This window comes from Paraburkholderia dipogonis (assembly GCF_046027395.1).
GTDB lineage: Bacteria > Pseudomonadota > Gammaproteobacteria > Burkholderiales > Burkholderiaceae > Paraburkholderia > Paraburkholderia dipogonis_A.
In genome coordinates, this window is the sequence record NZ_JAQQEG010000030.1 from 57,672 (window position 1) to 112,634 (window position 54,963).

General features: G+C 63.6%; 49 protein-coding genes (1 of these 49 cut by a window edge). 27 read left to right on the forward strand and 22 right to left on the reverse strand.

The window, feature by feature from the left end:
- The 3 genes in view from tssM to PQR32_RS27900 are tightly spaced (at most 4 nt apart) and all read left to right on the forward strand, a layout consistent with a single transcriptional unit that may run on beyond the window.
- Positions 1 to 1,039, forward strand: the end of a protein-coding gene (gene tssM / locus PQR32_RS27890; protein ID WP_408234507.1) for a type VI secretion system membrane subunit TssM. Its footprint begins 2,843 nt before the window's first position; 1,039 of the gene's 3,882 nt are visible here — the last part of the coding sequence; the start codon falls outside the window, past its left edge; its stop codon occupies positions 1,037 to 1,039.
- A complete protein-coding gene (gene tagF / locus PQR32_RS27895; RefSeq protein WP_408234510.1) occupies positions 1,036 to 2,028 on the forward strand; it encodes a type VI secretion system-associated protein TagF in 993 nt (330 codons plus the stop codon). The genes tssM and tagF overlap by 4 nt, the downstream gene beginning before the upstream one ends.
- 4 nt (positions 2,029 to 2,032) lie before the next feature.
- Positions 2,033 to 2,995 (forward strand): OmpA family protein, encoded by a 963-nt coding sequence (locus PQR32_RS27900; RefSeq protein WP_408234513.1) that lies wholly within the window; start codon positions 2,033 to 2,035, stop codon positions 2,993 to 2,995.
- 99 nt (positions 2,996 to 3,094) lie between these two features.
- Here PQR32_RS27900 and tssA read toward each other — a convergent pair whose 3' ends face one another.
- The 9 genes from tssA to PQR32_RS27945 form a co-directional block, all read right to left on the reverse strand.
- Positions 3,095 to 4,201: a type VI secretion system protein TssA gene (gene tssA / locus PQR32_RS27905; RefSeq protein WP_408234516.1), complete on the reverse strand. Its 1,107-nt coding sequence runs from the start codon at positions 4,199 to 4,201 to the stop codon at positions 3,095 to 3,097.
- A 53-nt stretch (positions 4,202 to 4,254) separates the two neighbouring features.
- Positions 4,255 to 6,930: a type VI secretion system ATPase TssH gene (gene tssH / locus PQR32_RS27910; RefSeq protein ID WP_408234519.1), complete on the reverse strand. Its 2,676-nt coding sequence runs from the start codon at positions 6,928 to 6,930 to the stop codon at positions 4,255 to 4,257.
- 35 nt (positions 6,931 to 6,965) lie between these two features.
- The gene (gene tssG / locus PQR32_RS27915; RefSeq protein ID WP_408234522.1) at positions 6,966 to 8,060 is read right to left on the reverse strand and encodes a type VI secretion system baseplate subunit TssG; all 1,095 of its coding nucleotides are present in this window, start codon (positions 8,058 to 8,060) and stop codon (positions 6,966 to 6,968) included.
- A complete protein-coding gene (gene tssF, locus PQR32_RS27920; protein WP_408234525.1) occupies positions 8,024 to 9,862 on the reverse strand; it encodes a type VI secretion system baseplate subunit TssF in 1,839 nt (612 codons plus the stop codon). Before tssF ends, tssG begins: the two co-directional genes overlap by 37 nt.
- A 119-nt stretch (positions 9,863 to 9,981) precedes the next feature.
- Positions 9,982 to 10,461, reverse strand: a complete 480-nt coding sequence (tssE, locus tag PQR32_RS27925; protein WP_408234528.1) for a type VI secretion system baseplate subunit TssE — start codon at positions 10,459 to 10,461, stop codon at positions 9,982 to 9,984.
- 85 nt (positions 10,462 to 10,546) lie between these two features.
- Complete coding sequence (locus tag PQR32_RS27930) at positions 10,547 to 11,050, reverse strand: Hcp family type VI secretion system effector (protein WP_020070381.1); 504 nt, start codon at positions 11,048 to 11,050, stop codon at positions 10,547 to 10,549.
- Between the two features lie 72 nt (positions 11,051 to 11,122).
- The gene (gene tssC, locus PQR32_RS27935; protein ID WP_408234531.1) at positions 11,123 to 12,613 is read right to left on the reverse strand and encodes a type VI secretion system contractile sheath large subunit; all 1,491 of its coding nucleotides are present in this window, start codon (positions 12,611 to 12,613) and stop codon (positions 11,123 to 11,125) included.
- A 14-nt stretch (positions 12,614 to 12,627) separates the two neighbouring features.
- Positions 12,628 to 13,176: a type VI secretion system contractile sheath small subunit gene (gene tssB, locus PQR32_RS27940; protein WP_408234534.1), complete on the reverse strand. Its 549-nt coding sequence runs from the start codon at positions 13,174 to 13,176 to the stop codon at positions 12,628 to 12,630.
- Between the two features lie 36 nt (positions 13,177 to 13,212).
- Complete coding sequence (locus PQR32_RS27945) at positions 13,213 to 13,893, reverse strand: tetratricopeptide repeat protein (protein WP_408234537.1); 681 nt, start codon at positions 13,891 to 13,893, stop codon at positions 13,213 to 13,215.
- A gap of 363 nt (positions 13,894 to 14,256) precedes the next feature.
- Here PQR32_RS27945 and tssJ point away from each other — a divergent pair, with 363 nt between their 5' ends.
- The 3 genes from tssJ (at position 14,257) to icmH (ending at position 17,114) form a co-directional block, all read left to right on the forward strand.
- Entirely contained in the window at positions 14,257 to 14,883 is a 627-nt protein-coding gene (tssJ, locus tag PQR32_RS27950) for a type VI secretion system lipoprotein TssJ (RefSeq protein ID WP_408234540.1), read from the forward strand.
- Between the two features lie 108 nt (positions 14,884 to 14,991).
- Positions 14,992 to 16,338, forward strand: coding sequence for a type VI secretion system baseplate subunit TssK (gene tssK / locus PQR32_RS27955; RefSeq protein WP_408234543.1), 1,347 nt, complete (start codon positions 14,992 to 14,994; stop codon positions 16,336 to 16,338).
- Positions 16,335 to 17,114: a type IVB secretion system protein IcmH/DotU gene (gene icmH, locus PQR32_RS27960; protein WP_408234546.1), complete on the forward strand. Its 780-nt coding sequence runs from the start codon at positions 16,335 to 16,337 to the stop codon at positions 17,112 to 17,114. The genes tssK and icmH overlap by 4 nt, the downstream gene beginning before the upstream one ends.
- 73 nt (positions 17,115 to 17,187) lie before the next feature.
- On the opposite strand, the gene zwf is transcribed toward icmH, so the two are convergent.
- The 6 genes from zwf to PQR32_RS27990 form a co-directional block, all read right to left on the reverse strand.
- Positions 17,188 to 18,669: a glucose-6-phosphate dehydrogenase gene (zwf, locus tag PQR32_RS27965; protein ID WP_408234549.1), complete on the reverse strand. Its 1,482-nt coding sequence runs from the start codon at positions 18,667 to 18,669 to the stop codon at positions 17,188 to 17,190.
- A 288-nt stretch (positions 18,670 to 18,957) separates the two neighbouring features.
- Positions 18,958 to 19,893: a bifunctional Delta(1)-pyrroline-2-carboxylate/Delta(1)-piperideine-2-carboxylate reductase gene (lhpI, locus tag PQR32_RS27970; RefSeq protein WP_408234552.1), complete on the reverse strand. Its 936-nt coding sequence runs from the start codon at positions 19,891 to 19,893 to the stop codon at positions 18,958 to 18,960.
- 45 nt (positions 19,894 to 19,938) lie between these two features.
- A complete protein-coding gene (locus tag PQR32_RS27975; protein ID WP_408234555.1) occupies positions 19,939 to 21,045 on the reverse strand; it encodes a potassium channel family protein in 1,107 nt (368 codons plus the stop codon).
- A 209-nt stretch (positions 21,046 to 21,254) separates the two neighbouring features.
- Entirely contained in the window at positions 21,255 to 21,506 is a 252-nt protein-coding gene (locus PQR32_RS27980) for a hypothetical protein (RefSeq protein ID WP_408234558.1), read from the reverse strand.
- Positions 21,507 to 21,602: 96 nt separating this feature from the next.
- The gene (locus tag PQR32_RS27985) at positions 21,603 to 22,235 is read right to left on the reverse strand and encodes a C39 family peptidase (protein ID WP_408234561.1); all 633 of its coding nucleotides are present in this window, start codon (positions 22,233 to 22,235) and stop codon (positions 21,603 to 21,605) included.
- Between the two features lie 35 nt (positions 22,236 to 22,270).
- Complete coding sequence (locus tag PQR32_RS27990) at positions 22,271 to 23,611, reverse strand: NAD(P)/FAD-dependent oxidoreductase (protein ID WP_408234564.1); 1,341 nt, start codon at positions 23,609 to 23,611, stop codon at positions 22,271 to 22,273.
- A 264-nt stretch (positions 23,612 to 23,875) separates the two neighbouring features.
- On the opposite strand from PQR32_RS27990, the gene PQR32_RS27995 reads away from it, so the two are divergent.
- The 3 genes from PQR32_RS27995 to PQR32_RS28005 all read left to right on the forward strand — a co-directional run bounded on the left by PQR32_RS27995 (position 23,876) and on the right by PQR32_RS28005 (position 26,620).
- A complete protein-coding gene (locus tag PQR32_RS27995; RefSeq protein ID WP_408205757.1) occupies positions 23,876 to 24,130 on the forward strand; it encodes a helix-turn-helix domain-containing protein in 255 nt (84 codons plus the stop codon).
- Positions 24,131 to 24,132: 2 nt separating this feature from the next.
- Entirely contained in the window at positions 24,133 to 25,473 is a 1,341-nt protein-coding gene (locus tag PQR32_RS28000) for a type II toxin-antitoxin system HipA family toxin (RefSeq protein WP_408234567.1), read from the forward strand.
- A 292-nt stretch (positions 25,474 to 25,765) separates the two neighbouring features.
- The gene (locus PQR32_RS28005) at positions 25,766 to 26,620 is read left to right on the forward strand and encodes a helix-turn-helix domain-containing protein (protein WP_408234570.1); all 855 of its coding nucleotides are present in this window, start codon (positions 25,766 to 25,768) and stop codon (positions 26,618 to 26,620) included.
- Positions 26,621 to 26,702: 82 nt separating this feature from the next.
- Here PQR32_RS28005 and PQR32_RS28010 read toward each other — a convergent pair whose 3' ends face one another.
- Entirely contained in the window at positions 26,703 to 28,556 is a 1,854-nt protein-coding gene (locus tag PQR32_RS28010; protein WP_408234573.1) for an ATP-binding protein, read from the reverse strand.
- A complete protein-coding gene (locus tag PQR32_RS28015; protein WP_408234576.1) occupies positions 28,526 to 29,068 on the reverse strand; it encodes a putative pterin-binding protein in 543 nt (180 codons plus the stop codon). The genes PQR32_RS28010 and PQR32_RS28015 overlap by 31 nt, the downstream gene beginning before the upstream one ends.
- A gap of 281 nt (positions 29,069 to 29,349) precedes the next feature.
- On the opposite strand from PQR32_RS28015, the gene PQR32_RS28020 reads away from it, so the two are divergent.
- Entirely contained in the window at positions 29,350 to 30,297 is a 948-nt protein-coding gene (locus PQR32_RS28020; protein ID WP_408234579.1) for a phosphoribosyltransferase, read from the forward strand.
- 11 nt (positions 30,298 to 30,308) lie between these two features.
- Here the strand turns inward: PQR32_RS28020 and PQR32_RS28025 are convergent, their stop codons facing one another.
- Entirely contained in the window at positions 30,309 to 31,994 is a 1,686-nt protein-coding gene (locus PQR32_RS28025; RefSeq protein WP_408234582.1) for an ATP-binding domain-containing protein, read from the reverse strand.
- 213 nt (positions 31,995 to 32,207) lie between these two features.
- On the opposite strand from PQR32_RS28025, the gene PQR32_RS28030 reads away from it, so the two are divergent.
- Both PQR32_RS28030 and PQR32_RS28035 read left to right on the forward strand, forming a co-directional pair.
- Positions 32,208 to 32,834 carry a glutathione S-transferase family protein gene (locus PQR32_RS28030; RefSeq protein WP_408234585.1) on the forward strand — a complete coding sequence of 209 codons (627 nt, stop codon included), beginning with the start codon at positions 32,208 to 32,210 and terminating at the stop codon, positions 32,832 to 32,834.
- Between the two features lie 132 nt (positions 32,835 to 32,966).
- Positions 32,967 to 33,542, forward strand: a complete 576-nt coding sequence (locus PQR32_RS28035) for a Fur family transcriptional regulator (RefSeq protein ID WP_408234588.1) — start codon at positions 32,967 to 32,969, stop codon at positions 33,540 to 33,542.
- Positions 33,543 to 33,678: 136 nt separating this feature from the next.
- On the opposite strand, the gene PQR32_RS28040 is transcribed toward PQR32_RS28035, so the two are convergent.
- Positions 33,679 to 34,191: a response regulator gene (locus PQR32_RS28040; RefSeq protein WP_408234591.1), complete on the reverse strand. Its 513-nt coding sequence runs from the start codon at positions 34,189 to 34,191 to the stop codon at positions 33,679 to 33,681.
- A gap of 470 nt (positions 34,192 to 34,661) precedes the next feature.
- Between PQR32_RS28040 and PQR32_RS28045 the strand changes: the two genes are divergently transcribed.
- Positions 34,662 to 35,381 carry a ribonuclease activity regulator RraA gene (locus PQR32_RS28045; RefSeq protein ID WP_408234650.1) on the forward strand — a complete coding sequence of 240 codons (720 nt, stop codon included), beginning with the start codon at positions 34,662 to 34,664 and terminating at the stop codon, positions 35,379 to 35,381.
- A gap of 79 nt (positions 35,382 to 35,460) precedes the next feature.
- On the opposite strand, the gene PQR32_RS28050 is transcribed toward PQR32_RS28045, so the two are convergent.
- The gene (locus PQR32_RS28050) at positions 35,461 to 36,255 is read right to left on the reverse strand and encodes a TetR/AcrR family transcriptional regulator (RefSeq protein WP_408234594.1); all 795 of its coding nucleotides are present in this window, start codon (positions 36,253 to 36,255) and stop codon (positions 35,461 to 35,463) included.
- 74 nt (positions 36,256 to 36,329) lie between these two features.
- Between PQR32_RS28050 and PQR32_RS28055 the strand changes: the two genes are divergently transcribed.
- The 3 genes from PQR32_RS28055 (at position 36,330) to PQR32_RS28065 (ending at position 40,760) form a co-directional block, all read left to right on the forward strand.
- Complete coding sequence (locus PQR32_RS28055; RefSeq protein ID WP_408234597.1) at positions 36,330 to 37,865, forward strand: MDR family MFS transporter; 1,536 nt, start codon at positions 36,330 to 36,332, stop codon at positions 37,863 to 37,865.
- A gap of 374 nt (positions 37,866 to 38,239) precedes the next feature.
- Positions 38,240 to 39,514, forward strand: a complete 1,275-nt coding sequence (locus PQR32_RS28060) for a zinc ribbon domain-containing protein (protein ID WP_408234600.1) — start codon at positions 38,240 to 38,242, stop codon at positions 39,512 to 39,514.
- Between the two features lie 169 nt (positions 39,515 to 39,683).
- A complete protein-coding gene (locus tag PQR32_RS28065; protein ID WP_408234603.1) occupies positions 39,684 to 40,760 on the forward strand; it encodes a TAXI family TRAP transporter solute-binding subunit in 1,077 nt (358 codons plus the stop codon).
- Positions 40,761 to 40,812: 52 nt separating this feature from the next.
- Here PQR32_RS28065 and PQR32_RS28070 read toward each other — a convergent pair whose 3' ends face one another.
- Positions 40,813 to 41,340, reverse strand: coding sequence for a hypothetical protein (locus PQR32_RS28070; RefSeq protein ID WP_408234604.1), 528 nt, complete (start codon positions 41,338 to 41,340; stop codon positions 40,813 to 40,815).
- Between the two features lie 127 nt (positions 41,341 to 41,467).
- Positions 41,468 to 44,842: an autotransporter outer membrane beta-barrel domain-containing protein gene (locus tag PQR32_RS28075; RefSeq protein ID WP_408234606.1), complete on the reverse strand. Its 3,375-nt coding sequence runs from the start codon at positions 44,840 to 44,842 to the stop codon at positions 41,468 to 41,470.
- 286 nt (positions 44,843 to 45,128) lie between these two features.
- Here PQR32_RS28075 and PQR32_RS28080 point away from each other — a divergent pair, with 286 nt between their 5' ends.
- The 11 genes from PQR32_RS28080 to PQR32_RS28130 form a co-directional block, all read left to right on the forward strand.
- Positions 45,129 to 46,019 carry a DMT family transporter gene (locus tag PQR32_RS28080; RefSeq protein ID WP_408234609.1) on the forward strand — a complete coding sequence of 297 codons (891 nt, stop codon included), beginning with the start codon at positions 45,129 to 45,131 and terminating at the stop codon, positions 46,017 to 46,019.
- Between the two features lie 178 nt (positions 46,020 to 46,197).
- Positions 46,198 to 47,094, forward strand: a complete 897-nt coding sequence (sapR, locus tag PQR32_RS28085) for a sap1 transcriptional regulator SapR (RefSeq protein ID WP_408234612.1) — start codon at positions 46,198 to 46,200, stop codon at positions 47,092 to 47,094.
- A 22-nt stretch (positions 47,095 to 47,116) separates the two neighbouring features.
- Positions 47,117 to 47,680: a D-alanyl-D-alanine dipeptidase gene (gene ddpX, locus PQR32_RS28090; RefSeq protein ID WP_408234615.1), complete on the forward strand. Its 564-nt coding sequence runs from the start codon at positions 47,117 to 47,119 to the stop codon at positions 47,678 to 47,680.
- A 56-nt stretch (positions 47,681 to 47,736) separates the two neighbouring features.
- Entirely contained in the window at positions 47,737 to 48,015 is a 279-nt protein-coding gene (locus tag PQR32_RS28095; RefSeq protein ID WP_408234618.1) for a hypothetical protein, read from the forward strand.
- A gap of 180 nt (positions 48,016 to 48,195) precedes the next feature.
- On the forward strand, positions 48,196 to 48,783 hold the full coding sequence (locus PQR32_RS28100; protein WP_408234620.1) for a GNAT family N-acetyltransferase: 588 nt from the start codon (positions 48,196 to 48,198) through the stop codon (positions 48,781 to 48,783).
- Positions 48,784 to 48,793: 10 nt separating this feature from the next.
- Positions 48,794 to 49,651 (forward strand): MerR family transcriptional regulator, encoded by an 858-nt coding sequence (locus PQR32_RS28105; protein WP_408234623.1) that lies wholly within the window; start codon positions 48,794 to 48,796, stop codon positions 49,649 to 49,651.
- 429 nt (positions 49,652 to 50,080) lie between these two features.
- Complete coding sequence (locus PQR32_RS28110; protein WP_408234626.1) at positions 50,081 to 51,076, forward strand: sulfonate ABC transporter substrate-binding protein; 996 nt, start codon at positions 50,081 to 50,083, stop codon at positions 51,074 to 51,076.
- Between the two features lie 124 nt (positions 51,077 to 51,200).
- Positions 51,201 to 52,814, forward strand: a complete 1,614-nt coding sequence (locus PQR32_RS28115) for a flavin-containing monooxygenase (protein WP_408234629.1) — start codon at positions 51,201 to 51,203, stop codon at positions 52,812 to 52,814.
- Between the two features lie 54 nt (positions 52,815 to 52,868).
- Positions 52,869 to 53,777: an SDR family NAD(P)-dependent oxidoreductase gene (locus PQR32_RS28120; RefSeq protein WP_408234632.1), complete on the forward strand. Its 909-nt coding sequence runs from the start codon at positions 52,869 to 52,871 to the stop codon at positions 53,775 to 53,777.
- 82 nt (positions 53,778 to 53,859) lie between these two features.
- A complete protein-coding gene (locus PQR32_RS28125; RefSeq protein WP_408234635.1) occupies positions 53,860 to 54,741 on the forward strand; it encodes a metal-dependent hydrolase in 882 nt (293 codons plus the stop codon).
- The coding region (locus PQR32_RS28130; protein ID WP_408234638.1) for an alpha/beta fold hydrolase at positions 54,738 to 54,963 on the forward strand (226 nt) is incomplete at its 3' end. The genes PQR32_RS28125 and PQR32_RS28130, both read left to right, overlap by 4 nt.

The window sequence follows — 54,963 nt, forward strand, 5'->3', positions numbered from 1 at the left end:
GATGCAGCAGACGCTCGACGGAAGCGGCTCCGAGCTCGCCGATTCGCTGAAGTATGTCGATGAACAGATGCTCACGGGCCTCACCGACTCTCAGCGCAAGGCCCTGCGTCCGCTGCTCGTGCGTCCGTTGATGGCGGCGTATGCGGTGGTGATCCAGCCGGCCAGCGTCGAAGTCAACAAGGTGTGGAATGCGCAGGTGTATCAGAGCTTCCAGGGCTCGCTTGCGAACAAGTATCCGTTTGCCAGCGACGCAAAGGTCGAAGCCGGCGCCGGCGAAATCGCCCAGGTGTTCGGCCCGGACGGCGCGATCGCCAAGTTCGTCGGCACCACGCTCGGGCCGCTTGCGGTGCGCCGCGGCGACACGCTGACGGCACGCACGTGGGGCGACATGGGTCTCGCGCTCACGCCTGACTTCACGAACGGCTTCGCGCGCTGGGTGGCGCCGCTCGCCGGCGGCGCGGCCGGTGCGTCGGGTCAGAGTTCCGCCGAACCGCAGACCGTGTTCCAGATCCTGCCGCAGCCGAGCAGCGGCACGACGGAATACACGCTGGCGATCGACGGCCAGCAGATGCGCTACCGCAACACACCGCCGCAGTGGACCAACTTCGTGTGGCCGAATCCATCGGGCTCGCCTGGCGCGACATTGAGCGCCACAACCTTCGACGGCCGCACGCTGCAACTGGTCAACGAACCGGGCCGCTACGGTCTGGAGAAGCTGATCAACTCGGCGCAGCGCAAGCGTCGCCCGGACGGGACGTTCGATCTGTCGTGGACGCAAGGCAGTGTGACGGTAGCGGTCAGCATGCGCATCATCAGCACGTCGCAGGCGTCGAGCAGCAGCAGCGATGCGCCGCAACAGCAGAGCCTGCGCGGCTTGCGGTTGCCGTCCTCGGTGGCGGATGTGAGCGCCGCGGCGAACTCGGTCAACGCGACGGCTGCGGGTACGCCAGGCGCCCCGCCCGTCACCGCGCCGGCAACGCCCGCGGCGCGGCCGCCTACGGCCGCCACCGCGGTTTCGAATACAGGGAGTGCGCAATGACGCAAACCGTGCAGGCGCAAATCGCCTACTTCGGCAAGATTCCGTCGCGCGGCGACTTTGTAAAGAGCGCGCATAACCCGCAGTTGCTGGCCACGCTCGACCGCTGGATCGCCGAAGCAATGGAACTGCTCACCGACGATCCGCGCTGGAAGATCGTCTACGAAAATGCCAAGCCGATGCACTTCGCGTTCCTCGGTTCCCGCAGCAAGCTGGCGATCGCCGGGCATATGATGGCGAGCCACGATCAATCGTCACGGCGCTTTCCATTTCTTGCCGCGACCGCGCTGGAAGTCGAGAAGCCGTTGACGTTTCTCGCGCACAGTCCGCTCGCCTTCGCGCGCCTCTGGTCGCGCGTCGCGGCGCAGATGAAGCCGCTGCTCGCAGCCAGCGAGCCGCCCGGCGCGCTGCAGGCGCTCGGCGAAACGCAGGTGCCGATCGAGATCGGCGGCGGTCCGGGCAATCCCCACGACGGCACGTTTAACGATTTCGTCGAACACCAGACGCTCGCCGGGCTCGAACAGATGCTGCTCGCGAGCGGCCATCCGGTGCGTCTGCGCGGCGCGATGCTGGCGCTCGGCTCGCTGCTGCGTCCGGTGATGCAAAGCGGCTCGTCGCATCTCGAGCGCGGGCTGACCTTGCCGCTGCCGAACGATCCGTTCTACCGCAGCCTCGTTGCCGCGTTCTGGCTGGAACTGATTGCGCCGTTCGTCGCGCAGGCGGATTTCGAACTGGCGATTTTCATCGGCACGATTGCCGAGCGCGAGCGGCTCATCATCGGCTTTAACGGCGCCTCGGCCAAGACGCTGCACAGCGTGGTCGATCCGCAGTCGTACGCGGCGCATAACATCGATATCGACGATCCCGAGTGGATCGACGAACACGCACAAAACGATCATGGCATCAGCAAGCTCGTCAGTTACCTCGACCAACCGCAACTGTCGCTGCGCGTCAGCATCGACACGTTCCGCGAAGCATTCACGGGAGCGTGACACGATGCTGAAAAACACATCCACCGCGCGCATGACGGTGCTGCTCGCGGGTCTTCTGCTCAGCGCGTTTGCGCATGCCGACAACGACGGCCCGGCTCGCGTCACGCCGGTCGACAACAGCGGCGTTTCGATTCACACCACGATCCTGCCGCCGGCTTCGTCGGCCACGGTGGGTAATGCCGGGCCTGCGGTGAACACGGCTGGACTCGCAAGCGGCACGACGGGCGCCGGCACCGGCGCGATCACCGCGGCGCCGCCGCCCGTCAACGCGACGCCGGGCCAGGTCGTGGTCGGCGGCAAGGTGCCGGACGAAGCGACCAAGGCGGCCGTGCTTGCGCGCTTGCGCGACACGTACGGCGCGGCCAATGTGGTCGATCAGATCGAAGTCGCCGATGTGGCGACGCCGCCGAACTGGTCCGCTAATGTCCAAAAGTTGATCGGCCCGCAGTTGAAGCAGATCAGCAAAGGCCAGTTGAAAATCGACGGCACGCAGATCGACGTGAAAGGCGAAGTGCATAACGAATCGCAGCGCCAGCAGCTCGCGAGCGACATGGCGAACGCGCTGAATCCCACCTACACGATCAAGAACGGCCTGCGCGTGAGCGCTTCCGAACAAGGCCTGCTCGATCAGACGCTCGCGAATCGCACGATCGAATTCGAAACCGGTAGCGCGACGCTCACGCCGCAGGGCCGCGCGATTCTCGATCAGATGGCCGCTGCGATGGGGAAGATGACGACCAAGACCGTTGCGATCATCGGGCACACCGACAACTCGGGCAACCGCACGTCGAATATCGCGCTGAGCCAGGCGCGCGCGGACGCGGTGAAGGGTTATCTGGTCGCCAAGGGCATCCCGCCGCAACAGATGACGACGACCGGCGTCGGTCCGGATCAGCCGATCGCGTCGAATGATACGACCGATGGACGGGCTCGGAATCGGCGCATCGAGTTTCGCGCGGGGTCTTGAGTTAGCGAGTTAGCGCCCGCGCGGCGCGCATGAAAAAAAGCCTGGCTTCGATACATAACCGAAGCCAGGCTTTTTTGTTTGCTGCGTTAAGGGCTTTGTTTAGCTGTTCTCCTCCGGCTTCACACCCAGTAACTCGCGAATATGCGCGAGCGATCCATCGTCTTTCACCACTGTCGACAGCCATTGATGCAGCGGCATGTCCGCTGCATCCGCCGCCTTGTCGGCGAAATACGCGGCAGGATTATGCGGCTCGGTCCCGCGAAAGAACCTGGCCACCGCACGCAACTGCGCGACGGCCTGCGCACGGCTCTGGATTCCTGCAATCGGGCTCGTCGGCATGGTCGTCAACACAGGTTCCTCGCGTTGCGGTGCAGTCTTGAAGGTGGGCTCGGCGCGTTCGTGTTCATTCGGCGCAGGTGTTTTCTCGGGCGGCGGCGCTTCGGCGTCGACGCCTAGTTCGCGTGCAAAACGCTCGGCTAACCGGTAGACGTTTTCGTACGCATCCTTCGCCTGACGGAAACTCGGCGCGGAGTCAGCGGCGCGCCGGTCCAGTTCCTGTTCGAGTGCGAGCATGGCCGCTTCGAACGCTTTCAGATCGAGCAGCAGCGCCGAGTAAAACGCCGGCGGCGTGGCGCGTTTCGACGCTTCGATCTGTTCGATCGATGGCTTGCCGCGCGCGATATCGTCCGCATGATCCGGATCACGTTTGACGGCTTGCGCGACGTGGGCGGCCACGTCCCAATCGATCGTGCTGTACGCGTTGCCTTGCGACGACGTGAGCGGCATGGCGCGCAGCAGATCGCTGGTGCGTCCAACCAGCCACGCGACGTTGCCGAGGCGATACTCGGTGTCGTCGCCTTCCGGCAGCGGATGAACGTGGTCCCAGTAGCGCTCGCAAAGCCCCGTCAATAGCGCGTAACCGTGCGAAAGACCGTTGATGCCCTCGTCGATCGCGAGTGCTTCAGTGAGCCAGACGGCGAGGCGCAAATCCTTGGTCTGCGTTTGCAACAGACTGACCGAACGCTCGACGACAAAGGGCCAATCCGCCTCCTTGATCTCCGTGACCCATTCGCCTTGATCCAGCGACGGGTCTTCGAAGCGGCGCGCGTGTTGAATCGCATCGAAATCCGCTGAAAACAGCAGATCTTCGCCGCAAGGTGAGGTCTCGCTGAGCGGAGCCAGCAACGTGTCTAGATTGATCGACATGAAAGAAAGCAATAAGTATCCGGTACGGCATTAAAACAGATTGGCGCGTCCGTTCACACCACCGTGTAATCGAATTCGCCCGCCTCCCTCGCGCGCACGGCAATGCGTTCGATCGCCACACCGTTCGCCACGCGTTCCAGCACCTGCTGCGCGACTTCGGGCAACAGCGTGCCGTTCAGAATGTGATCGACGTTGCGCGCGCCAGAGTCCACCTCGGTGCAACGCGCAAGCACCGCATCGACCAGCGACTCGTCCCACTCGAACACGGCCTTGTGATTCGACTCGATGCGGCGGCGAATCCGGTCGAGTTTCAGTTCGATGATTTCGGCCAGTACATCATCGGAGATCGGATAGTACGGCACCACTTTCATGCGGCCGAGAAACGCCGGTTTGAATGCTTTGTATAACTGCGGACGCAAAGTCTCGGCGAGTTCATCGGCGTCGGGCAATTCTTCCGCGCTCTTGTTCAGGCAGGCCTGCATCACTGCCTGCGAGCCGACGTTCGAAGTCAGAATGATCAGTGTGTTGCGGAAATCGATCTCGCGGCCCTCGGCGTCGTCCATCGTGCCTTTGTCGAACACCTGGAAGAACATTTCGAGCACATCGGGGTGCGCCTTTTCGACTTCGTCGAGCAGCACCACGGAGTACGGATTGCGGCGCACCGCTTCGGTCAGCACTCCGCCCTCGCCGTAACCGACATAGCCCGGCGGCGAGCCTTTCAGGCCGGACACGCTGTGCGCTTCCTGATACTCGCTCATGTTGATCGTGACCATCTTGCGCTCGCCGCCGTACAACACATCGGCCAGCGCAAGCGCGGTTTCGGTCTTGCCGACGCCCGACGGTCCCACGAACATGAACACTCCGCGGGGCTTGTCCGGATCTTCGAGATTCGCGCTCGCGGTGCGCACGCGCTGCGCGATCGCTTCGAGCGCGTGGTCCTGGCCGATCACGCGCGCGGCCAGCAGCGGCTGCAGGTTCAGCACGGTCTGGATCTCGTCCTTGACCATGCGGCCGAGCGGAATACCGGTCCACGAGGCGACGATTTCGGCGACCACATGACCGTCGACCTGCAACGGCACCATCGGTTGGCCGCCTTGCAAGGCGTGCAATTCAGTCACGCGCGTGGCGAGCGTTTCGCGTGCCTGCTGTGCCTTGTCGGCTTGCTCCGGGTCCGCGCTACTCACGCGCGCCGCGTCGATGTCCGCGCGCAAACGGACGATTTCCGTCACCAATGCGCGTTCCTTGTCGTAGCGCGCTTCGTCTTCGGCGCGATCCTTGAGGTCTTCTTCACGCAGGCCGCGCAATGCAGCGAGCCGTTCGTCGTGCAGCGCGCCACTCGCCACTTCGCGTTCCAGTGCGGCGATTTCAGCGTCGATACGTTCGAGGCGTTTTTTCGTGTCGTCGATGGCCGCCGGTGTCGAACTGTGCGCGAGCGCGACTTTCGCACACGCGGTGTCGAGCACGCTGATCGCTTTGTCCGGCAGCTGCCGGCCGCTGATGTAGCGATGCGACAGGCGCACCGCTTCGGTGATCGCGTCGTCGAGCACGCGCACGTTGAAGTGCTTTTCCATCAACGCCGCCATGCCGCGCAACATGGCCGCGGCGAGCGTCTCGCTCGGCTCCTCGATCTTCACGACCTGGAAACGCCGCGCGAGCGCCGCGTCTTTTTCAAAGTACTTCTTGTACTCGCTCCACGTGGTGGCCGCGATGGTGCGCAATTCGCCACGCGCCAAGGCCGGTTTCAGCAGATTGGCCGCGTCGTTCTGCCCGGCCTGCCCACCAGCGCCAATGATCGTGTGCGCTTCGTCGATAAAGAGAATGATCGGATGCGGACTCTTCTTCACCTCGTCGATCACGTTTTTCAGGCGGTTTTCGAACTCGCCTTTCACGCTTGCGCCCGCTTGCAGCAAACCCATGTCGAGCACGTGCAGCGCGACGCCTCTGAGCGGCGCGGGCGCGTCGTCGGCGGCAATGCGCAGCGCGAGACCTTCGACCACAGCCGTTTTCCCGACGCCCGCTTCACCTGTCATGATCGGGTTGTTCTGGCGGCGGCGCATCAGAATATCGATGGTCTGGCGAATCTCGCCTTCGCGGCCAATCACCGGATCGATCTTGCCTTCGCGCGCCCGCTGCGTGAGGTTGCTGGTGTATGTGTCGAGCGCGGGTGTTTTTGACGGCGCGCCCGGTGCGATGGCTGACGCCGCTGGGTCACTCGCGTTATCTCCCGCGCTTTGCGTCTCGTTGCTGCGCTCGACTTCGCGCGAGCCCGCGGTCAGCTCATCGAATTTGTGCTTCAGGTCGGTCACGCGCACATCGCGCAGCAACGGCGACATACGCTCGGCGAATTGCGCGAGATCAGGCGCGCTCAGCAGCGCCAGCAGCAGGTGCCCTGAGCGAATCCGCCCTATCTGCGAATCGAGCGATGCAATCAGCCATGCCTGTTCGAGCAACTCGATCAGATGCTTCGAGAAAACCGGCGTGCGCGTATTGCCCGTTTTCAAACGCTGCAACTCGCGCTCGAGATCCGCGCGCAACGCATGCGCGTCGATCCTGCTCGCGCGCAGCACCAGCGCGACGTCGCTCGCCGGTTCATCCAGCAGCGCCAGCAGCAAATGCTCGAGGTCGACCTCATAGTGACCGCGCGCGAGACAATTGTTCGCCGCCAGCAAAGCCGCCTGCCGGCAGGTCGGATTCAGTTTGGCGATCAGGGTATTGAGGGACGTGCTCATGTCGTGCGATCCGGGTCCAGGTTCTTTCGTTATGGTCAGTGAATCACGTGCAATTCGTAGCGGGCATCCGCGCGGTCACGGTCGGCTTCTTTCGTGCAGAGAAACGCGTCCCAGCCGAGGCGCGGGCCCTTGCTCAACAGGCTCGGTCCGACGGCCTCGCGGCGCAGCACCAGTGACACCTCGTATTCGAGCGTGACGCCCGCCAGCAGCGTGAGCATGCGCTCGAGCGCCACCGCGCGATCGGCGCCGGGTAGGAACGATTCGTAGTCGGCCTTGTCGAGCGGACCGATCACGAGCCGCGCGCGCATGTCGCGCTGCCAGACGCGTTCGCCCGCCAGCGCGGTCGCGCCGAGCGTCGCGTTGACGCTGCCCAGCAAGGTCAACTGATCGCGCGGCACGTCGTACCATTTGCCGATGAACTGCTCGACGCGCACCCGCACCTTGAAGTACTCAGACAGCGTGCGTTGCAAATAAGCCGCCGATACCGGCCGATGCCGCGCGGCCAGCGCATAACCGGCAATCGCTTCGTCGAACAGCGCGCCGTCGCCGCTTTGCAGGCTGTTGCGCGTATCGTCGTCGGCGACGCCGGCAAGCGCGAGCAGCAAAGGCAAATAGCGTTCGTCGCGATCCAGTTCGTAGTGAAACGGCAAGCGGTATTTCTTCCACGCTGCGTAGAAGAGCGCCGTCGCACGATTCGAGAACACATCGAAGAACTCGCGCGCGGCGCGATCCCGCTTGATCTGCTCACGCGCGATGATCTGCTCGGTGTAATGCAGAGGCAAGGCGCCCTGCCCGCCGAGCAAGCCGAAGAAGGCCGGCGTGATATCGACTTTGTCGAGCGAGCCGTCTTCGAGCGCCGCGGCGCGTTGCGCTTTGTCCTTCAGCGCCGCACCTGCGTCGTCGTAAGACTGCGCGCCGTGAATCTCGCTCGGCGGAAACGACATCGACAGCGAATTACGAAAAGCAATCCGCTGCGCGACGATTTCGCCGGGACGTCCGGTATGGGAAGGCGATTGCTGCGCGAACCACTTCTCGAGAATCCGCACCGCCTGAAAAAATTCGAAGCGATGCGGCTCGTCGAGAAGCTGCTCGACTACGCCAGGATCGATTCGCCGCTGCGCGGTTTGCATCGCAGAATCTCCTCGCCAGTGCGCTTCGACACGACGACCAGTTGCACAAAGCTGTTCAGATGCACGTACAGCCCAAAAAACGTGTCGATCACCCGCACGAACGACGCGAGACTCGTGCCGACGAAATGCTCTTCGTCGATCGTCAAACGAATCTCGATGCCGCGCACGAAAGTGGCGAACGGTTTGCCCGGCAGCCATTGCACGGCGGCGCGCTGTTCGATGCCGACCAGCCCGTCGATATGCCGCGCGGACACCGCCGTGCGCCGCAAGTCGTAGAGCACGAGCATTTCCTTGAGCGCCGACAGGCCGCTATTCGCGAGCGACACATGATTCAACGCCAGATGCGAGATCAATCGCCAATGCGCGGCGCGTCCATGCTCGAAGCGCACGCTCGGCGTGGGCCGGCGCAGCATCGAGATGCTGCCGGTCAGCGAGCCGCCTTCGAGAAACAGATCGCCGCCTTCCAGCCCTACTGCGAGACCGGCAGGCAGGTCGCGATTGGTACACGTCAGATCGAGACTCAAGGTATCGGTTTGCGGCGCAGCCGGTTCGAAGTCGATATCGACGATCGAGATTTCAGTCTCGTAGCCGGGGCTTTTCTGTGCGACCCAGTCGTTGCGCCGTGCGAACCAGTAGTGACCCGCACGCGCTGCTTCGCCGTGATGCAATGAATAGAACGGCCGGAACTCGATCACCGACTCTTCATGCGCCTGTTGCCTGACGAGTTTCACCGAATCGATCGAATAGACCTCATAGGCGAAAGCGCGACGCGCTTCGGCAATCACCGGATACGAAATCGCCTGATGGCTGATACGGATCGGCTCGCCGTGCTGTTCGAACAGATTCACCACCGGCGTGCAGAACAGGCGGAAATGATGCGCGGCCAGGGAATCCAGCAGACGCGCAATGTGCGAGTCGCTGCGCACTTCCTTCAACACGACATGCAGCGTCAAACGCTGGCAGCGGCCGCTCGCGCGCGTCATCGCCGCCAGATCGAAGTCGGCGAAATTGAACTTCTCGGGGAACGCGAAGTATTCGGTCAGCAACCGGTACGCCGGATGCGATTTGGCCGGATAGTCGATCAGCGCGTCTTCTTCGTCGAAACCGGCTTGAACGACCGGCGATTCGCGCAATTGCTTCCACACGCCGCGACGATCGGCTTCCACATAAGTGGCCACCCCGTTGATGAACAGACAGTCCGCCAGTGCAGCGATAAAAGACTGCTCGCCGTGCAGATGCGTGCGCAGTGTGCCGACTTTGAGCGCGGAGAGATCGAGTTGCGCCGCCGTCGATTCAAAGGTGATCGATACGATCGCCGTGGCATTGCCCGGCAGCACGGTGGCACTCGGCGCCATCGCCACCGACGTGTACTTCGCCTCCGAGATGCGGATCGGCGCCAGCGTCACATCGTAGGCGGTACGGAAACGGCATTGCACGCCGCGAATGGGCCGCGACTTGAGTTCGGTGCCGCGTTCGACGAGAACCGGTTCGGTCAGATGACTCAACGCGGCGGAGGTGCCCAACTGCGCGATCGAGCACGACGGGAACGGCCGCAGGTAGTGCGGATAGAGCACTTCCAGCAGCGCTTCGGTGAATTCGGGGTAATCGTCGTCGAGTTTCTTGTTGATGCGCGCGCCGAGCAGCGCGAACGACTCGATCATCCGCTCGACGTGCGGGTCCTCGCAATGCTCGCCGGACATGGCCAGGCGCGCCGCGATCTTCGGATAGCGCTCGGCGAAGTCGCGCGAATAGCGCCGCAGAAATGACAACTCGCGCTCGTAATACGGCAGCAATTCTTCCATCGATCTATCCCCGGACCTGAAGCCTCTCCGCCCAAACTATCGCCACCGTTGCGCGTAACGGCTGCGGCAAAGCGGTACTCAACACCACTACTCAAAAAACACCGACTGAAAATCGCAAGCTACAGCTTCGCGCGTGCGCGCGTCACCGAGTATTGCAACGTGGAAGGCTGCAGCATCGCATCGAAACTCACCGGTTCTTCCGCCGGATGAACCACCAACAGCGCCTGAATCGCGAAGTTCAGCGCATTGGTGGATTGTTCGTTCAATTCGAGCGTGACCGCTACCTGCTGCAAGCGCGGCTCATGCCGTGCAATGGCCTGTTGAATCGATTTGCAGATGAACGTGCGGTCGTAATGGCTCGCAAGGCTCAAGCCCGCGAAATCGTTCAGGCCGTACGTGAGCACCGAGCGCTGGCATTCCGGCAGCGCCGCCAGTTCGTGCTCGGTCAGCGCGATGCGCGTATTCAGGATCGCCTCGACGTCGCGCGCGACGGTGCTCTTCAATTCTTCCAACGACAATTGCCGCATCGCCGGAGATGCCGGCAGATGCGGTTCGTCGTCGAACAGCTTGTCGAGAAAGCTGGGTTCGAAGCGTTTCATCAGCGTCCGAAGAAACGGATCGATGCAAGGCACAAACGGCGCGCGGCAACTCTTTCGAGCCGCGCACGCCGCGTGCGCCCGTGCATCAGACCGCGTACGTCTTGTCGTTCTTCGTGAGGCTCCACGCGCCTTGCGCGTTGCCGCCCTGGTTGCCGCCGATCTTCTGCTGCGTGTATTTCCACTGCACGGCAGCGTACTTCAGCGAGAACTGTTCGGTCGGCAGGCCTTCGCCCACCACGCTTGGCGTCACGCTCGAAATGATCACGTACTTGAGCTTGACTTCCAGGTACTTGATGCGATTGCCTTCGCCATCCGAACGCATGAAGTCGATCGTGACTTCGTCGAACGTCGTGCCGCCCGACGCGTGTTGATAGATCAGCGGGCTGACCACGTCGATGTCTTTCGTGAACTGCATGTCGGCATGTTCGCAGCGCTCGGAGGTGTGACCACCTGCCGTCGAAGCCGTTGCCGAACGCGGTTGCGTGATCGAGTGGCTCCACGAATCGATTTCGATCCAGCCAGCATGATCCTTATCGGCGGACTCGCCCTTGATGGCCGGATTGCCGAATTTTAAATAGATATCCTTCATAACTCATCGACTCCCCAAAGAGGTGGTTTTGACAGCTAACCCGGGCGGCCAGCCCGGGTTTTCTGACTGGCTTTATGAATTAGCCGGTTTCGGCAGGTCAGCGACAAGCCGCAAAGAGATCGACAGCTCGTCCAGTTGAAAGTGCGGACGCAGGAATGCGACCGAACGATACGCACCAGGCTTGCCCGGAATCTCCGAGACCTGGATCGACGCCTCGCGCAGCGGGAACTGCGCCTTCTGCTCCTGAGTCGCGTTGTCGTCCAGCAGCACGTACTGCGAGATCCAACGGTTCAGGAATACTTCGACGTTTTGTGCAGACGCAAAGCTGCCGATCTTGTCGCGCATCATCGCCTTCAGGTAGTGCGCGACGCGCGATACCGAGAAGATGTACTGCAATTGCGCGGACAGGACCGCGTTGGCATTCGCGCTGTCGGTGCTGTATTTCTTGGGTTTCTGCACCGATTGCGCGGCGAAGAACGCGGCGTAGTCCGAGTTCTTGCAGTGCACGAGCGGAATGAAACCGAGGTCGCTCAGTTCCTTTTCGCGGCGGTCGGTAATCGCGATTTCGGTCGGGCATTTCAGCGCGACTTCGCCGTCGTCGGTCTTGAACGTGTGGGTGGGCAGATCTTCCACCAGACCGCCGCCTTCCACGCCGCGGATCGCCGCGCACCAGCCGAAGTCGTCGAATGCCGCCGTCAGGCGTGCGGCGAACGCCCACGCCGCGTTACACCACAGGTATTTGCTGTGATCCGTGCCGTCCACGTCTTCGACGAAGTTGAAACCCTCGGCCGTGGCGCCGTCTTTCGGATTGAACGGCAGGCGGCCCAGAAAACGCGGCAGCGTCAGACCGACGTAGCGCGAATCTTCGGCGTCGCGGAACGACTTCCACTTCGCGTATTCGACCGTGTCGAACACCTTGCCGAGATCGCGCGGCTTGCCGAGATCGGCAAAGGTATCGAGGCCCATCAATTCGGGCGACGCCGACGCGATGAACGGCGCATGCGCGGCCGCGGCAACGTGCGACATCTGTTCGATGAAGTACATGTCTTCCGGCTGGCGCGTCACTTCGAAGTCGCCGACGATCGTGCCGAACGGCGAGCCGCCGAAGGTGCCGAATTCTTCTTCGTAGATCTTCTTGAAGAGCGCGCTCTGATCGAATTCGATCGCGGTCTTGAAGTCGCGCACCAGGTCGCGCTTGGGCGCATGCAGCGCCTTGATCTTGACCGTTGCGCCGGTATTGCTTTCCTTGCACAGATAGTCCAGACCGCGCCACGTGCTTTCCATGCGCTGGAATTGCGGCGCGTGCATCACCGCGCTCAACTGCGCGGAGATCAGGCGGTCGAGTTCGGCGACGCGTGCGTCAATCGTGGCCGACAGGTTGTCGGACACCACCACCGTGCCGTCGAGCACCTGATGCACGAGTTCGCCGATCAGGTCTTTCGCGCGCGCGTGCTCGGAATCGGACTTCGCCACGCGGCTTTTCTCGACGATTTCGTCGAGCAGCGTGGATTCCGTGCCGCTTTGCGCGGTAGCGAGTTGGGCTGCTGCCGTTTGCTGATTCATCTCACACCCCGTGCTTATTCGCCCTGCTTGTCGTGGTCCGGCGCGCCGCCGTGGTGGTCCGCCGCGTTGCTCTGGTCTTTCGCCAGCGTTTGCAGCTGCTGCGTGTTGTTGAGCACTTCGCTCAGCAGGTCTTCGAGTTTGTCGTTGCCGGCCAGCTTGTTGCGCAGATCGGCGAGCTTCGAACGGGCTTCGAGCAGGCGCCGCAGCGGTTCGATTTGCGCGACCACTTCGTCTGGATTGAAATCGGCCATCGACTTGAAGCGCAGGTCGACGGCGAATTTGCCGCCGGCTTCGCTCAGGCGGTTTTCCACCTGAAACGCGGCGCGCGGCTCGATCGCCTTCATCACGTCGTCGAAATTATCGCGGTCGATATTGACGAACTTGCGATCGCGCAGCTTCGGCTGCTCGACTTCGGACTGCCCCGCCAGATCGGCGACCACGCCGACGACGAACGGCAACTCCTTCACCTCGATTGCATCGCCGCGCTCGACCTCATAGGTCAATTGAACGCGGGGCGGCCGCACTTTTTGCAAGCGTTTCTGGATGCTTTCTTTTTTCGCCATCGTCGGCTCCCGGTGCTGATGGATCAGGCGTGTGGATCAGCGCAGCGCGCTGAACGGATCGGACGCGCCGCCGCTTTGCGCGGCTTTGGCGGGTGCGGCAGGCGCTGCCGGCGCGGCGGGAGCAGCCGGCGTGGCGGCGGGCGCCGCGGCGCTGGTGGTGGCGTCCGGCGTATCCGCAGCAGGCTTGCCCTTTGCGACGTGACGAATGACGCGCTTCTTCTTCACCGCCTGCTTGTCGCTCGGGTCGGGCGGGAACAGCGTGGCTTCGCCGAGCGTGTCGCGCAGTTGCTTGGCGAGCGCTTGCGCGTCCGACTTCGCATCACCCGCGAGCGACGCGTCCTGACGCAATTCGCCAAGCGATTGCGTGGCGACGCGCAGGCCGGCCACCGCCAGCACGCTCTTGGCCTGACGATCGGTCTGGTCGCGTTGCAGCGCTTCTTGCGCGGCCACGATTGCCTGACCGTAATGACCTTGTGTGAACTGAATCTGCGCAATACGCGACCACGGTTCTTCACGCGTCGGATCGGATTTGGAAAGTTGCTGATAAAGCGCGATAGCGCGATCCTGATCACCGCCCTTTGCGACGGTATCGGCATCCGCGAGTTGCTTATTAAAAGCCTCCGGTGTGGTCGCCACGTTGCCTTGTGTCGCGCAACCGGCCATCACGCCGCATGCCAACACAACCCCAGATATTTTTACTAACAGACGCTCATTCATCGTTTTTCACCGACGTGCGAATTTTTTAATTCAAGGAGAAACCGGAGTTTTGCTTTGCTTCAAGTGCGCGGGTATAGTACAGGCCAATTTTCGATAATTCAACTTTCGTGTGAAGAAGGATTGCACAAAAAAAATGCATGTGGATCATTTAAAGGAAACATGCAGAAATTGTTTCCTGTTGCAATAGCGGCAATGCGGGTACCGGAAAAAATTTCCACTCATAGGCCGCAAACGCAGGAGCACCGGTAGTTACATGCACTTTGCATAAAGCGGCATTACGCGGCATAGCGTGGCTGCAAATTTGCCGGAATGATTTCGTTATTGGTGTTTTGACGGGGGACGGCGCCGAGCCGGTCGATGTATATGAATTCGCGTGTTATTCGCTATGCATCGCTATTGATTGCCAATGCGGCGGCCTGCGCGCTGCTGGGCGGCTGTGCCGCCGGCGTGACGGTGCTCGGAGCCGCTGCCAACGCGGCTTTGCAGGCAAGCGGCCTCGGCAAGCCAGACCTGCCGGATGCCCAGAAACCGCCGCGCGATGTCGGCCTTACCTTATATGCCGCGCCGAATCTGAATGCCGCGAATGACAAACGGCCATTGGCGCTGGTGGTACGGCTTTACGTGCTGAAAGACCCGACTTCATTCCAGCAGGCGCCATTCGACGCATTTACCGATCCGGCCAGGGAGAAGACCACATTGGGCGGCGATTTGCTGGGCGTGCGTGAAGTCACATTGATCCCGGGCCAGCGCTACGTTGTTACCGAAAAAGTCTCGCGTGAAGCGCAGGCATTCGGTATCGTCGCGCTATTCCGCGATCCGGCGATGCAGCGCTGGAAATTCGCCTTCGACCCGGCGAAGTCGGAGAAATCCGGCATAATGATCGGCCTGCATAACTGTGCAATGACGGTCACTAACGGCACTGTGATCCCGCCAGAACAGGGATTGCCCGCGCAACCGCTGAATATGCTTTCTTCGGTAAGCTGCGGATAAAGATGCCGGTCAAATACGATTTAACAGTTTTTAGAGAATTAACAATGCGGCGCTCGAATCGGTTATCTCCGGGTGCGCCACACGCTGAACGCATATAACAGGTTTGAGATGAGTTATTCCGCAAAAGTGCTCTGGGGGGAAGGCCTGTTTCTAAGGCCGCAGCATTTTCAGCGTCAGGACGCCTATCATGAGGCGCGCCTGTTCGAATCGATCCAGGCGATCCAGCCGTACAACTGGGGCGTGCGTTCGGCGCGCTTCGACCGCGACGCGCTCGGCAGCAACGTGCTACGCGTGAGCGAACTCTCGCTGGTGTTCCCCGACGGCGCGCTCTACTCCGCGCCGCAAGCCGACGACCTGCCGCCGCCCATCGCGCTGGATACGCTGCCCGACGGCATCAACGAATTTACGTTTTATCTCGCGCTGCATCCGCTGCGCGAAACCGGCGCGAACTATGCGCAGGACAGCAACGCCGGTTTCGTGTCGCGTTACGTCAGCGAGCAGACGCCGGTGGCCGATCATTTCACGGATGCCGCCGAAGCCGACATCACCTTCCTGAAGACCAGCGTCAAGCTGATCGCACATAGCGAGCCGCGGGATCAACTGCTCTCGGTGCCGCTCGTGCGTGTACGCCGCACCGCTACGAGCGGTTTCGAAATCGACGACACGTTCGTGCCGCCCTGCCTCGCTATCGACGCCTCGCCGATCCTGCATCAGCGCTTGCGTCAACTGATCGACGCATTGCAGGCCAAGGTCAACGCGCTGTACGGTTTTCACCGCGAGCCGACCAAGAACATCATCGAGTTCCGTTCTGGCGACATCGCGTCGTTCTGGCTGCTGCATACCGCGAGCGCGGCATTCGCTTCGCTCGCGCATCTGTACCAGCATTCGGCGCTGCATCCCGAACGTCTGTTTCAGGAACTGTTGCGCCTCGCCGGCCAGTTGATGACGTTTTCGAAGGGCTATGCGCTCTCAGATTTGCCGGCGTATCGCCACGACGATCCGGGCCCCGGCTTCGCGCGTCTCGACACGATCCTGCGCGATCTGCTCGAAACCGTGATCTCCACGCGCTACTTCGCGATCTCGCTCGAGGAAGTGCGCCCGTCGTTCCATGCGGGCCGTCTCGACTCGGGCAAGATCGACGACAAGACCCTGTTCTACATCGCCGTGTCGGCGGACATGCCGACCGCCGAACTCGTGGAAGCCGTGCCCGCGCGCTTCAAGGTCGGCGCGCCGGACGACGTCGACAAACTGGTGCTCTCGGCCATGCCGGGCGTGCGGCTCGTCTACACGCCGCAGGTGCCGCCCGCCATTCCGGTCCGTCCGGGCGCGTGCTACTTCTCGTTCGAATCGCGCGGCGCGCTGTATGACCGTATGTTGCAGGCCCAGTCGGCAATGATTTACGCGCCGTCGGGTATCAACGATCTTCAACTCGAACTGATCGCCGTCACATCATGAGCTACGCGCCATCCCTCTTTGGCGGCAGCACGCCTACCGCCACGCCCGCACCGATCGTCGAGCCGAGCTATCAGGTCCGCTCGCTGCTCGACCTGCTGTACGACGGCTTCTTCATGCTGTTCCTGTTGAAGAATGGCCGCGAGCCCGGTGACGCGCAGGAATTCAGCCAGCGCATCCAGCAGTTTCTCGGCGACTTCGAGCGCGGCGCGAAGAAGCTCAATGCGTCGGCCGAAGATGTCTACGCGTCGAAGTTTGCGTTCTGCGCGGCGATCGACGAATCGGTCTTGTCGTCCACGTTCAGGATTCGCACGGAATGGGAGCGCCGGCCGCTGCAATTGGTGCTGTTCGGCGAACAACTGGCGGGCGAGAAATTCTTCCAGTATCTCGAGGAGTGCCGCGCACAGGGCGCGGCGCGTTTGCAGTCGCTCGAGGTGTTCCACATGTGCCTGCTGCTCGGCTTCCAGGGCAAGTATCTGCTCGAAGGACCGGAGAAGCTCGCCTACCTGACCGCGCGCATCGGCGACGAAATCGCGCATTTGAAGGGCAAGCGCGCGCAGTTCGCGCCGCGTTGGCCGCTGCCCGATCAGGTCGCGCATCGTCTGAAACGCGAGGTGCCGTTGTGGTCGATCGGCGCGGTGTTCGCGCTGGTTGGATTGCTGGCTTATCTCGGGCTGAATACGTATCTGCGCGATCAAACCTTGCGCTCGCTCGCGCCGTATTCGCAGGTGGTCAAACTCGGGCCGCAGTCGGCTACGTTGACGATTTCGTTGCCTTAAGCCTGCGCCGACCAATAAGTGAAAATGGCCCGCATTTGCGGGCCATTTCCGTTTGGCACTGATGAAGCAAAGCTTACTGCGACTCTTCCGCCCACACGGCATTTTCGCGCGCCATGAGCGCCGTCGACGCAGCCGGTCCAAACGTGCCCGCCGTATAACCGCGCGGCTTTTCGCCCGATTTGCCCCAGCCTTCCAGAATCGGTTCGGCCCACGCCCATGCCGCTTCGAGTTCGTCGCGCCGCATGAAATGCGTGAGGCGTCCGCGAATCACATCAATCAGCAAGCGCTCATACGCTTCCGCGCGACGCTCGGTGAAGGCCTGCTGCAAATCCAGATTCAGATTCACCGGCAGCATGTGCATGCCGCTGCCCGGCTCTTTCGCGAGCACCTGCAACTGGATCGATTCCTCCGGCTGCAACTGGATCACCAGACGATTGCCGTAATTGCGCCCGCCCTTCGGAAAGATCGAGAACGGCAGTTCGGCGAATTCAATGACGATCTCCGACACCTTCTTCTGCATCCGCTTGCCGGTGCGCAGGAAAAACGGCACATGCGCCCAGCGCCAGTTGTTGATATGCGCGCGCAACGCAACGAAGGTTTCGGCGCGGCTGCCCGCCGGCACGTTGTCTTCCTCCTGATAACCCTTCACGGCCTCGCCGTCCACGGCGCCCGCGGTGTACTGGCCGCGCACGGTATCGCGCGCGATGTCCTCGGGCGTCATGGGCCGCAGCGAACGCAGCACCTTGAGCTTTTCGTCGCGGACCGCGTCCGGGTCGAGCGACACTGGCGGCTCCATCGCGACGATGCACAGCAGTTGCAGCAAGTGGTTCTGCACCATGTCGCGCAGCGCACCGGTTTTATCGTAGAAGCCCGCGCGGGTGCCCACGCCGACCGTTTCCGCCACCGTGATCTGCACGCTCTTGATATACGGCGCCTGCCATAGCGGGCCGAAAATCGGATTGCCAAAGCGCAGCACCATCAGGTTCTGCACGGTTTCCTTGCCGAGGTAGTGGTCGATCCGGTAGATCTGCGCTTCGTTGAAATGCTTGCCGACCGCCGTGTTGATTTCCTGCGCGGACGCCAGATCGTGACCCAGCGGCTTCTCGAGCACGACGCGCGAGTTATCGTCGATCAATCCCGCTGCAGCGAGGTTGTCGCAGATGTTCGTGAACAGATCCGGCGACGTTGCGAGATAGAACACGCGGCGCACGCCTTCGCGCGACGTCTCTTTCAGGCGGTGGTAGTCCTCGACCGAGTCGACGTCCATGCGCACGTATTCGAACAGCGCGAGAAATTTGTCCCAGGCGCCGGCATCGAACGCTTTCTTTTCGATGAAGGGCTTCGCCTTCAGCTCCATGAATTCGTTGATGTACTCGTCACGCGACCAGGGCTTGCGGCCGATCGTGAGAATGCGGGTGTCCGGCGGCAGATTGCAGTGCAGATGCGCCATGTAGAGCGCGGGCAGCAGCTTGCGAAACGACAGGTCGCCGGTGCCGCCGAAGATGATCATGTCGAGCGGCAGGTCGGGAGTGGCAGAAGCGTGGTGGGTCGTCATAGCGCGGTCGCAGCGTCGTGATGGATAAGGCGTCGGTCAACGGGCAGAAAAAAGCAGCAGCGCCGTGCCGGCGGGCCGGCACTTTTTCTGGCAAACGCCTATGGTGCAACGTTTTGAGATTGTTTGCACGGCAACATGTGCCTCAGGTTAGCGCAATATGCCAACCTGGCGCGGTAAAGGCCTGTTTTCAAGGCCTTTTTCTGCATTCGCGGGCACGCCCTATCCTGTTGCAAAGCACGCCCGCGGTCGCTCAGGCGGCCCTCTCATGCACGCTTTTTCGCCAAGCCTTCAACCACCTGACAACAACTCGCGCGCCACGCGGCACGCCGCCAGATCCCACGCAGCACAGCCGACGCTTTTAAATACGATCGGTTTTTTTTGCTGCAACAACGCTGCATCGTCGAGCACCGAGGCAATGCCCCCGACCTGAGCCCAGTCCACCCCAGCCTGAATGAAGTCGCCGGCTTCGTGGCGCGCGCCGGCCTCATCATCGACGAAAAGCGCGCTGCCGCCGAGGGTACGCGCGCCGATCTCGACCATCGCCGGCGTGAATGCGCCGACGCCGATCACGAGTCGCTCCACGCGCGCCGCTTCGTCGTAGACGGGCTGTCTGCTCGTGGTCAGCGTGATCACCACGTCGACCGAATCGGGGATCGTGGCGCCGGGTTGCGTCAGCGGTTGAAGATCACGCGCCTTGTCCTGATGCGCAGCGCAAAACGCCTCGGCGCGCGCGGGCGCACTGCCCTTCACCCACACGCGCGCGTCGGGAAACAGTTCGCCGATCGCCTCCAGATGGTTGAGCGCCTGCGTGCCGGTGCCGATCAACAGGAATTCGCGCGGCGTGCCGGCGGCGAAGGTGTCGACGCCGAGCATCGAGATCGCCGCCGTGCGGCGTCCCGTCACGGTCGGGCCGTCGAGGATGAAAAGCGTCTCGCCTGTGTCGGCGTCGAACGCCATTACTTTGCCGTGGATGGTCGGCAGGCCACGCGCGCCGTTGGCCGGGCACACGTTGACTAGCTTGTGGATCGCGAGATCGGGCGCGGTTGCGGGCATCGACAGCATGATGCCGCCTTCGTTGAGCGGCACCACGAGCCGCTCGGGACTCGCGATGCGCTGCTGTGCGTAGTCGATGGTCGCGCGCTTGAGTGCGTCGACGAGCGCGGCATAGGGAATCAGCCGCGTGGTCGCGGCGGCGTCGAAAGTCTGCGTGCTCGGGTGGGTCATGGGCAGGTCGTTCCAGTCCTTGGCAAAAGGTTGAGTTCGAATGGGCTAGCAGGCGGCGGGCGTTTCGTTCGGCTGGCGCGACGACTGGATCACCATCAGCAGATCGCCCGCCTCGATCGGACACGGCTCGTCTTCGTAAAACGACAGCACGCGCCCCGCGCGCACGAGACCCACCACCACCGCGCCCGGCAGCGCATTGCTCCAGCGGCCGACTTCCTGCGCCGTCGCCTGACGTTCGACCAGGTTGACGCGGCCGCGTGCCGACAAAAGATCGTTCACGAAGGGCACGATGTATTCGCTGTCGACCGCATCGGCGAGCAGCAAGCCGCCGATCTTGGTCGACGAGACGATCACGTTCGCGCCGGCCTGGCGCAACTGGCGCTGATAGGTCTGCTCCTGAATCCGCACGACGATCTTGGTCTGCGGCGCGACGCTGCGCACGGTCAGCGTGAGCAGGATTGCGGTCGCATCGTCGGTGACGGAGATGATGACCGCGCGGGCAATGTGCACCTGCGCCTGCTGCAACAGATCTTCGCGCGACGGATCGCCGAGCAGGCCGGCGACGCCCAGCGCCGTGGCCGCTTCGAGCGCCGCCTGCAGCGGATCGATCACGACGATCGATTCCGCGACGAAACCGCTTTCCAGCAACTCGCGCACCGCGACCGAACCGCTCAATCCATAGCCGCAGACCACGACGTGATCGCGCAACTGCTTTTGCAGGCGTTTCATGCGGAATTCCTCGATGACGCGTTGAATGACGAATTGATAGGCGGTGCCGAGAAACACGAACCAGATGACGATGCGGATCGGCACGATGAAAAAAGCGTCGATGAGCCGCGCGCGGGCGGTCACCGGCACGATGTCGCCATAACCGACGGTAGCTACCGTCACCATCGTGAAGTACATCAGATCGACGATGCCGAGGACTTTGCGGTTGGCGTCGCGCAAGCCGTCCCGATCGAGATAGAGCACGGCGAAGGCGAGCACGCACAGGCCGACCACCAGATAGACGCGATGCAGCAGCATGCGCTGCGGCGACGCCGCGGGTTGCGTGAACAGCGTGCGGGCGCGCGGCGCCTGCCAGGGCGTGCGGGCGCGGCGCGGCAACCGGAAGCGCGGCGGACGTGGCTCCGGCTTGGGCGAATCAGGCACGCGGCGGCTCCAGGAGTCGAGGACAAGCGATTCTACGACGCCGGGCGCGCCGTGGGGCCGGATCGCGAAAGCGCGACGGTAAGTCGCGAGGCGACGGGCGGCTTAGCAGCGGCCTGGCGAACGGTTGAAGATGGTATCGGCACAGCCTGATCAGCCGCGCGCAAAGCCATACATTGAAGCTTACTCACCCAAAGCCAGCCGCGCCGCCATCACTGCGACGTGTCTTTTTCGCCGCCCTTCTTGCCGCCCTTGAACATCGCGCGGCATGCCGGGCTGAGTTCATCGACATGCTGCTTCATGCAGGCGGTGATCTTGTCTTCGTTGGGAATGTCGGCGGCGCAGAAATGCATGGCGTCGCCACGGCAGGCCTTGGCCTGATCGTCGCGGCTGGCAGCGTCCGCCGAGGCGGCGGAGCCAAGAGCAAGCAAGCAGGCAGCAAGCAGGGCGTAGGTTAGATTCATGGCGGTTCCGTAGCGCAGAAGTCGGTACCCGCTATCCAGCAGAAAACGGGCCCGATCATCGCGCTCACCGGGCGACCCACCCGCCGCCCGCCGCGGCTAGCGCGCGATCCGGCTGAGTGTCATGCCGCGCCCGGCGTAGAAACGCGTCATGGTTTCGAACGGTAGATACACATCGGCCTGATGCGGCGCGATGCCCGAGGGATTGTGAAACCACACGCCATCGCGGCCGCGTCCGTGCAGCAGGATCAGATGGCCGCCCTGGCGCTGATTGGGCCGCTCGGGATAGCGGATTTCGGGACTCACGGAGACGATCGCGAGCGTCTCGGCGTTCAGGCGCGCGGCCATATCTTCGATGGACGCTTGCGGCAGCACGTCGACCTGAACGCCGAACGCGCCGGCTACCCAATCGGCAAACGGCCGGTAGATCAAACCGTCGACGCCGCCATCCTCGCGCGTGCGATACACGCCATGCCGCAACGCTTCGTCGAGCAGTGCGGCACGCGGTGCGTGTTCGATGCGCCAATAGTCGAGCGCCGACTCGAGGCACGTCAGGCCGCACAGCCGTTTGGCCCAGAAGCGGTAACGCTCGGGATCGGAGAAGCCGCTGCGCTGCCAGCCGGGATCGTCGCACGGATCGCCGCGCTGCTCGACGATCCGGCCGACCCATTCGGGGCTGCCCCATTGCGTGTAGTACGGCACGCCGGCGTGGCGCAAGTTCGGTTCGTTCATCGGTAGTGCGGCAGGAAGATTGAGACAGAAGCTTTTTACAGCATGCTGCGAGGCCGTTGCATCGTGCCGTCGAAGAAACGATGCAGACGGAACGCCGACAGATCGAGCGACGCCTGGCCGCCATCGTTCAACTCCGCGAGCAGCTTGCCGACGATCGGCCCCATCGCGAAACCGTGACCGCAAAAGCCGGTGGCGATCGTCAACCCGCTGACCTGCGGCGGCGCGTCGATCACTGGAATGCCGTCGGGCAGCACGTCGATCAGACCGGCCCACGATTCGACCACCTGGGCGTCTTTCAACGCGGGGAACAAGGCGCGCAGTTTTTTCAACGCACGCGGCGCATGGCCCACATTCGGCTGCGGATGCGGATCGCGCGGATGCAGCACACGTTCGTTGTTCGGCACGCCACCCGGCAAACGCTCGCGCAGATCACGCAGACACGCGCCGTTCAGATGGAAGCTGAACTTCTCGCGCTGCGCCCACAACTCCGGCAAGAACCACTTAAGCGCGCGGAAATGGCCGAGCGTCATGTCGACATCGACCTGCATGTCGTCGGCGAGGTTGATCGCGCCGTTCGCGCGTTGCCGCACGCCGAGGCCGTGGCCCCAGAACGTCGACGCGGTGATGCGTGGCAACGGATTGGTGCGCATGCAGGTGCCGCGCACCGCCTGCTGCGGCAGTTCGAGCCCGAGCGTTTTGAGCAGACGCCAGCTGCTGGCGCCCGCCGCGCAGATAAAGCGCGAGGTGCGCAGCGTGCCGCGCTCGGTGACCACGCCGGCAATCGCGCCGCCCGCGCGTTCGACGCCGATCACGCCGCAGCCTTCGAAAAACAGCGCGCCGGCTTGCGCCGCCCGCGCCGCGAAAGCGGCCGCGGCGCGGCGCGGTTCCGCCTGGCCGTCGCTCGGCGTGTAGAGGCCGCCAAGTGCGGGAGCGTGCATGCCGGTCACGACCGTGTCGATCTGCTTGCGATCGAGCGTGCGCGTGTCGAGGCCGTGCTGACGCGCGACGTCCATCCATTGCTGGAACGAGGCCCAGTCCTCCTCGCCGGTCGCCACGTACAGACAGCCGCCCTGACGCCATTCGAGATCGAAATTCAGTTCGCTCTCGAGTTTTTTCCACATCGGGATGCCGGCCATCATCAGCGGCACTTCGGCGGATTCACGGCCGTGCTGGCGCACGAATCCCCACGCCCGCGACGACTGCTGCCCGGCGATCCGCGATTTGTCGAGCACCACCACCGAAAGGCCTCGGCGCGCCAGATAGTAAGCGGCCGCGCAACCCATGATGCCGGCGCCGGCGATCACCACATCGGCATGTTTCGGGAATACCTGGTCGGCGGAAGTGAGGCTCGCGTGAAGCGGGTAAGTCGTGGTCATCGGACGGGCAGGTTTTAAGTGTGGGCATAATCTTCGCAGGCTGCCCGGTTGTCCGCAATGCCGCTGTGCCTGAAGGCCGACGGTGCAAGCGCGTTCGCAGGGCCTCCGCAGGGCCTCTCCTTCCATTCGCGCCGTTTATTCGCTACACAGATATCTGCATTTTATTCGCCAAACAGATATTCGCAAAATATGCGTCACACGAATATTTGACAAATATCCGTGTGACGCATAAAGTGCATTTATTCGTGTCGCGGATAATCTGCCATGCTCCACCTCATCGCCACGCCGGACCAGATCGCCCAGTTGCTTGCCGCCAGCCGGCGGCAAGCCGGCCTCACGCAAGCCGAAGCCGCCGCGCGGATCGGCGTCAGCCAGAGCCGCATTTCGGCCTTCGAAACCGACGCGGCCGCCCTCACCCTCGCACAATTGCTGGCCTTGTGCGGTGTCTACGGCCTGCAATTGCAGTTGCGCGACAAGAGCCAGGCGCTACCGGGCCCGGCGCCGTTGATCGAGTGGTGAGCATGGGCCGCCAAACTCACACACGTGCGCTATCAGTATGGGCCAACGGCGAGCGCATCGGCGTCTGGCGCCTGCCCGCTCGCGGGCCCATGGAGTTCGCCTACGATCCCGCGTGGGTCGCCTCGCCAGCGGGGCGGCCGCTGTCGCTGTCGCTGCCGTTCACGCCGGGCAATCTGGCGCAAAAAGGCCCCCGCGTCCTCAACTATTTCGACAATCTGCTGCCCGACAGCGAGGCGATCAGAAAGCGCATCGGCCAACGCTACCAGACCGAGACGCTCGATGCATTCGATCTGCTGCAAGCCATCGGCCGCGATTGCGTGGGCGCCGTCCAGCTGCTCGCCGAAGACGACACGCCGCAAGGCGTCGAACGGATCGAAGGCACACCGCTCACCGACGGCGAGATCGAGACCATGCTGGTGCGCACGGTCAGCAACCCCGCGCTCGGCGCGCCGGACGAGACGGACGATTTCCGCATCTCGCTCGCCGGCGCGCAGGAGAAAACCGCGCTGCTGTGGCACGACGGCAAGTGGCAGCGGCCGCATGGCGCCACGCCCACCACGCACATTTTCAAGTTGCCGCTCGGTCTCGTCGGCAACAAGCTCGCCGATCTCAGCACCTCGGTTGAAAACGAGTGGCTCTGTCTGCGGATTCTGCGCGCCTATGGCCTGCCGGTCGCCAATACGGAGATCATGACGTTCGGCAAGCAGCGGGTGTTGAGCGTCGAACGCTTCGACCGGCAAATGCATTCGAGCGGGCAATGGCTGTTGCGCCTGCCGCAGGAAGACTTCTGCCAGGTGTACGGCGTGCCGTCGCATCGCAAATACGAAAACGAAGGCGGCCCGGGCGTGCTCGACCTCGCGCGGATTCTGCAGCAATCGGTCGAGGCGCGGCAGGACATCGAGACGCTGCTGGCGAGCCAGATTCTGTTCTGGATGCTGGCGGCGCCGGACGGCCACGCGAAGAACTTCAGCATCCGCCTGCTGGCGGGCGGCCATTACCGCCTCACGCCGCTTTACGACGTGATGTCGATCTGGCCGGTGGAAGGCAGCGGCCCGAACCAGTGGTCATGGTTCAAGGCGAGGCTCGCCATGGGCATGTGGTCGCGCAGCAAGCACGACGCGTTTCGCGACGTGCAGCGGCGCCACTTCAACACCATGGCGCTGAAGTGCTCGTACGGCGCGGACGCGGAACCGCTGATCCAGCGGCTGATCGAACAGACGCCCGGCGTGATCGAGCGGGTCTCGGCGGAATTGCCCGAACGCTTTCCGGCCAAGGTCGCCGAGCGGATTTTCAAAGGCCTGAAAAATTCGGCGGCGAAGCTCGGCACCATGTCGGCCGGCTAGGCGTTTCGGGCGGTTGGCATCGCGTGACACATTTCTCTACAGATGCCGTGCGGTTTCATCGGTAAAATACATTGATGCTTAATGCATAAAAAGATCGCCAAACCGGTCCTTTTCGACTCTCGCGCGGACGGGCTCGGCGGCGGTCGTACAAAACTACAGACTGCGATACTTTTTACGGTACATTTGCTGTCCCCTGCGACGCCGCGTCTTTGCGCATTGAATGTGCACGGTCGCGCTGCGCCTGTCGTATCGCACTCCCAGTACCCTTTAAGACGGCGGATTCTCACGCAGTATGGCCAACGAAACACACTCACCTGACTCCATCGCAGTCGCCGAGCGCGTGCGCGAGTTGATGAGCCGGCACGGAATCGGCAAACGCCAGCAGACCACGGAGCTGTGCCGCATCCTCGATCTGAGTTTTTCACAGGGGCACCGCAAGTTGCGCGGCAACAGCCCGTGGACGCTCTCGCAGATCAAGAAGGTCGCCGAGGTGTTCGGCGAACCTGCCGCCCAGCTATTCGGCGCGCAATCGCTCGATCCTGGCATGGTCGGCGCGATCGCCCAGGAAGCCGTGTTCAGCATCGGCGCAATCGAACTGGCCTGTACGGCCTGGGTCGGCGCCGCGCTCGAGGCGGGCAGCCGCCCGGAATTCGTCGCGTACTCCCGGCTCGGTCAATGGCGCGTGGCGCGCCACGACGGCACGCTTTACCAAAGCGCGTACGAGGTTCACAAGATCGAGATCTATCCGCGCCGGGCCGAAACCGACAAGCCGACCATCGCCGTCGTCGACGACGATCAGGCCAGCGCCGACAACCTGCGCGACTATCTGGAGCGCAGCGGCTTCGCGGCGGTGGCGATCTACGGACTCGCGGCCTTTGCCGACCAACTGCAAAGCCAGGTGTTCGACGGCATCGTGATCGACTGGCTGTTCGGCGCGCAGACCTCGGCGGCCGCGATTCGCGCGGTGCGCGCCTCGGAAAATCCGGACGCGCCGATCTTCGTGCTGACCGGCGAATTGCTGACCGGCAAGGCCAGCGAATCGGAGATCAGCCAGGTGATCCGCAATTACGACGTCGCGTGCTATGAAAAGCCCGCGCGCATGGCGATCCTGGTCGCCGATCTGTCGAAGCGGCTGAACCGGCCTTAAGCGGATCTAGCCGCGCCGGCAAACGGCTGAAGGCGTGTGCTCAGGTTGATGCCCACCTTCGCCCGGCCGCCCACACTTCGCATCACACCATATGCCGCGAAGCCAATGCCCGCTGCAACGCGCTGCGGAGCTCCTCGTAATGTACCGGCTTTAATAACGCTTCGAAAAACGGCTGCGAGCCGGCTTCTCCTTCTCCCGCCTTTCCAGCCACTTCCGCCTCCGGCGCATACGCGCTGACCACGATCACCGGCACACCCGCGGACGGCCCGCCCCGCGTGGCGAAGTCCGCGAGAAACGTATAGCCGTCGCGCTCGGGCATATGCAGATCGAGCAACATCACGTCGCAGCGGCGCGTATCGAGCCAGGCGAGCGCATCGTCGGCGTTCGCGACGGCGTGCGCGTCGAACTCCATGTGCGCGATCATTTCGCTGAGCGACTCGCGAATCAGACGGTTGTCGTCGACGATCAGCACGCACGGGCGCGCACCGCCCGGCTCGGCGCGCGCCGCCACGTCAGGCGGCTGCGCAGCCGCGACCGGCGTAACCGGAATCGTCACGGTGAAGGTCGTGCCCTCGCCGACCTTGCTCGTCACCTCGACGGTGCCGCCGAACAGTTTGACCAGCCCTTGCACGATCGTCAGCCCCATGCCCGCGCCTTCGAAGCGGCGCGTGCGCGACGCATCCAGTTGGGTGAACTCCTGGAAAATGAGCGGAATCTGCGCATGCGGCACGCCGGGCCCCGTGTCGCTGACGACGAAGATCAGCGTCGCCGGCCGCTGCCGCAACTGCACGCGCACAGTGCCGGTCTCGGTGTAGCGGATCGCGTTGGTGACGAGGTTGTTGACGATCTGGCGGATGCGGTGCGGATCCGAATCGACGAGGCCGCTCATGCCGCTCGTCTCGCTCTCCAGTTGCAACCCGCGCGCGGCGGCCGACATCGCGTGTTCGTCGACGATCGACGCCAGCAGTTCGCGCGGCTCGAAATGCTCGTGACGCAACTCGAGCTTGCCGGCGCCGAGGCGCGCATAGTCGGTGAGGTCTTTCATCTGTGCTTCCAGATGCCGGCCCGCGGTTTCGAGCCGCTGGATCACCTTGCGATCCGCTTCGGAGTGATAGTTGAAGCCCAGCAATTCGATCGATGACACGATCGCATGCAACGGCGTGCGCAGTTCGTGGCTGATCATGCCGAGAAACGCGTCCTTGGCATGACTCGCCTCGCGCGCGGCGCGGCTCGCCTGGTGCTCGGCCTCGAGCGCCGCGTGCTGCTGATGCATCAGCCGCGTCCGGCGCCGTCCGTTGAGCACGAGCAGCAGCGTCGCCGCCGCCGACAGCAATAGCAGCAACATGCCACCGGCGAACAGGATGCGGCGCTTGTCGATGAAGTCGCGGTTCATCGCCTCGCGATCGGCGACGTCGGCGAAGCGGCGGCTCAGCGCGAGATCGTTGACCTCGTTCCAGTGCTGACGCAGTTGCGCGACGATCCGGTTGGCCTGGCTGCGGTCTTTCGGCAGCGCGTCGACTTCAGGTTCGATGCCGCCCAGCAACTGATCGAGCGAATGGATTTCGTCCAGTTGCCTTTGCAGCAGCGAGAGCTGCGTGGTTAGCCGGCGCGTGGAACCGGCCATCACGTGCAGCTTGGATTGCAGCAACTGATAACGCAGCATGAGCCGCTGATAGTCGTCGTCGACACCCGACTGATACAGCAGCAACTGATTTTCGAAGCGCGCGTAGGCGATTTGCAGTTGCGCGGCGTCCCAGTAGAAGCCGTCGTACGAGCCGGTCAGCTGTTCGGTGGCACGCGGGTTGAGCAGATTGGCGTACAACAGATAGCCGATCGCGCAGGCCGGCGCCGCAAGCGCGGTCAGCCAGATCAGCACGTAGAGCGCACGGCGCCACGGACGGCGCATTATTTGACGATGAGGGCCTTGATCTGCCATACGAATTTCGAATCGCCCGAGGCGCCCGTGAGTTCATCCGGAAACGCATCGCGCGGGTAGATAAGGAACAGCGGCCCGAAGTCACTGATCTTCAGACGCCGGCCGTTCATGCTGTACGCAACGACCACGCCATAGCGATCGCAGTCCGACACCGGAATGGTGTAGGTATAGTCGTCGAGCGTATGGATCTCAACCTGGCCGCCATACGCGCCGACGGTCTTCAGAATATCCGCCAGCAACGGTCCTGTGAAGGTGGAACGCGGCGTCCAGGTGGTCGAGGTTGTGATCGCGTGGACCGGCAGCGCGAGCAGTTGCGCTTCGGTGAAGTGGTAGGTCTTGTGCGCGGCATCGGTGGTCTTGCCGATCTTGCCTTGCACGTCGAGCGCCAAAGGCGACGGCTCCGATTGAGCCTGCGCGCTCCACGCAGCCAGCGCGAGGGCGAGGCCCGCAGCCCAGCGTGCGCCCGCGACGGCGCGTTTTCGGTCATTCACCCGGGTGGTCGATTGGGTCATCTGCTTTCTTATTCCGTTATCTATTTTTTTGCGGGCGGCCTGACAGTCGCAGGCACGGTCTGGCGCCGGCCCGCCGCCCCTTGCCTCTTGTCCCGGCCGCGGTCTCGCGGTGCGCGTCGGGGTGCCGCGCGTCACCCCGACGCGCGATCTTTGAACCGCATGCATAATATCGCCAAAATTCTTTGTCTCAAAAACGAGGTCCCGCGGCCACGCGCGCGCCGCTTGCCGCTCCCGCGCCAGAGACGCTCGCCCCACACGCGCCACGCGACGCCCTACGAGTCATGAACAAGCCGGTTTTGCCCCTGACGTACGAACAACTCGATCACTGGATCGAATCGCTGCAGCCTGCCTTGCTGGCGGAGCGCTTCACGATGGCGATCGGCATTCTGCGCGGCGGCGCGCCGCTCGCGCTGATGGTCTCGCATGCCGTCGGCACGCCGGTCGCCTTCCTGCGCTACGACCGCCAGGCGCGCGCGGTGGCCTGGGATTCGACGCTGCCGATCCCGCCCGCGGGCTCGACGGTGCTGCTGTGCGAGGACATCGCCGGGCGCGGTTTTACGCTGACCGATTGCATCGCGTTTCTTCAGCAGCACGGTCTCGTGGTCAGGACGCTGACCGGCGCCGTCGACGACCTGAGCCGCACGCAACCCGACTACGCAATCGACGCGCGCGGCTACTTCGCGTTGTTTCCGTGGGAGCGCCAGGCGTACACCGAGCGTTATCGCGACGACTGGGCGCGCGTCGAATCAGGCGCCGCGCCCGCGATGGCCGACGATCACGAATACGCCACCTACGCGATCGACCTCGACGGCATTCTGCTGCCCGACGTGCCGCTCGCGCGTTATGACGAGGATCTGGCCGCCGCGCTCGCCGAACGCGATGCATTGCTGCCGTTCGAGGTGCTGCCGGAGATCGACTTGCAGCGCGTTCGCACGATCATCACCGGCCGGCCGGAACTGGATCGCGCACGCACCGAAACGTGGTTGACGCGTCACGGCTTCGGTCATCTGCAACTGGTGATGCGCACGCCCGACACGCACGATGAAAGTCCCACCGGCAGCGCCGCGCACAAAGCCGCAGCCGCATTGCGCGGTGGCGTCACGCATTTCATCGAGAGTGATCCAGTGCAGGCGCTGCTGATCGCGCAGCAAGCGCCGCTGTTGCGTGTGATCTGGTGGGACGCGGCCACGCAAACCGGCATGCTGGTCGGCGCGCGTACGTGGACCTGAGCGTCTGAACGCTAGCCTTCTTTCGCTTCCCTGATCTCCTTGCCATCGCGCAAGTGCAGATGCCGCGCGGCCCGCTGCGACGCGACGACGATCAGCTTCATCGTCGCGCGTGTGGCGCCGACGAACAGCTTGCGTGCGATGCGTTCGTCGAAAGTCTCGAAGTCGACCTCCGTGAAAATCACGCACGGCGCCGCCTGACCTTTGAAGCGGTAGATCGACTCGAACAGCACGTCGCCTTCGCGGTATTCGGGGTTGCCGAACAGATCGTACTTGCCCGTGAAACTGCGCAGCCGATGCGGCCCGAGGTGGTCCAGCGCGCTCATCGCCGAGCCCTCGCGTCCGCGAAACGACAGCACCACGATGTCCTGCTTGCGAAAGCCGAGCGAAAGCGCCTGCGTGATCGCGCGTTTGGTGGCCTCGATGCTGCCTTCGGCGGCATTCGCTTCGTCGTAGACCGAGAGCGAAATATCGGAGCCGTCGAACGGGCTGCCCGACGCGAGCGCCGCGGCGACCGGCACCGAGGCGCCGACCACGTCGCGCACGTAATCGAGAATGTCGCGCGGGCTGCGATAGTTGGTGGTTTCCTTCAGCGTGGTCCAGCCCGGTAGCGCGACAGGCTCACGCATATACAGATTCTGCAGTGGGTCTTCGAGCCACCACCACGCGGCGCCGGGGCGCAACAGACGCTCGAGTGCGGCGACCCACGGCTGCTGGAAGTCCTGGCCTTCATCGACGATCAGCACGTCGAATTGCCAGCGCGGATCGATCGGCGTTTCGGCGAAAGTGGTTTCGAGTTGGTCGAACACGTCGCCCGCCTGGAAATCCGGTTCCCGGCCCGCGTCGCGCGCGATCCAGTCGCACAACTGGTGATAGTTCGCTACCTTCGCCTCGGGCGGCGCGACCCGCGCGATGTGATCCGCCAGCGGACGGTTGAAACACACGTATAACGGCGTCTGTCCGCGCGCCACCGCGTCCTTCATGACCTGCACCGCGAGTTGCGTCTTGCCGGAGCCGGCCGTGCCGATCACGCGCAGCCGGAACGGCGCGAACTCGAGCCGGCGCGCCCATGTCGCCAGACCGCCCGCGAGCCGCGTGACGAGCGTGCCCGCCTGCCCGACCAGCGCGCTGGCGTCGGGCGTGAGCGCCAGTTCGTCGGCGAGAAAGTGGTGGATTTTCGGCGCGCAGGCAAGGCGCGGTTCGTCGGCCGGCAACGCTTCGCGGATGATCGCCGCGAGCCGGTCTTTACGCGTTGCATCGACGATCCGCGCGGGGTTCACGCCGGCGATCGCCGCGTCCTTGACGATGTGATCCGGACAGTACAGCAGTTCCTCGACGAAATACGTGCCCGCACCGAACGCCGCGGTAAAGCGCCGATGCAGACTTTCGATGGTGTGCGCGAGCGCGATCGCCACATTGCGCTCGGTCTGCAGATAGACTTTGACGAGCCCTTTCGGCGTTTCGCGCAGAAAGCCGGTTTTCTGTTCGACGATCATCACGCGCCCGGCCGGGCTGACGATCACGAAGTCGGCTTCGCCGAACACCGAGAAGTTCTGGTTCAGGCGCGTCCAGTGCACGCCGTGATAGACGGTGTAGCCATCGGGCAGCGCCTCTTCGAGCAACGCCAGCGTTTCGCGTTCGCGGGCCGCCGCGCCGGTGGCGGCGAGGCTCTTCCAGTCGTCGGGAACAATGCGGGCCATGCGTGCCTCGTCGTATTCGGGTGGGCTCATTGTACGCAACGCGCGCGCATTGCCGAATGCTTGCCGGGCGTCACTTTCAGACGCGCTTCCCGCCACGTTCGGCCCGGCCGGCTGCGCCCGGCGGCGCGCAAAACCACGCGCATCGTGTATCGTTACTGGCTGAACGCCGCGCGAACGTCGCGGCTTGCCAACGTAAAGAAAAGGATTTACCGGATGATTACGATCTGGGGACGCGCCAATTCGGTCAACGTCCAGAAAGTGTTGTGGTGCTGCGATGAGCTGGTGCTGCCGTATGACCGTGTCGACGCCGGCCTGCAATTCGGCCGTAACAACGAAGCCGACTATCTCGCGATGAACCCGACCGGCAAGATCCCGACGCTGGTCGACGACGACTTCGTGCTGTGGGAATCGAACTCGATCCTGCGCTATCTGGTCATGCAATACGGCGAAGGCAGCCTGCTGTATCCGTCGGAGCCGAAAGCGCGCGCCAGCATCGACCGCTGGCTGGACTGGTCGTTGTCCACGCTGCAACCCGCCGAGCGTCCGGTGTTCTGGACGCTCGTGCGCACGCCCGCCGCCGAGCGCGACGCCGCCAAACTCGCCACCGACTTCGACGCCGTGACCGCGCTGTGGCGCATGCTGGACACGCATCTGCAAGGGCGTTTCTTCCTTGAAGGCGAGAAGTTCACGCTGGCCGACATCGTGATCGGCGCCTACGCCAAACGCTGGTTCGGGCTGGACGGCGTGCAGCGTCCGCCGCTGCCGAATCTGGAGCGCTGGCATTCGCGTATTGCGACGCGCACGGGGTTCAAGAAGTACGTCGATTTTCCGCTGACTTGAGCCATCGGGCGGCGCGTGGCCCGGGCTCTGGCCACGCGCCCTGCTGCCCGATCGTGCCGCACCTGGCCAAGGCGGCGGCTACGCGCGCCGCACGCCGGCACAGTGGGACGCGATGGCCTTTATAATCGACGCATGAAGACCGCCAGGCCCGCCGCGACCGCCGACAAAGCCACCTCCGCCGCCTCCGCTCACGCCGCTGAGCCGGGGCACACGCACGGTGTTTCGCAGGAAGCCGCACTGACCCTCGCGGAAGAGTATTGCCGCGAACGCGGCGAAAAACTCACGCCGATCCGCCGCAAAGTGCTCGAATTGCTGCTGAATTCCGGGCGCGCCACCAAAGCGTATTCACTGCTCGACGAGATGCGCCAGATCCATCCCGGCTCGGCGCCGCCCACGGTGTACCGTGCGCTGGACTTTCTGCTCTCGGCGGGGCTCGTGCATCGGATCGAATCGATCAATGCCTTCACCGTCTGCCACGATCTGACGCAATGCCAGCACGGCATCCTGGTGGTGTGCCAGCAATGCGGCAACGTCACCGAATTGCATCAGCCGAAACTGCGCCAGGCACTCGTCGCCCAGATCGAAGACTCGGGCTACCGTCTCGCGAGCGATGAAATCGAATTAAAGGGATTGTGCTCTGCCTGTCAGGCGCTGGAAGCCGCGGCGGCGAGCAAGGATTCGGGAACGTCTGTCGCCGCTGTCAAGTAGCGGCAACGAGCAGTAATGTGCGCGAACCGCACTCGACCCTGCTCTGCCATCAAGCCAGGCATCTGAAGATGCGGGCGTCTCGCGACGCGGCTGCCAAGCCGCGCCGCGAATCCGTCGGCCAACGCGAAGCCCTGACTCAGCCCGCTGCGCGAGCGTGAATCGCGTCGTGCAGCAGCGTCACGAGATCATCGGGCAAAGCCGGCTTGGTCATGAAATGCTGGAAGCCTTCGCCGATGCTGCGCAAGCGGTAAGCGTCGTCAGTGTGACCCGTGAGCGCCACGGCCACCGACGGCGGGTGGTCGCCGCGAATCTCGTGGTCGCGCAAGCGCTGGATCAGGTAGAAACCGTCCATGGCCGGCAGTTCCAGATCGCACACCACGGCGTCGGGTAATAACCGCAGCGCCGCCTCCACACCCTCTTCCGCATCCGCCACGGCGACGACATGCGCGCCTTCTGCTTCGAGTAATAAGGTCAACGATTCCCGGCTGTCCGGGTCGTCTTCTACGAGCACGATCGTGGCCTGATCGAGTCTCAATGCTCCGTTCATTTTCCGTTGTTGCTCTAAAAAACCGGTTAGGCCGTCCGACTTGGCCAACGTGTCGCCCTGCTGCTTGCCGCCAATTTGCGCGGCTGCGATATTGCTGTTCATGGTTCCGACTCGATTTCATGCGCCGAGTTGCAAACAGGCCCAACATTGTAAAACATGGCCCGAGCGCCAACGCGCGCACAGTAACGCGCCAAAATTGCACGCCAATGAAAAACCGGCCCTCGGCGCCACAGTCATGGCTGACCGATGCCGACTCCCGGTTCGCCGCGGCGGCTCGTGCAAACCCCATTGGCACAGCCCTTCCCGCCCGGCGTCTCCTTTCACATTCCTGTTCTCGTGCGATGCCGGCGACCTGTTTGATGCCGCCTGCATTCACATCCACCCCATCAGTAGCACGTCGCGTGCCTCGCCGGCTTCGGCGTCGTATGAGTACGTCGCGGTGTGCGGCTTTGCCGCGATGGCTACGTGGGGCGCTATCATCATGTGCGCGAGACCGCAGCGGGCATTGCGCCGCGCGGCATGCGGTTGCCATGCCCCGTTTTCCGATTCCCACCTTGAGGCCGCCCGACATCATGTCCGATCTCGACTCCGCCACGCTCGAAGCACTTCGCCAGGTCAGCACCGCCACGCTGACGACTCAATTGTTCAAGCGCGGCCTGCGCAATACGTTCATGCAAGGCGTCGCGCCGCTCGCCGCGCACAGCGGCGCGAATCTGGTCGGCCCGGCGTTCACGCTGCGCAACATTCCGTCGCGGGAAGACATCGACGTGCTCGAACTGTTTGCCGATCCCGAGTACGCGCAGCGCAAATGCGTCGAAACGATTCCGGCCGGCCATGTGCTCGTGCAGGATTGCCGCGGCGAGCGCGGCAGCGCGTCGTTCGGTTCGATCCTGACGCAGCGCTTGCAGGTCCGCGGCGTGGCGGGCATGGTGTCCGACGGCCCGGTGCGAGACAGCACGACGATCGCGGCGCTCGGCATTCCCGTGTTCTGCGCGGGCGCGAGCGCGCCGCCCAATCTGATTCGCCATCATGCGGTGGATATCAATGTGCCCATCGGCTGCGGCGGCGTCGCGGTGTTTCCGGGCGACGTGATCGTCGGCGATGCGGACGGTGTGGTGGTGATTCCGCTGAAAATGGCGGCAGAGGTCGTGCAAGCCGCTGCCGAACAGGAGCAACTCGAAGCGTTTCTCACCGAGCGGATTCGTGACGGCGCCGCGTTGCCCGGCACTTACCCGCCGAACGAAACGACGAAAGCCGCTTATGAGGCGTGGAAGGAAAAACGGAAAGCGTAAGGCACGGTAGCGCGGTGCGACGCGGCGATGGATGATCGCGACCCGCGTGCCACCGGCGCGATTCAGCGAGCAGCGGCCATCAATCGGCTTTCTTCGGACCGATTCCCTGCACCAGCAAGGCCACGGCATGCCGCGCGATTTCCTCGCCGCCGATTTTGCGACGCACGGGATCGTTGCACCACAGCTTCGAGGTGGCCAGCGGCAAAATCGTCAGCCCTAGCAACGTGACGAAGACGAGCGCGGGTTCCAATCCGGCGTTCAGCCGCCCTTCCTTCTGCCAGCGAGCAATGGCCGACAGCGACGCCTTCTGATGCGCGTTGCCGAAGCGCTCGTGCATGCGCTGGCGCAACAGGCCGCCGTCGCTGATCACTTCGCGCACCCACAGCGACGGAAACCACGGATGGTCGGCCGCCACGTGCACCAGTCGCTGAGCGAGTTGCGTGATCGCCGCCACGGGATCGTCGGGATTTTCCTGGAACGGCACGCCGAGCCCCGCGCGCAGCGGCGCGAAGCGTTCGTCGATCAGCACGTCGAGCAGTTGATCGCGCGTCTTGAAGTAGTAATGCATCATCGCCGGCGTGAAACCGGCCTCACGGGCGATCTCCCCGAGCGTGGTATCGACGATGCCCTGCCGCGCGAACAGCACCAGCGCGGCGTCGAGCAAGCGGTTGCGCTGCTCCGGTCCGCGCGCGGCGCCGGAAGGCCTGCCCGGCCGCCGTGCGGGCGCGGCGGCCGCCTCCGGTTTCACCGACGATGCGCCTGCGTGGGTTTCAACAGCCTGGCCGGGCGCGGAACGGCCCTTGCGAACCTTCACCGCAGCCGCATCAGGCACCGAGTCCTTCACCCTTCGACCATCTGACGGAATCCTTGCCATTGCATTCAATTTGACTGGTGACGCGATGTCGCATATATTAATCTCCGAATTAATTAATTTCAACCCGTGATGCCATGGACCAATCGACCACGACACAACCCGCCGAACTGACGCAGCCCCGCGCGCAGGCGAGCGCGCACGCAGCCGATCACCCGCCGATCCGTCTGCTGTTTCCGGCGCTGCTGCTGGTCATGCTGCTCGCCGCGCTCGATCAGACAATCGTCTCGACAGCGCTGCCGACCATCGTCGGCGAACTGGGCGGGCTCAGTAATCTGTCATGGGTGGTGACCGCCTACCTGCTCAGCTCGACCATCGTCGTGCCGCTGTATGGCAAATTCGGCGATCTGTTCGGCCGTAAGATCGTGCTGCAGACGGCGATCATCGTGTTCCTGGTCGGCTCCGCGTTGTGCGGCGTCGCGCAGGACATGACGCAGCTCATCGTGCTGCGCGCGCTGCAAGGTCTCGGCGGCGGCGGTTTGCTGGTGGTGACGATGGCCGCCATCGCCGACGTGATTCCGCCGGCCGAACGCGGTCGCTATCAGGGCGTGTTCGGCGGCGTGTTCGGTCTTGCGACCGTGATTGGCCCGCTGCTCGGCGGCTTTCTCGTCGAGCACCTGACGTGGCGCTGGATCTTCTACATCAACCTGCCGCTCGGCATCATCTCGCTGATTGTGATCGGCGCGGTCTTCAAGCCGCACGTTCGCCACGTGAAGCACACCATCGACTACATGGGCGCCGCGTTTCTCGCCGGCGCCCTCACCTGCATCATCCTGTTCACGAGCCAGGGTGGCACGATCCTGCCGTGGTCGTCGCCGCAACTCTGGTTCACGCTGGGCATGGGGCTCGTGGCGATCTGGGGGTTCATTCACGAAGAACGCAGCGCGGTCGAACCGATCATGCCGCTCGAGCTCTTCAAACAACGCACGTTTTTGCTGAGCAGTCTGATCGGCTTCATCATCGGCGTATCGCTGTTCGGCTCGGTGACGTTCCTGCCGTTGTATTTGCAGGTGGTCAAAGGCTCGACGCCGTCGGAAGCCGGCATGCAGATGCTGCCGATGATGGGCGGCCTGTTTCTGATGTCGATGGTGACCGGGCGGGTGATCAGCAAGATCGGCAAATACCGCATGTTCCCGATCGCGGGCACGTTTCTCGTGGCGGTCGCCATGCTGCTGCTCGCACGCCTGCAGATCAGCACGCCGATTCATGTGATGTATATCGATATGGGCCTTCTCGGCTGCGGGCTCGGCATGGTGATGCAGGTGCTGATTCTCGCGGTGCAGAACACCGTCGAGTTCAAGCATATGGGCGTGGCGACTTCAGGCGCGACACTGTTCCGCTCGATCGGAGGTTCGATTGGCGTGGCCAGCTTCGGCGCTGTGTTCTCCAACGGTCTCGCCGCGCGCCTCGAAAAGCTGATCCCGCCCGACACCGAATTGCCGCACGCGCTCGGACCTGCCGCGATCCACGAGTTGCCGCAAGCGTTGCGCGACGATTATCTGCAAGCATTCGCGGGCGCGTTGCACACGGTGTACCTTTCGGCTGCGTGCGTGGTGGTGCTGGCGTTCGCGCTCGCCTGGCTGCTGAAGGATCATCCACTGCGCAAGCACTGATCATTTTCCCGCTTTCTTCAGGCGCTCGATGCAAGCGCTTAATGACGAGGTCGTACGCCATGCGCGCCGACCTCGTTCTATTTTCATATCGTTCGAATCGTGTGAAAAAACCGTGGCGCCCGTTCGTCCTGCCGATATAGCGAATATTTCGTCGTACCTGCAAATGTTCGCTAGCGCACATAGCATAGGTACCAACGTCGATTGACGTCTTCATCGAAACGCCACATATTGCAAGCAGCGGCGCCGCAAGCGTGGGCTTGCCGCTCAAGACTCTCCGGCGCATGTGGATCGTGATTCCCGCGGACATTGCTCCCGCTTCAACATGATCCGGAACATGCCGTAATGGCATCGTTATACAAAGGTGGGTCCACAGCATGTCCACCCAGACACTACTCGGCCACAGTTTTCCGACGCCTTGCAAGCGGTGTGGCGGCGCACTGTACCGGCAAGTCGACTATTGCCCGTATTGCGGCGCGGTGCATCCACTCGACGCGGGTCCGCACAAGCGCACTGTGATTCCCGGCAGCCGCGCCAGCGCCACGAATAAAGCCGCGCAAAAGAACAGCCCCGAGAACAGCCTCGATGCGGCAACAGCCGACGAGACGGACCCCACGACGCGTGCCACGTTCGCGAGCGAACCTGCTCCTGGCGAGGCAGCGCTGCCTGCGTCCGCACTCCTTTCACCGAACACGCCGATTCCGCGTCTTCCCGCACTGCCCAATGCGCCGGGTCGTGGCGCAATCCCGCTTCGCAAGGTCCTCTATGCCATCGGCGCAGTTGGCGTAATCGGCCTGGCGTATGTCGGATATGCGCTACTCAGCGATCACGATTCGTCGAGTGGCAGTAGTGACCAGTCTGCCGAAACCGAAACTACTCAGGATGCCAGAACGACGACCGGCACGATCGCACTGTATAGGCCGGCTCAGTCGGCCAACCAGGGCGCTACTGCGGGCAAACCCGGCGTGACCGTCAATCCCTCCAGGCCGGTTCAGGCGATGCCGGTGACGCCCGTCGCGCCGCCGGTGGCCCCTGCTCCCGCCAAACCCGCGCCGCAGTTCCGCGATGCCGCGCAGGCTTTGCAGGCGGCGCGTCTCGCCTTCCGCGCCAACGATCTCTCTTCGGCACAAGCCGCGCTCGGCGCCGCGCAAACGATGCAACCGGGCAGTTCCGACGCACAAGACCTCGCGACAGAATTGCAGCCGCTGACCGCCCGCCGCGACGCCGCGTTGCAAGCGGCGCAGACTTGCGCCACGCAGCAGTCGTGGCCCTGCGCACGTCAACACGCCAACGAAGCGCTCGCGATCGATACCGGCAACGACACGGCGAAGTCGATTCTTGAACGCGTGATTCGCGAGACCGGTTGGGCGCCGCTCAACCCGCGTGCCGCGGCAGGCACGCCGCCACAAGTCAAACCGTCAGCGCAAGCGCAAGCCGCACCCGCGTCGCAGCAGGCGGTTCAACCACAGACTCCGCTGCCCAAAGGCATGCCGCCGAACAGCGAAGTCGTGGTGGCCGCCCCGCGTTCCGCCGCCGCGCCGCCCGACGGCAATAGCGTCGAGGCACGCGAACGCGCCATCAAGGACTCCGGCTGGAAACGTCCTGCGACGAATGCCGCGAAGCCCTCCGCGGGTGGTTCACCGAGCCAGTGACTGATAGTTTGGATACCGAATCGTATAAATCAGCGCGTGCCGTTTGAGAGGTAACAGACGGACGTGGCAGGCGCGGCACATAGAACATGACATGGCAATCCGGCTCACTGGTGCTTCACGCGCGTCGACGCGCGAAGTCGTACGAACCTGACCGATAGGTAGATAGACCATGCTGAAGAGACTTCTGGCGGGATGGCTGGGGCTGGCGCTGATGGTCGTATCTTCACTGGCCTGCGCGGAGCCGGTGCATTACAAGATCGTCACCGGTCCGGAACGGGGCACGTATATTCAGATCGGCCAGGATCTGTCGAAATGGGTGGCGCAACCGGTGGGCATCGACCTGGAAGTGATGGCGTCGAAGGGCTCGGCCGAAAACGTGCAACGCATGCGCTTCGAGCCGGGCGTGAAGCTGGCGCTCGTGCAATCCGACGTGTACCAGGCTTACATCGACATGGCCAACGCCGGCAATGCCGACGCCGGCACGGCGATCCGGCCGCTGCGGCTCATCATGCCGCTCTACGACGAGGAAATCAACGTCGTGGTGCGCGCGGACTCGCCGCTGAAAACCCTCGCCGATATCAAGGACAAAAGCATCAGTGTCGGCCTGATCGGCAGCGGCACCGCGCAGTCGGCCACGACGCTCTATCACCTGATGTTCGGTCAGGCGATTCCCGAGCAGAACATCCAGCATCTCAGCAACGAAGACGCGCTGGCCGCGTTGATCGTGAAGAAAGTGGACGTCGCGATCATCGTGGTCGGACAGCCGGCGAAACTGTTCAACGACATGAATCCCGATCTGCTGGCGCAGATCCGCCTGCTAAGGGCCGAGCCTGCCGCGCCCGAAACCACCCGCGCCAAACAAACCTATTTCCCGACGACGATTCGCGCGACCAGCTATCCGACCTGGCTGAAGGAAGATGTGCCCGCGTTGACCGTCAAGGCGTTTCTCGTCACCTACGACTACGGCCTGCGCGATACCGTCGGCAATCTGAATCACTTTGCCGACTCGCTATGCGCCAACTTCGACAATCTTCAGGAGCATGGGCATCCGAAATGGAAGCAGGTGAAGCTGGAGTTGCCGCCCCTCGTGCGCGGGTGGAAATACTACTCGCCGGTCGAGAAGCATCTGCGCGCGTGTCTCGCGAACAAGAGCGCCGCGATGAGCGCCACGGCGGTCCAGCAGGCCGCGCCGAAACCGCGTCCGACGTGTACGGATCAGGAGCGCTTGCTTCTGCTGTGCAAGTAAGTTCGGCGCATTGGCAGGCGCATGTTCCGGCGCGCCAGCGGCAACGATTGAACTAGCCGGCAGCCTGATCAGCCGGCTTCGGTGGTATTGGACCGAAGAACATCGCCATGAACTTGTCACGGCCGATCACGCGGACCAGTTCGGCGACCATGCAATAGATGGCGATCAGGGTCACCAGCAAGATCTGGATGGCCCAGAAATGCGGCCAGTTCAGATCGGTGAGCAGTTTCTGATTGGCGGCGGCGAGACTCGGCGTCTCCTTCCAGTATTCATAGAGATGCTCCAGGTAGTGCACGATCAAGGCCACCAGCGTATAGATCGCCGTCTTCCAGCCGATATTCCAGATCAGCGGTTTCTCGGGGAAACGATTGATGAACGGCAACATGTTGGCGATCAACACCGACTTGCCGAGAATCAGCGCGGCGATGGTCACGGAGACCGATGTCGGTAACGTGACGTCGTAGCCTCGGTTGATCAGCGCGCGCATGATCGCGACAATATGCAGGATGACGAAGAAGTAGATTGTCGGCGGAAGCATCTCCATGAATTCGTGCTTGATCTTGGCGGTCAGTTTGCGCATGTTCGTCTCCTCCCACGCAAAGCGGCCAACCGGCGTTGCGCTTTAGCTGTCGGTCGGCTGCGGTGGACCCGCAAGTGCATGATAGACGCCTATCCGAATGGCGTGATTCAACGCAGCGCCGCAAACCTCACCACGCCCAGCGGACGCCTGCGTTGCCGGTGATCGTCCGTTGATGTTCGCCACCAAGATTCGTGATGTAACTGACCGTGGCGAAAGCACTGCCCTGCTTCGTGAGGTTCGCCACTACTCCCGCGCCGATCTGCCCGGCGGTTTGGCCCACCGACGTCACGATCGGCGTCACGCCGGCAAAGGTCGCCTTGTCGTCACTGCCGAACGAACGCAATACGCTCAGACGCAGGTAGGGTTGTAAAGTCGTGTGCGCGACACCGTAGTGACCCGCGAGCCGCACGCCAAAGCGCCCGACGAACGTATTGCCGTTGTTGAACGTCACCGTCGAGATGCCGTCGTCGAGATCGTCGATCGACAGGTGTTGCCAGATCAGTTGTGCCTGCGGTTCGAGCGTCAAACCGTAGCCGATCGCGAGTGGCAGGCCGCCTTCGAGCGAGCCGGTCACCGCATTGCCGTGCGTCGTTGTTGCGATGCCGTTGCGTGACGACGGATCGACCACCAGCGAACTGCCCATCACGACCGCGTCGGTGTACCAGCCGCCGGCGCCGATATGCGTCCAGTATCCGCCGAGGCTGTATGCATTGATCGCGAGATGCCCGACGTCGGCGTTCGGTGTGGCGTCCGCCAGACCGCTGACGTCACCGGTTGCGCGCGCGAAGCCGATGAAGAAGCCGAAGTGGTTGCGCTGGCCGCTCGCCGTGGTGTCGGCGTAAATGTCGTGCCCGGCCTGCACGCCGACCACGGAGCCGTCGAATTCAGGATTCACGTCGCCGCTTTGACTCAGCGTGCTGTGGCCGCCCCACACGCGGCCCCATGCAGCGGGCAACGTGCCGTTTTCGGAGAGCAACGACTGCTCGCCTTGACGGTCGTGAAAGTTGTCGACCTGCAGAATGCCGAGCTGACGCGCGACGCTTGGGACCTCGGCATAGATCGCAACCTCGGGGCGGTACAGGGGCATGGGAGCGGCGCTTGGTGGCAGGCCTGGAAGCGGCGGCGTGCCGGCTGCGGCGATTGGGCCGTTCTGTTGGGTGGACGGCGGGGTGCCGGTTGGTGGTGTTCCCGTCGGGGGCGTTCCCGTTGGCGGTGTTCCCGTTGGCGGTGTTCCCGTCGGGGGCGTTCCGGTCGTCGTGCTCGGCGCAGGCGGCACCGTATTGCGCAAATACCAGTTCTCCGACGTGCCGTTCGTGACGCCCCCTTTAGCGAGGTAGTAGTCGTACGCACCAGCCGAGACCACGCCTCCTGAGAGTCTGAACGCGGACAGATCCGTCGTCGCGCCGTTCGCTGCCTGCACGATCTGAATGCCGTCCGCGAGCGTCGGTGCACCCGCGCCTCCGACATTAGTGACCTGCACCGTCGACGAACCCGTTGCCTTGCCGCCGTTGACAACGAGTTTGTCGGACCCCGAGTTGTCGCCGGCGAGCACCGCGCCCAGCGCGATCGTGCCGTTCTGCCCGACGTAGTCGCTGACCGTTAGCGTGTTGCCGACGCTTCGGCTGTTGCCGATTTGCGCGAGGCCGGCGTTGACCAGCTGGCCATTGATGGCGAACGTGCCGTTAGGCTGAGCGTCGAACTGTGCGAGCGCGTTGGCGACGCTGAGCGTGCCATTGTTCGTGACATCGCCGGTCACGCTGCCATAGCCGCCGAGCGTCGCGCCGGACGCGATTGTCGTCGCGCCGCCGCCCCCGAGCGCGGCGCCCGGACTCGCGGCATCGCCCACCACCAACGTGCCCGCGCTAACAGTCGTGCCGCCGCCATACGAGTTCGCGCCGTCGAGAATCAGCGTGCCGGCGCCGAGCTTGTTCAACGCGCCTGCTCCTGAGATGTTCTGCGCGATCGTCGACTGGAAGTCTTGCGTGTCGATGGTGCCGCCGCCGGCCATAATCGTAATGGCCCGCGTCGCGGCGAGGTCGAAGCTGCTGCCTAGTTGCAGCGCGCCGCCGTTGAATGTCACCCCGCCGCTCGCCACGCCGAGCGCGTTGTCCGCCGACGCCGACAGCGTCCCTTCAGTCAGCACGGTGCCGCCCGAATAGCTGTTGCCACCGGCTGCGGCCGGCGCAAGCGTCAATGTCCCTGTCCCGGCCTTTTCGACCGAGCCGGTACCCGAGATCAGACCGCCATAAGTGCCCGCGCTGTCTTGCGCAAAGCGGACCAGCCCATTGTCCGTGACGGTCTGCGGCAGAGTCTGCGCATTGGCCTGCAGCGTCGAACCGGCATCGACGAGTGCCGCCGCCGACGCACCGAGCGTCCCGGTGAGGTTCAGTGTGCCGGTCTGCACGTGAGCGAGCGTGAAGGTGCCGCTGCCGGTCCAGTTCCACAGCGTGCCCTGCATGAGCAAGGTCTGGAAGTTCGTGAATGCGTTCGACGCCGTCCCGCTCCCTTGCAAGGTCACCGTGTTCGAGCCGGCGCCGCCGTTCGCACTGCCGTTGATGACCGACCCGCTTTGCAGGATCAGCGAGTCGTTGCCATTGCCCATCGTAATGGCCGTGCCGACGCCGCTTTGCACGAGCCCCGCGTTGATGATCGTCGAATTGCCGTTCAGGGTGCGGATACCGGAGCCGTTCTGGCTGATGATCTGCCCGCCCGCGCGGTTCTCGATCAGCGTCGTGAAAGTCGAAGCCACGGTGTTGGAGAACACCGCGTCAGCCGTGGTGCCACCGACGCTCGCGCCACTCGCGGTGATCGTCCCCGTGTTGATCAGGTGATCGGCGTTCCCTTGCATGTAGACGGTCTGGCCCGCGGCGCCGGTCGTGGACAGCTGGCCGCTGTTGTTGACGGTGCCGCTTCCGCCGAGTATCGATACAGCCCGGGCATTGCTGCCGGAGGTGGACACCGTGCCGGTATTCACGATCGTGTTGCCGGCCTGTCCGAGATTGGTCTGCCCCCAGGCGGCGGATATGCCATAGGCATTGGGACCACTGGTGGTAATCGAACCGTTGTTGGTCAGCGTGTTGTTGCTGCCGTTCGCGGCCATGCCGTCGTTGAACGCGCCGGTTGTGCTGATCACGCCCGCTGACGCATTGTTGATCAGGTTTCCGTTGCCCACGCCGAGCAGCACCGCCCCGCGTGCGCCCCCGGTACCGCCGCCACCGGTGAGTGAAAGATTGCCGCTGCTCGTGATGGCGCTGCTGGTGTCGACGCTCAGCGCCACCGGATGCGCCGCCCGCGCAAAATTGCCCACGGCGGTCGAGTCGACATTGATCGTGACGCCCGTGCTGCCCGTCTGGGCAGCCACTGCAGGGATGCCGGCTCCGGTACACGCCACGGTTGTCCCGCTGGGCGGAGCCGTACCGGTGCACGATGCCATTGCAGATGGAGAAAACGCCCGGTACAGCAGCACGGCAAAGCCAACCCTGGTTCCAAGCGTCTTCAGCATGCGTCTTGTCCTTTTCCCTGAACTACTTCATGTGGACAAACTCGCTGATTTATAGCATTCGAAACCGACTCCTGCCAGGTTGTATTCCTGGGAGACTTCCGGCGCGTGCCTGTTTCGCCTTACCACAAGGCTGGTTGCCGTGAGGAACACATCGCCAGCCATGTGACCGCTGTACCGCCCCATTCTTCGGTACAGTTTGGACGATTTACATCGATCCGTACCTTACCGTCCATGGCCGGATAGCGGATGCTGTGGCTCTCTCCCCCAACGCGCACGGACCCTCCCGATGGACAAAACGACAAACGGCTGGCTGAGCGGCTTCATAGGAGTATTGATCTTCAGCGGCTCGCTGCCGGCCACGCGCGTCGCCGTGCAAGGCCTCGACCCGCTATTCGTCACGGTCGCCCGCGCGACGATCGCCGGCACGCTCGGTCTGCTGCTCCTGCTCGTCTTCCGCCAGGCGCGGCCGTCCCGCCACGACCTGATTCCGCTAGTGATCGTCGCACTCGGCGTGGTGGTCGGCTTTCCGCTGCTGACCGCGCTCGCGCTGCGGCACGTGAGCGCGGCGCATGCCATCGTGTTCGTCGGCCTCCTGCCGCTCGCCACGGCGATCTTCGGCGTGCTGCGCGGCGGCGAGCGCCCGCAACCGGCGTTCTGGCTGTTCTCCGCGCTCGGTAGTGGCGCGGTGGTGGCGTTTGCCTTGCGTCACGGGCTCGATGCCTCGCCGATCGGTGACGCGCTGATGCTGGCCGCCATCGTCGCATGCGGACTGGGTTATGCCGAAGGCGCGCGCCTGTCGCGCCACCTCGGCGGCTGGCAGGTGATTTCGTGGGCGCTCGTGCTGTCGCTGCCGCTCATGCTTCCGCTCGCGGTGTGGACGCGGCCGGCATCATTCGACGGTGTCAGTCACGCGTCGCTCTGGGGCCTCGCCTATGTGTCGCTCTTCAGCATGCTGATCGGCTTCGTGTTCTGGTATCGCGGGCTCGCGCTCGGCGGCATTGCGGGCGTCGGGCAGTTGCAGTTGCTGCAGCCGTTCTTCGGCCTGCTGCTTGCGGGCCTGTTGCTGCACGAACAGGTGCCGCCAGCGATGATTGTGGTCACCGTCGTCGTGGTGGGCTGCGTGGCGGGCGCTCGGCGCTTCTCGCGGGCACCGGCGCCAACGCGCCCGGCCATCTGACGCGTGTTTTGACTGCGTGTCGCCTGCTTCCTGTTTGCGTCCCGCTTGCGGCCAGCATCCGACTGGCATCCGACTGGCATACGTCTCATCGATTTTCGGACCCGCGCGGCGCGGGCGGCCGGTTGAATATGTCATCATTCCCATGATCGACTAACCACTGCCCAGCGCCGCGACTACGATGCCGACCGCTTTTGCTCAAACCGTCGAAGCCCGCTTTGCCGAACTCACGCCCACCTCCAAGCGCGTCGCCAGCTACATGCTGGCCAACCTCGACCGGCTCGGCCTCGAAACCGCCGATCAGATCGCCCAGCAAGCCGGCACGAGCGGCATCTCGGTCGGCCGGTTCCTGCGCAGCGTCGGCTATCAGAATCTGGACGACCTGAAGCGCGAACTGCGCGGCGCTCAGGAGCGTCCGTGGCTGATCACGGACCGGCTCGACGCGTTCCGCCGCGCCGCCGGTCAACACGACGAGACCACGCCGGACGTAAATTCGCCTGCCGAGCCCAACCCCGCGCTCGCCCATTCGCTCGAACTCGAAATCGGCGCGATCCAGCATGTCTATCAACTCGCGCAATCGCCGATGTTCAAGCGTGTGGCCGAGCGCATCTCGAACGCGGATGCCGTCTACATTCTCGGCATTCAGTCCACGCGCGGTATCAGCAACGCGTTTTACAGCTACCTCGAATACATCCGCCCGCGCGTGTTCTATTCCGACGGCATGTCGGGCTCGTACGTCGATTCGCTGAACTCCGGCTTCGAATCGCCTTATCTGATCGTCACCGACACCCGCGCTTACTCGAAGGTCGCGCGCCGTTATTGCGAAGCCGCCACGCGCCGCGGCCTGCCCTTCGCGCTCATCACCGACATCTATTGTCCGTGGGCGCGCGAATTCGATGGCGATCTGCTGCAGGTAAAAACCGATGTCGGCCAGTTCTGGGACTCGCTCGCGCCGCTCACGTGCCTCTTCAACCTGCTGATTTCGGCGATCGTCGAACGGCTCGGACCGCGTATCGACGAACGTGTCGCGCGCAACCGGGAACTGCAAAGTGAATTCGACCAGTTCGACGACCTCTGATGCACACCACGTCCTTTGCCTCATGACCGACCATCGACTTATCGAAATCACGCCTGCCACGCATGGCGTCGATATCGACCTCGTCTACGCCACCGCGCGCAATCTCACCGGCAAACCGATCTACAAGGCCGCGCATTGTCTGCTGCTCGAGCCGGCGGAGGCGGCGCTGCGCCGTGCGGTCGAACTGGCGAGTCAGATCGGCACAACGTTGCGCATTTTCGATGCGTACCGGCCGCCGCAAGCGCAGCAAGTGCTGTGGGATTTTCTGCCCGACCCGACTTACGTGGCGGACCTGACGCGCGGCTCGAACCATAGCCGCGGCACAGCGCTCGACCTGACATTGCTCGACGCCCGCGGCGAGGAAATCGACATGGGCACCGGCTTCGACGCCATGACGATCGAATCGGAACACTTTCATCCTGGCTTGCCGGCAGAGGTGCAGCGCAATCGCATGCTGTTGCTGGGGGTGATGCATGGCTCGGGCTTCACGCACATCAAGAGCGAATGGTGGCACTACGAGTTGCCGGGTTCGCGCGCGTTGCCGCTGATCGACAACAGCGCGAGCGGGCCGCTGCGCCTGATGTGATCGATCGACTGCCAGGAAAACGGGTATCCTCACCGGCTCGTTCAGAAGGAGGATCCATGAAGTTTTCAATTTGCCTGGCGGTTGCCGCCCTGACGCTCTCTGTCGGCGCGTACGCCCAGACCTCGCAAACCTTCCGTTTCGGCGAAGGCCAAAGCTCGCTGCCGTCCGGTCACGCGCAGCCCGCGCCTCGCGCGCAGGCCCAACAGGCGCAGGCTCCGCAGCAACCCGCCGAACAGCATGCGCCGACATCCGAGGCCAAGCCGAAACATAAGACGAAGCATCATCGGCATCATCGTGGGCATGTGACGCAGCCGGATACGTACTCGCATAGCTGAGCGGTCCCAGGCGGGCGACCGTGGGCGCGCGTCGTCTTCGCTGAAGATTGCTGACGCGCGCATGGGTTAAAGGTAAATACCCGCCATACGTCGTGGCGATTTTTGACTCGCTTCAAATTCGCGCGCGCGGCGGGCATAGTAAAACGTATCCGCCGATTTATTGCCACGACAGGAACACGTATGAGCACCCCCCATCCCGCGCCCGGCACTTCCGGATCAGCGACCGCAGCGGCCCCGCTGATCCGCGACGCCACCGAAACCGATCTTCCCGCGATTCAGGCGATCTACGCGCACCACGTGCTGACCGGCGTCGCCTCGTTCGAAGAAATCCCGCCCTCCGTCGATGACCTGCGCACGCGGCTCGCGTCGGTACGCAGCCACGGGCTGCCGTATATGGTGGCGGAGATCGACGGCGAAGTCGCCGGCTATTGCTACGCCACGCCTTACCGGCCGCGCGCCGCGTATCGCAACACCATCGAAGACTCGATCTATGTGAACGACGCCTATCGCGGCCGAGGTCTGGGACGCGTGCTGCTGCAGGCGCTGATCGAGCGCTGCGAAACCGGACCGTGGCGCCAGATGGTCGCCGTGATCGCAGACGGCGGCAGCGGCGGTTCGCTGTCGCTGCATACGCAGTTGGGTTTCGAATTGACGGGCACCTTGAAGGCGGTGGGCTTTAAACACGGCCGCTGGCTCGACACGACGTTGATGCAGCGCACGCTCGGCAAGGGTGACTCGCGCCTGCCGGACGACGTGGCGCCGCGTTAAAATCCTTTCCATGCCCAACACGCCGCCTCCTGTCCCGCCCCTGCTCGCCGACTCGCACGACCCGGCCAGCGCCACGCCGCGCAACGAATACACCGTCGACGAACTCGCGCGCGTCACCGACACCACCGTGCGCAACGTGCGCGCCTATCAGGACCGGGGCCTGCTCGCGCCGCCGGAAAAGCGCGGCCGCGTCGGCGTGTACGACGACACGCACGCTTCGCGTCTCAAACTGATCAACCATCTGCTCGCACGCGGCTACACGCTCGCGAACATCCAGGACCTGATCATGGCCGTCGACGAAGGCCACGATCTGCGCTCCATCCTCGGTCTGGAAACGGCGATCGGCGGCCGCTGGTCGCGCGAGCGGCCGAAAAAATACTCGCTGATCGAACTACTGCAAATGTTCGGTGACAAGGCCTCGCCGAGCGCACTCGGCAAAGCGGTCGACCTCGGTTTGCTGGAGCGCGACGGTCTCTCGTTCGTGTCGGGCAGCCCGACGGCGCTGGCCGCCGGCGCGACCATGGCGAAGGAAGGCATTCCGCTTGCCGATCTGCTCGACGCCGTGAGCATCGCGAGGCCGCATTTTCATGCGGTCGCCAAGGCGCTGGTCGATCTGGTGGTCCGTCAACTGGACCGCTACGACGCCGACGCGCTGCCGCCGCCCGCCGATGTGCCCGCTCTGGTCGACGCCATCTGGCGCGTGCGGCCGCTGGCGATGGTGCTGGTGGAAAGCGAAATGAACCGGGCGCTCGAAGAGGCCTCCGGCGATTATCTCGGCGACCGTGTCGCGGCCATCATGGAAAAGAAACTGGGGCATCCTGCTGACGGCGCTACGGGCGCTGCGAAGAAGGACAAAACGAAGAAGTAGCCCCTGCGCGTAGTCTCGCTCTCGCGCTGACTTTGCGTTCGCTATCACCTTCGCATTCGTCCTCGCGTTCGCCCTTACCTTGGTCGTTCGCGCCCATCTTCGCATTCGCATTCGCCTCTTGCCTTCGTTCGCCCTCGCGCCCACCTTCGCCCGCCTCTTACCCTTTGCGCTCGCTCGTGCTTTTGCGCACGCCCGCTTGCGCGGCTAGACGAACACACCGAGACCGCGCCATGTTCCGGCGCGCGTCATATTCAAATCTGCATTGCTTCGTTTGAACGGCGGGACGTCCATGCGACGATCCCCGAACGTCGCCGCAACGCGTTTTCAGCCGCATCCGCAAGCCCGCGTCATGCCTTTTCGCGGACTAACACGAGTCACGCTGACAACCCGCGGCGGCCACACCAATCGAACGCAATGGAGATTCGCAGGATGGTCCGTCACGCCCGTTATTCGCTTCAACTCGCCGCCGCCTTGCTCGCGGCATTCACGACCTTGAGCGCCACCGCGCAGACCGGCGGCAACGGCAACGAGCCGGCGAAAGTATTGCGCATTGGCTATCAGAAATCGGGCCTGCTCGCGGTGCTCAAGGCACAAGGCTCGCTCGACGAAAAACTCAAACCGCTCGGCTACAGCATCAAGTGGTTCGAATTCCCGGCAGGACCGCAACTGCTCGAAGCGTTGAACGCGAACAGCATCGACTTCGGCTACACGGGCGCGCCGCCGCCAGTGTTCGCGCAGGCGAGCGGCGTGCGCTTCGTGTACGTGGGCGCCGAGCCTTCGGGAAGCCACGCCGAAGCGATCCTCGTCAAAAGCGACTCGCCACTGCATCACGTGGCCGACCTGAAGGGCAAACGCGTCGCGCTGCAAAAAGGCTCGAGCTCCAACTATCTGATACTCGAAGCGCTCAAGAAAGCGGGCCTGCGCTACGAGGACATTCGTCCGGTGTATCTGCCGCCTGCCGACGCCCGCGCTGCCTTCGAAAGCGGCAGTGTCGATGCATGGGTGATCTGGGATCCGTACTATGCGTCCGCGCAGCAGGCGCTGAAGGCGCGCACACTCGCCGACTACACCGAGCTCAACGCCCCATACAACTTCTATGAAGCGACGCGCGACTTCGCGCAGCAGCATCCCGACGTGATCGGCGCGATTCTCGGACAGTTGCGCACCGCCGGGCTGTGGGTCAATGCGCATCCGGTGGAGACCGCCGCGCTGATCGCGCCGAAGGTCGGTCTCGATCAGAAGCTGGTCGAAACGTGGGTGCGCCGGTATCCGTACGGCACCACCGCCGTCACGGACGAGATCGTGCGTTCGCAGCAGATCGTCGCCGATGCGTTCTACGGCGCCAACCTGATCCCGCAGAAAATCACCGTGAAAGACAGCGTTTGGCAGAACCGGGAAGTCACGTCGGCCCTGGCCGTGAAGTAACTCGCGGCGGGCCTCCGCGGCTAGAGGCGAGCGTCTAGCCGCCCGCTTGCGTCATCCGTTACCAGCCTCTATCGTTACATCAACCAATGTAACAGTTAAGACGGTAAAAACGGAGGCGGATCGGATGAACGCACGCATGATGCCCCACCACGCCGCGGCGCCCGACGCGTCCGCGCCTATCGAGACCGATATCGCCATCATCGGGTCCGGGTTCGCGGGCCTCGGCATGGCGATCCGCCTGCGGCAGGCCGGCGTCACCGACTTCATCGTCGCCGAAAAGGCCGATGCCGTCGGCGGCACGTGGCGCGACAACCATTACCCCGGTTGCGCATGCGACGTCCAATCCCACGTCTATTCGTTCTCCTTTGCTCCGAATCCGCGCTGGACCCGCATGTTCGCGCGCCAGCCGGAAATCCGCGCTTACCTCGAGGACTGCACACAGCGCTTCGGCATCCAGCGACATCTGCGGTTCGGTCACGAACTCGCGACAGCGACCTACGACGAGACACGCCACCGCTGGCAACTCACCTTTGCAAACGGTCAGCGATGGTCGGCACGCGTGCTGATTTCGGGCATGGGCGGCCTGTCGCGCGCAGCGGTGCCGAACATTCCCGGCCTCGAAAAATTCAAGGGCAAAACGTTCCACTCGCAGCAGTGGGATCACAGCTATTCGCTCGAAGGCAAACGCGTCGCCGTGATCGGCACCGGCGCGAGCGCGATCCAGTTCGTCCCGCAGATCGCGCCGCGCGTCGCGCATCTCGACCTGTTCCAGCGCACGCCGCCGTGGATCATGCCGAAGGCCGACCGTGCCGTGACGCCGCTCGAACAGTGGCTGTTCAAACACCTGCCGTTCACGCAGAAGATCATGCGTTCAGCGCTCTACTGCGTGCTCGAATCGCGCGCCGTCGGCTTTGCGATTCATCCTTCGCTGATGAAGACCGCGCAGAAAGCCGCGGAGCGGCATCTGCGCCGCCACGTGCGCGATCCGCAATTGCGCGCCACGCTCACGCCCAACTACACGATGGGCTGCAAGCGCGTGCTGATCTCGAACGACTACTTCCCCGCCCTGTCGCGCCAGAACGTTTCGGTGACGACCACCGGCATCGCCCGCATCGAGGAAGACGCGATCGTCACCACTGACGGCGCGCGTCACCGCGCCGATTGCCTGATCTTCGGCACCGGCTTCCAGGTGGCCGATCCGTTTCCGCGCGGCGTGGTGCGCGGGCGCGGCGGCGTCGATATCGTCGATACATGGCGTGACGGCGCGCATGCCTACCTCGGTACGACATTGCCTGGTTATCCGAACTTCTTCATGGTGGTCGGACCGAACACCGGCCTCGGCCATAACTCGATGGTGTTCATGATCGAGTCGCAGGTGGAGTACATCCTGCGCGCGCTGAAGACGATGCGTGCGGAACGCGCCGATGCCATCGAAGTGCGTCCGCAAGTGGAACGCGCCTACAACGAGCAGATCCAGCAGAAGCTCGGCCGCGCGATCTGGTCGACGGGCGGCTGCAAGAGCTGGTATCTCGATCCGGCGACCGGCAAGAACACCACGCTGTGGCCGGGCTTCGCCTACAAATTCCGTCAGGCCACCAGCACCTTCAGCATGGACGATTACCTCGCGTATTCGCCCGCGCCGCATGCGGCGAGCGTGCCGATGGATTCAGCGCACGGCGCGCATGCTCAGGGCGGCGCTGCTTCGGCGTCGACGCCGGCATCGGCGGAAGCGACCTGATAAAACGTAACGACAACGACAAAGCACAGTTCAGGGAGAAGCGGAGATAAGCCAATGAAAAACTTTACCGACAGCGTAGCCGCGATCACCGGCGCAGGCTCGGGGATGGGCCGCTCGCTCGCGATTCAACTGGCGCGCGAAGGCTGCCACCTCGCGCTCGCCGACCGCAATGCCACGAGCCTCGCCGAAACCGCGCAGCTGGCGCAAGCCGCGGCGCAGCCGATCGTCGGCTCGCCGCTGCGCATCACTACGCGCGTGCTCGATGTCGCCGACCGCGCCGCGATGTTCGACTGGGCCGCCGAAACGGCCGCGCAGCATCAGCGCGTCAATCTCGTGTTCAACAACGCGGGCGTCGCGCTGTCGAGCACCATCGAAGGGATGGAATACGCCGATCTGGAGTGGATCGTCGGCATCAACTTCTGGGGCGTGGTGCACGGCACGAAGGCATTTCTGCCGTATCTCAAGTCTTCCGGCGCGGGGCATATTGTCAATACGTCGAGCGTATTTGGCCTCTTTTCGCAGCCGGGCATGAGCGGCTACAACGCGACCAAATTCGCCGTGCGCGGCTTTACTGAAGCGCTGCGCCAGGAACTCGACCTGATGAAGTGCGGCGTTTCGGCGACCTGCGTGCATCCGGGCGGCATCCGCACGGGCATCGCGCAATCGAGCCGTATCGCCTCGAACATGGTCGGCTTCATGCTGGAAACCGAACAGCAAGGCAAGGACGACTTCGAGAAGTTCTTCATCACCACCGCCGATGAAGCCGCGCGCGTGATCCTCGACGGCGTGCGCAGAAACAAGCGGCGCGTGCTGATCGGACGCGACGCGCGGGCCGCCGACTGGCTGGCGCGCACGCTGCCCGCGGCCTATCAGGCACTGGTGGTGATGCAAACGCGCCGGATGAAACGCATCGCGGAAAAGCGCGCGCGGCGCACCGCACAGGTGGACGGCAAGCGCGCCTGATGCGCCGGCCCCTTGCATCGCGCCATGCGCTTCACTCGATCAGCCCGTCAGCAACACATCAAGAATCACAAGGAGAAAGGCCATGATGCCGATTCGCCGCGACCTTCGTTTCAACTTGCCGCAGGAACGTGCCTGCGATTGGCACGTGCAAGGCTCGCATGTGACACACTTCTTCAACGCGCTTTCGCTGCTGTTTCCGGCCGGCGAGCGTTTTTTCATGGACAGCGTGCGTAACTACCGCGATCAGATCGACGACCCTGTGCTGAAGAAGCAGGTGCTCGGCTTCATCGGCCAGGAAGCCATGCATACGCGCGAGCACGTGGAATACAACGATCTGCTGCAGGAAGCCGGCCTGCCCGCGCACAAGCTCGACCAACGGCTGTGGGCGATTCTCAACTTCGGCCGCAGGATCCTGCCGCATTCATATCAGCTCGCTGTCACCGTCTGCCTCGAACACTACACGGCGATGCTCGCCGGCCTGCTGCTGGAAGACGCGTCGCGCATCGGGGGTTCGGTAGAAGGCTATACGCACATGTGGACCTGGCATGCGCTCGAGGAAACCGAGCACAAATCCGTTTCCTACGACGTATGGAACGCCGTGCTCAAGCCCGGCCTCAGCCGCTATCTGTTGCGCACCGGCACCATGCTCGCCACCACGTTGACGTTCTGGCTGATCGTGTTCGATTACCACGTGCGCCTGCTCATCGCCGACCGCAAACGCGGCGATCATATACGCGGCATGTGGCGTGTCGTGAAGTATCTGTACGGCCCGCGTCATGGCGTGTTTCCGCGCATCGCCGGTGAATGGCTGAGCTTTTTCCGGCCCGGCTTTCATCCGTGGGATCACGACAACCGCGCGCAACTGGCGCGTATCGATGGCCTGGTTGCCGCGGTCGATGCCACCAACGCGGTCACGCCGAGCGCTCGCAAAGCCGCGCGGCGCGGCGTGCAGGCGGCCGCGTGATACGCGACACGCTATCGGTCGACGCCGGCGGCGTGCGGCTCGCGGTCTACGTAAGCGGACCGCGCGACGCGCCGCCGATCGTGCTGGTGCACGGCTATCCCGACTCGGCGGCCGTGTGGGAACCGGTGCGCGCGCAACTGGATGCGCGCTACCGCGTGATCGCCTACGACGTGCGCGGCGCCGGCGCTTCCGGGGCGCCCGCGCCCCGGCCCCCCTGGCGCG

What these genes read in the sequence shown, in the direction of transcription:
- tagF (WP_408234510.1), top strand. Translation starts at nt 1,036, where the DNA reads ATGACGCAAACCGTGCAGGCGCAAATCGCCTACTTCGGCAAGATTCCG.
- PQR32_RS27900 (WP_408234513.1), top strand. Translation starts at nt 2,033, where the DNA reads ATGCTGAAAAACACATCCACCGCGCGCATGACGGTGCTGCTCGCGGGT.
- tssA (WP_408234516.1), bottom strand. Translation starts at nt 4,201, where the DNA reads ATGTCGATCAATCTAGACACGTTGCTGGCTCCGCTCAGCGAGACCTCA.
- tssH (WP_408234519.1), bottom strand. Translation starts at nt 6,930, where the DNA reads ATGAGCACGTCCCTCAATACCCTGATCGCCAAACTGAATCCGACCTGC.
- tssG (WP_408234522.1), bottom strand. Translation starts at nt 8,060, where the DNA reads ATGCAAACCGCGCAGCGGCGAATCGATCCTGGCGTAGTCGAGCAGCTT.
- tssF (WP_408234525.1), bottom strand. Translation starts at nt 9,862, where the DNA reads ATGGAAGAATTGCTGCCGTATTACGAGCGCGAGTTGTCATTTCTGCGG.
- tssE (WP_408234528.1), bottom strand. Translation starts at nt 10,461, where the DNA reads ATGAAACGCTTCGAACCCAGCTTTCTCGACAAGCTGTTCGACGACGAA.
- PQR32_RS27930 (WP_020070381.1), bottom strand. Translation starts at nt 11,050, where the DNA reads ATGAAGGATATCTATTTAAAATTCGGCAATCCGGCCATCAAGGGCGAG.
- tssC (WP_408234531.1), bottom strand. Translation starts at nt 12,613, where the DNA reads ATGAATCAGCAAACGGCAGCAGCCCAACTCGCTACCGCGCAAAGCGGC.
- tssB (WP_408234534.1), bottom strand. Translation starts at nt 13,176, where the DNA reads ATGGCGAAAAAAGAAAGCATCCAGAAACGCTTGCAAAAAGTGCGGCCG.
- PQR32_RS27945 (WP_408234537.1), bottom strand. Translation starts at nt 13,893, where the DNA reads ATGAATGAGCGTCTGTTAGTAAAAATATCTGGGGTTGTGTTGGCATGC.
- tssJ (WP_408234540.1), top strand. Translation starts at nt 14,257, where the DNA reads ATGAATTCGCGTGTTATTCGCTATGCATCGCTATTGATTGCCAATGCG.
- tssK (WP_408234543.1), top strand. Translation starts at nt 14,992, where the DNA reads ATGAGTTATTCCGCAAAAGTGCTCTGGGGGGAAGGCCTGTTTCTAAGG.
- icmH (WP_408234546.1), top strand. Translation starts at nt 16,335, where the DNA reads ATGAGCTACGCGCCATCCCTCTTTGGCGGCAGCACGCCTACCGCCACG.
- zwf (WP_408234549.1), bottom strand. Translation starts at nt 18,669, where the DNA reads ATGACGACCCACCACGCTTCTGCCACTCCCGACCTGCCGCTCGACATG.
- lhpI (WP_408234552.1), bottom strand. Translation starts at nt 19,893, where the DNA reads ATGACCCACCCGAGCACGCAGACTTTCGACGCCGCCGCGACCACGCGG.
- PQR32_RS27980 (WP_408234558.1), bottom strand. Translation starts at nt 21,506, where the DNA reads ATGAATCTAACCTACGCCCTGCTTGCTGCCTGCTTGCTTGCTCTTGGC.
- PQR32_RS27985 (WP_408234561.1), bottom strand. Translation starts at nt 22,235, where the DNA reads ATGAACGAACCGAACTTGCGCCACGCCGGCGTGCCGTACTACACGCAA.
- PQR32_RS27990 (WP_408234564.1), bottom strand. Translation starts at nt 23,611, where the DNA reads ATGACCACGACTTACCCGCTTCACGCGAGCCTCACTTCCGCCGACCAG.
- PQR32_RS27995 (WP_408205757.1), top strand. Translation starts at nt 23,876, where the DNA reads ATGCTCCACCTCATCGCCACGCCGGACCAGATCGCCCAGTTGCTTGCC.
- PQR32_RS28000 (WP_408234567.1), top strand. Translation starts at nt 24,133, where the DNA reads ATGGGCCGCCAAACTCACACACGTGCGCTATCAGTATGGGCCAACGGC.
- PQR32_RS28005 (WP_408234570.1), top strand. Translation starts at nt 25,766, where the DNA reads ATGGCCAACGAAACACACTCACCTGACTCCATCGCAGTCGCCGAGCGC.
- PQR32_RS28010 (WP_408234573.1), bottom strand. Translation starts at nt 28,556, where the DNA reads ATGGCAGATCAAGGCCCTCATCGTCAAATAATGCGCCGTCCGTGGCGC.
- PQR32_RS28015 (WP_408234576.1), bottom strand. Translation starts at nt 29,068, where the DNA reads ATGACCCAATCGACCACCCGGGTGAATGACCGAAAACGCGCCGTCGCG.
- PQR32_RS28020 (WP_408234579.1), top strand. Translation starts at nt 29,350, where the DNA reads ATGAACAAGCCGGTTTTGCCCCTGACGTACGAACAACTCGATCACTGG.
- PQR32_RS28025 (WP_408234582.1), bottom strand. Translation starts at nt 31,994, where the DNA reads ATGGCCCGCATTGTTCCCGACGACTGGAAGAGCCTCGCCGCCACCGGC.
- PQR32_RS28030 (WP_408234585.1), top strand. Translation starts at nt 32,208, where the DNA reads ATGATTACGATCTGGGGACGCGCCAATTCGGTCAACGTCCAGAAAGTG.
- PQR32_RS28035 (WP_408234588.1), top strand. Translation starts at nt 32,967, where the DNA reads ATGAAGACCGCCAGGCCCGCCGCGACCGCCGACAAAGCCACCTCCGCC.
- PQR32_RS28040 (WP_408234591.1), bottom strand. Translation starts at nt 34,191, where the DNA reads ATGAACAGCAATATCGCAGCCGCGCAAATTGGCGGCAAGCAGCAGGGC.
- PQR32_RS28045 (WP_408234650.1), top strand. Translation starts at nt 34,662, where the DNA reads ATGTCCGATCTCGACTCCGCCACGCTCGAAGCACTTCGCCAGGTCAGC.
- PQR32_RS28050 (WP_408234594.1), bottom strand. Translation starts at nt 36,255, where the DNA reads ATGGCAAGGATTCCGTCAGATGGTCGAAGGGTGAAGGACTCGGTGCCT.
- PQR32_RS28055 (WP_408234597.1), top strand. Translation starts at nt 36,330, where the DNA reads ATGGACCAATCGACCACGACACAACCCGCCGAACTGACGCAGCCCCGC.
- PQR32_RS28060 (WP_408234600.1), top strand. Translation starts at nt 38,240, where the DNA reads ATGTCCACCCAGACACTACTCGGCCACAGTTTTCCGACGCCTTGCAAG.
- PQR32_RS28065 (WP_408234603.1), top strand. Translation starts at nt 39,684, where the DNA reads ATGCTGAAGAGACTTCTGGCGGGATGGCTGGGGCTGGCGCTGATGGTC.
- PQR32_RS28070 (WP_408234604.1), bottom strand. Translation starts at nt 41,340, where the DNA reads ATGCGCAAACTGACCGCCAAGATCAAGCACGAATTCATGGAGATGCTT.
- PQR32_RS28075 (WP_408234606.1), bottom strand. Translation starts at nt 44,842, where the DNA reads ATGCTGAAGACGCTTGGAACCAGGGTTGGCTTTGCCGTGCTGCTGTAC.
- PQR32_RS28080 (WP_408234609.1), top strand. Translation starts at nt 45,129, where the DNA reads ATGGACAAAACGACAAACGGCTGGCTGAGCGGCTTCATAGGAGTATTG.
- sapR (WP_408234612.1), top strand. Translation starts at nt 46,198, where the DNA reads ATGCCGACCGCTTTTGCTCAAACCGTCGAAGCCCGCTTTGCCGAACTC.
- ddpX (WP_408234615.1), top strand. Translation starts at nt 47,117, where the DNA reads ATGACCGACCATCGACTTATCGAAATCACGCCTGCCACGCATGGCGTC.
- PQR32_RS28095 (WP_408234618.1), top strand. Translation starts at nt 47,737, where the DNA reads ATGAAGTTTTCAATTTGCCTGGCGGTTGCCGCCCTGACGCTCTCTGTC.
- PQR32_RS28100 (WP_408234620.1), top strand. Translation starts at nt 48,196, where the DNA reads ATGAGCACCCCCCATCCCGCGCCCGGCACTTCCGGATCAGCGACCGCA.
- PQR32_RS28105 (WP_408234623.1), top strand. Translation starts at nt 48,794, where the DNA reads ATGCCCAACACGCCGCCTCCTGTCCCGCCCCTGCTCGCCGACTCGCAC.
- PQR32_RS28110 (WP_408234626.1), top strand. Translation starts at nt 50,081, where the DNA reads ATGGTCCGTCACGCCCGTTATTCGCTTCAACTCGCCGCCGCCTTGCTC.
- PQR32_RS28115 (WP_408234629.1), top strand. Translation starts at nt 51,201, where the DNA reads ATGAACGCACGCATGATGCCCCACCACGCCGCGGCGCCCGACGCGTCC.
- PQR32_RS28120 (WP_408234632.1), top strand. Translation starts at nt 52,869, where the DNA reads ATGAAAAACTTTACCGACAGCGTAGCCGCGATCACCGGCGCAGGCTCG.
- PQR32_RS28125 (WP_408234635.1), top strand. Translation starts at nt 53,860, where the DNA reads ATGATGCCGATTCGCCGCGACCTTCGTTTCAACTTGCCGCAGGAACGT.